47 protein-coding genes (1 of these 47 running past the window's edge) are annotated in these 57,671 nt (G+C 66.1%); 33 read left to right on the top strand and 14 right to left on the bottom strand.

Annotation, left to right across the window (positions count from 1 at the left end; all coding sequences use genetic code 11):
• Nucleotides 1-515, bottom strand: partial view of a hypothetical protein gene (locus EXR94_12700; protein ID MSR03579.1) — the 5' portion only. The gene continues 97 nt to the left of window position 1, outside the view; only the first 515 of its 612 coding nucleotides appear in the window; it begins with the start codon at nt 513-515; its stop codon lies off the left edge, out of view.
• Nucleotides 516-637: 122 nt separating this feature from the next.
• Here EXR94_12700 and EXR94_12695 point away from each other — a divergent pair, with 122 nt between their 5' ends.
• Nucleotides 638-1,051 (top strand): hypothetical protein, encoded by a 414-nt coding sequence (locus EXR94_12695; protein ID MSR03578.1) that lies wholly within the window; start codon nt 638-640, stop codon nt 1,049-1,051.
• Here the strand turns inward: EXR94_12695 and EXR94_12690 are convergent.
• From EXR94_12690 to EXR94_12680, 3 genes are all read right to left on the bottom strand, one after another.
• Nucleotides 1,044-2,885 (bottom strand): hypothetical protein, encoded by a 1,842-nt coding sequence (locus EXR94_12690; protein MSR03577.1) that lies wholly within the window; start codon nt 2,883-2,885, stop codon nt 1,044-1,046. The two genes, EXR94_12695 and EXR94_12690, sit on opposite strands and share 8 nt — an antisense overlap.
• Before the next feature lie 82 nt (nt 2,886-2,967).
• Nucleotides 2,968-4,659 (bottom strand): hypothetical protein, encoded by a 1,692-nt coding sequence (locus EXR94_12685; protein ID MSR03576.1) that lies wholly within the window; start codon nt 4,657-4,659, stop codon nt 2,968-2,970.
• Between the two features lie 11 nt (nt 4,660-4,670).
• Nucleotides 4,671-7,817 carry a SusC/RagA family TonB-linked outer membrane protein gene (locus tag EXR94_12680; GenBank protein MSR03575.1) on the bottom strand — a complete coding sequence of 1,049 codons (3,147 nt, stop codon included), beginning with the start codon at nt 7,815-7,817 and terminating at the stop codon, nt 4,671-4,673.
• Nucleotides 7,818-8,146: 329 nt separating this feature from the next.
• Between EXR94_12680 and EXR94_12675 the strand changes: the two genes are divergently transcribed.
• Nucleotides 8,147-8,869, top strand: a complete 723-nt coding sequence (locus EXR94_12675) for a hypothetical protein (GenBank protein ID MSR03574.1) — start codon at nt 8,147-8,149, stop codon at nt 8,867-8,869.
• On the opposite strand, the gene EXR94_12670 is transcribed toward EXR94_12675, so the two are convergent.
• Genes EXR94_12670 through EXR94_12660 form a run of 3 tightly spaced genes read right to left on the bottom strand, consistent with a single transcriptional unit; the run spans nt 8,844 to nt 15,655 of the window.
• Complete coding sequence (locus EXR94_12670) at nt 8,844-12,494, bottom strand: hypothetical protein (GenBank protein ID MSR03573.1); 3,651 nt, start codon at nt 12,492-12,494, stop codon at nt 8,844-8,846. The two genes, EXR94_12675 and EXR94_12670, sit on opposite strands and share 26 nt — an antisense overlap.
• Nucleotides 12,495-12,503: 9 nt before the next feature.
• Nucleotides 12,504-13,940, bottom strand: coding sequence for a phosphatase PAP2 family protein (locus EXR94_12665; protein MSR03572.1), 1,437 nt, complete (start codon nt 13,938-13,940; stop codon nt 12,504-12,506).
• 14 nt (nt 13,941-13,954) lie between these two features.
• Nucleotides 13,955-15,655 carry an MFS transporter gene (locus EXR94_12660; protein ID MSR03571.1) on the bottom strand — a complete coding sequence of 567 codons (1,701 nt, stop codon included), beginning with the start codon at nt 15,653-15,655 and terminating at the stop codon, nt 13,955-13,957.
• 360 nt (nt 15,656-16,015) lie between these two features.
• On the opposite strand from EXR94_12660, the gene EXR94_12655 reads away from it, so the two are divergent.
• From EXR94_12655 to EXR94_12615, 9 genes are all read left to right on the top strand, one after another.
• Nucleotides 16,016-16,495 (top strand): hypothetical protein, encoded by a 480-nt coding sequence (locus tag EXR94_12655; protein MSR03570.1) that lies wholly within the window; start codon nt 16,016-16,018, stop codon nt 16,493-16,495.
• The gene (locus EXR94_12650; protein MSR03569.1) at nt 16,492-17,571 is read left to right on the top strand and encodes a glycosyltransferase family 1 protein; all 1,080 of its coding nucleotides are present in this window, start codon (nt 16,492-16,494) and stop codon (nt 17,569-17,571) included. Before EXR94_12655 ends, EXR94_12650 begins: the two co-directional genes overlap by 4 nt.
• A 3-nt stretch (nt 17,572-17,574) precedes the next feature.
• Nucleotides 17,575-18,354 carry a glycosyltransferase family 2 protein gene (locus EXR94_12645; GenBank protein MSR03568.1) on the top strand — a complete coding sequence of 260 codons (780 nt, stop codon included), beginning with the start codon at nt 17,575-17,577 and terminating at the stop codon, nt 18,352-18,354.
• Entirely contained in the window at nt 18,351-19,100 is a 750-nt protein-coding gene (locus tag EXR94_12640; GenBank protein ID MSR03567.1) for a DUF3108 domain-containing protein, read from the top strand. Before EXR94_12645 ends, EXR94_12640 begins: the two co-directional genes overlap by 4 nt.
• A gap of 2 nt (nt 19,101-19,102) precedes the next feature.
• On the top strand, nt 19,103-20,086 hold the full coding sequence (locus EXR94_12635) for a hypothetical protein (GenBank protein MSR03566.1): 984 nt from the start codon (nt 19,103-19,105) through the stop codon (nt 20,084-20,086).
• A gap of 13 nt (nt 20,087-20,099) precedes the next feature.
• The gene (locus tag EXR94_12630; GenBank protein ID MSR03565.1) at nt 20,100-20,426 is read left to right on the top strand and encodes a hypothetical protein; all 327 of its coding nucleotides are present in this window, start codon (nt 20,100-20,102) and stop codon (nt 20,424-20,426) included.
• A 159-nt stretch (nt 20,427-20,585) separates the two neighbouring features.
• Entirely contained in the window at nt 20,586-22,862 is a 2,277-nt protein-coding gene (locus tag EXR94_12625; protein MSR03564.1) for a TonB-dependent receptor, read from the top strand.
• A gap of 12 nt (nt 22,863-22,874) precedes the next feature.
• Nucleotides 22,875-23,315, top strand: a complete 441-nt coding sequence (locus tag EXR94_12620; protein ID MSR03563.1) for a hypothetical protein — start codon at nt 22,875-22,877, stop codon at nt 23,313-23,315.
• Nucleotides 23,312-23,743, top strand: coding sequence for a MerC domain-containing protein (locus tag EXR94_12615; protein MSR03562.1), 432 nt, complete (start codon nt 23,312-23,314; stop codon nt 23,741-23,743). Before EXR94_12620 ends, EXR94_12615 begins: the two co-directional genes overlap by 4 nt.
• Nucleotides 23,744-23,798: 55 nt before the next feature.
• On the opposite strand, the gene EXR94_12610 is transcribed toward EXR94_12615, so the two are convergent.
• The gene (locus EXR94_12610) at nt 23,799-24,017 is read right to left on the bottom strand and encodes a hypothetical protein (protein ID MSR03561.1); all 219 of its coding nucleotides are present in this window, start codon (nt 24,015-24,017) and stop codon (nt 23,799-23,801) included.
• An 84-nt stretch (nt 24,018-24,101) separates the two neighbouring features.
• Between EXR94_12610 and EXR94_12605 the strand changes: the two genes are divergently transcribed.
• From EXR94_12605 to EXR94_12565, 9 genes are all read left to right on the top strand, one after another.
• Nucleotides 24,102-25,205, top strand: a complete 1,104-nt coding sequence (locus tag EXR94_12605) for an FAD-dependent oxidoreductase (GenBank protein ID MSR03560.1) — start codon at nt 24,102-24,104, stop codon at nt 25,203-25,205.
• Between the two features lie 233 nt (nt 25,206-25,438).
• The gene (gene lipA, locus EXR94_12600; GenBank protein ID MSR03559.1) at nt 25,439-26,326 is read left to right on the top strand and encodes a lipoyl synthase; all 888 of its coding nucleotides are present in this window, start codon (nt 25,439-25,441) and stop codon (nt 26,324-26,326) included.
• Entirely contained in the window at nt 26,323-27,339 is a 1,017-nt protein-coding gene (gene pdhA, locus EXR94_12595) for a pyruvate dehydrogenase (acetyl-transferring) E1 component subunit alpha (GenBank protein ID MSR03558.1), read from the top strand. The genes lipA and pdhA overlap by 4 nt, the downstream gene beginning before the upstream one ends.
• Nucleotides 27,314-28,318, top strand: a complete 1,005-nt coding sequence (locus EXR94_12590; protein MSR03557.1) for a pyruvate dehydrogenase complex E1 component subunit beta — start codon at nt 27,314-27,316, stop codon at nt 28,316-28,318. The genes pdhA and EXR94_12590 overlap by 26 nt, the downstream gene beginning before the upstream one ends.
• Complete coding sequence (locus EXR94_12585; protein MSR03556.1) at nt 28,318-29,517, top strand: 2-oxo acid dehydrogenase subunit E2; 1,200 nt, start codon at nt 28,318-28,320, stop codon at nt 29,515-29,517. The genes EXR94_12590 and EXR94_12585 overlap by 1 nt, the downstream gene beginning before the upstream one ends.
• A 23-nt stretch (nt 29,518-29,540) precedes the next feature.
• Complete coding sequence (gene lpdA / locus EXR94_12580; GenBank protein MSR03555.1) at nt 29,541-30,935, top strand: dihydrolipoyl dehydrogenase; 1,395 nt, start codon at nt 29,541-29,543, stop codon at nt 30,933-30,935.
• Nucleotides 30,919-31,350 carry a hypothetical protein gene (locus tag EXR94_12575; protein MSR03554.1) on the top strand — a complete coding sequence of 144 codons (432 nt, stop codon included), beginning with the start codon at nt 30,919-30,921 and terminating at the stop codon, nt 31,348-31,350. The genes lpdA and EXR94_12575 overlap by 17 nt, the downstream gene beginning before the upstream one ends.
• A complete protein-coding gene (gene lipB / locus EXR94_12570; protein MSR03553.1) occupies nt 31,347-32,051 on the top strand; it encodes a lipoyl(octanoyl) transferase LipB in 705 nt (234 codons plus the stop codon). Before EXR94_12575 ends, lipB begins: the two co-directional genes overlap by 4 nt.
• A gap of 46 nt (nt 32,052-32,097) precedes the next feature.
• Nucleotides 32,098-32,655 (top strand): hypothetical protein, encoded by a 558-nt coding sequence (locus tag EXR94_12565; GenBank protein MSR03552.1) that lies wholly within the window; start codon nt 32,098-32,100, stop codon nt 32,653-32,655.
• Between the two features lies 1 nt (nt 32,656).
• Here the strand turns inward: EXR94_12565 and EXR94_12560 are convergent, their stop codons facing one another.
• Nucleotides 32,657-34,021 carry a dipeptidase gene (locus EXR94_12560; protein ID MSR03551.1) on the bottom strand — a complete coding sequence of 455 codons (1,365 nt, stop codon included), beginning with the start codon at nt 34,019-34,021 and terminating at the stop codon, nt 32,657-32,659.
• Nucleotides 34,022-34,129: 108 nt separating this feature from the next.
• Between EXR94_12560 and EXR94_12555 the strand changes: the two genes are divergently transcribed.
• Nucleotides 34,130-36,994, top strand: coding sequence for a S9 family peptidase (locus EXR94_12555; GenBank protein MSR03550.1), 2,865 nt, complete (start codon nt 34,130-34,132; stop codon nt 36,992-36,994).
• Nucleotides 36,995-36,998: 4 nt separating this feature from the next.
• Here the strand turns inward: EXR94_12555 and EXR94_12550 are convergent, their stop codons facing one another.
• Nucleotides 36,999-37,601: a damage-inducible protein DinB gene (locus EXR94_12550; protein ID MSR03549.1), complete on the bottom strand. Its 603-nt coding sequence runs from the start codon at nt 37,599-37,601 to the stop codon at nt 36,999-37,001.
• A 27-nt stretch (nt 37,602-37,628) separates the two neighbouring features.
• Here EXR94_12550 and EXR94_12545 point away from each other — a divergent pair, with 27 nt between their 5' ends.
• From EXR94_12545 to EXR94_12510, 8 genes are read left to right on the top strand one after another with little or no spacing between them, the layout of a single operon-like run.
• Nucleotides 37,629-38,852, top strand: a complete 1,224-nt coding sequence (locus tag EXR94_12545; protein ID MSR03548.1) for a sarcosine oxidase subunit beta family protein — start codon at nt 37,629-37,631, stop codon at nt 38,850-38,852.
• Between the two features lie 10 nt (nt 38,853-38,862).
• A complete protein-coding gene (locus EXR94_12540) occupies nt 38,863-39,135 on the top strand; it encodes a sarcosine oxidase subunit delta (GenBank protein ID MSR03547.1) in 273 nt (90 codons plus the stop codon).
• Entirely contained in the window at nt 39,132-41,921 is a 2,790-nt protein-coding gene (locus tag EXR94_12535; GenBank protein ID MSR03546.1) for an FAD-dependent oxidoreductase, read from the top strand. The genes EXR94_12540 and EXR94_12535 overlap by 4 nt, the downstream gene beginning before the upstream one ends.
• A complete protein-coding gene (locus EXR94_12530; protein ID MSR03545.1) occupies nt 41,914-42,408 on the top strand; it encodes a sarcosine oxidase subunit gamma in 495 nt (164 codons plus the stop codon). The genes EXR94_12535 and EXR94_12530 overlap by 8 nt, the downstream gene beginning before the upstream one ends.
• A gap of 23 nt (nt 42,409-42,431) precedes the next feature.
• A complete protein-coding gene (locus EXR94_12525) occupies nt 42,432-42,941 on the top strand; it encodes a MaoC family dehydratase (GenBank protein ID MSR03544.1) in 510 nt (169 codons plus the stop codon).
• The gene (locus tag EXR94_12520) at nt 42,788-44,548 is read left to right on the top strand and encodes a long-chain fatty acid--CoA ligase (GenBank protein ID MSR03543.1); all 1,761 of its coding nucleotides are present in this window, start codon (nt 42,788-42,790) and stop codon (nt 44,546-44,548) included. Before EXR94_12525 ends, EXR94_12520 begins: the two co-directional genes overlap by 154 nt.
• Nucleotides 44,545-45,054 carry a hypothetical protein gene (locus tag EXR94_12515; protein MSR03542.1) on the top strand — a complete coding sequence of 170 codons (510 nt, stop codon included), beginning with the start codon at nt 44,545-44,547 and terminating at the stop codon, nt 45,052-45,054. Before EXR94_12520 ends, EXR94_12515 begins: the two co-directional genes overlap by 4 nt.
• Nucleotides 45,051-46,457 carry a DASS family sodium-coupled anion symporter gene (locus tag EXR94_12510; GenBank protein MSR03541.1) on the top strand — a complete coding sequence of 469 codons (1,407 nt, stop codon included), beginning with the start codon at nt 45,051-45,053 and terminating at the stop codon, nt 46,455-46,457. The genes EXR94_12515 and EXR94_12510 overlap by 4 nt, the downstream gene beginning before the upstream one ends.
• 13 nt (nt 46,458-46,470) lie before the next feature.
• Here EXR94_12510 and EXR94_12505 read toward each other — a convergent pair whose 3' ends face one another.
• Together EXR94_12505 and EXR94_12500 are read right to left on the bottom strand one after the other, a co-directional pair.
• Nucleotides 46,471-47,673: a S58 family peptidase gene (locus EXR94_12505; GenBank protein MSR03540.1), complete on the bottom strand. Its 1,203-nt coding sequence runs from the start codon at nt 47,671-47,673 to the stop codon at nt 46,471-46,473.
• Nucleotides 47,674-47,687: 14 nt separating this feature from the next.
• The gene (locus EXR94_12500; GenBank protein MSR03539.1) at nt 47,688-48,779 is read right to left on the bottom strand and encodes a Gfo/Idh/MocA family oxidoreductase; all 1,092 of its coding nucleotides are present in this window, start codon (nt 48,777-48,779) and stop codon (nt 47,688-47,690) included.
• Nucleotides 48,780-49,024: 245 nt separating this feature from the next.
• Between EXR94_12500 and EXR94_12495 the strand changes: the two genes are divergently transcribed.
• From EXR94_12495 to EXR94_12480, 4 genes are all read left to right on the top strand, one after another.
• Complete coding sequence (locus tag EXR94_12495) at nt 49,025-50,746, top strand: class A beta-lactamase-related serine hydrolase (protein MSR03538.1); 1,722 nt, start codon at nt 49,025-49,027, stop codon at nt 50,744-50,746.
• Between the two features lie 33 nt (nt 50,747-50,779).
• Nucleotides 50,780-51,721, top strand: a complete 942-nt coding sequence (locus tag EXR94_12490) for an SDR family NAD(P)-dependent oxidoreductase (GenBank protein MSR03537.1) — start codon at nt 50,780-50,782, stop codon at nt 51,719-51,721.
• Between the two features lie 585 nt (nt 51,722-52,306).
• Nucleotides 52,307-55,840 carry an indolepyruvate ferredoxin oxidoreductase family protein gene (locus EXR94_12485; GenBank protein MSR03536.1) on the top strand — a complete coding sequence of 1,178 codons (3,534 nt, stop codon included), beginning with the start codon at nt 52,307-52,309 and terminating at the stop codon, nt 55,838-55,840.
• 32 nt (nt 55,841-55,872) lie between these two features.
• Nucleotides 55,873-55,983: a DUF4236 domain-containing protein gene (locus EXR94_12480; protein ID MSR03535.1), complete on the top strand. Its 111-nt coding sequence runs from the start codon at nt 55,873-55,875 to the stop codon at nt 55,981-55,983.
• A 34-nt stretch (nt 55,984-56,017) separates the two neighbouring features.
• Here the strand turns inward: EXR94_12480 and EXR94_12475 are convergent, their stop codons facing one another.
• Together EXR94_12475 and EXR94_12470 are read right to left on the bottom strand one after the other, a co-directional pair.
• Nucleotides 56,018-56,290, bottom strand: a complete 273-nt coding sequence (locus EXR94_12475) for a hypothetical protein (protein ID MSR03534.1) — start codon at nt 56,288-56,290, stop codon at nt 56,018-56,020.
• A gap of 89 nt (nt 56,291-56,379) precedes the next feature.
• Nucleotides 56,380-57,312, bottom strand: a complete 933-nt coding sequence (locus tag EXR94_12470; protein MSR03533.1) for a hypothetical protein — start codon at nt 57,310-57,312, stop codon at nt 56,380-56,382.
• Nucleotides 57,313-57,671: the final 359 nt, after the last annotated feature.

Here is a 57,671-nt window from a genome sequence, read left to right as displayed (position 1 = left end):
AAAAACGTCACCGCACCGAGCACCATGAAGCAGAGCCCCATGATGTGCACCGCCCGGACCGAGAACATCCCCGCCGTCGTGACCGCCGTACCATAGAGCAACAACCACACGGCCGGGAGCGAGTCGACCCGCCCGACCCGGTAGAGCGCCGCCGTCAGGACCGCGCCGGCCAAGATCGGCGGCGCAAACGCCCCCGCAAACAGCCGGCCCGCCCGGGTCCCGAGCGGGGCCCCGGTGGCGCCGGCCTTCCGAACCATCGCGAGCCCGCCAATCCCGAGCGCCAGCACCGCTTCGGCCAGCCACACCGCCAACCATTCGGCCGGCCGGGCCTGCAGTGAGGCAAACCCCGCCGCCACCACCGCCGTCGACCCCATCAGCACCCCGCCCCACCCCGGCACCGACGTCACCGTCGACGCCCGCGCCATGGTCTCCCGAATGAACGAAAGATCCTCAATGGCCCGATCCGAGAGCGGCGTCGGCTCCACCGACCGCACCAACCGAGGCGATGAACGCATATGCTCGGGAGTTTAGCCCCCACTCCCCATGTCGTCAAGTACTCTACACAACAAAGCAAAAACCCCAACTATCTTCGCCCCCTCAATGCCCACCCCGCCGAGTGCCGAGCGCCGAGCGCCGAGTGCCTAAACACGACACCGTCCTCCGCTGGATCGACACCCTGTCCGCCCTGATCGCCCGGATTCTCCGGGGCGACCGCTCGGCCTCGCTCGAACTGGCCCGCCAGCACCTCGACGACGCCAAAGCCATGACGCTCGGCCCGCTCCATACCCTGGCACCCCATCTCGAGCCGGCCCAGTTAGCCGAGTTGCTGAACGACCCCCACCGGATCTACGGCTACGCCCGGATCCTGGCCTTCGAGGCCGCCCTGACCCGCGCCGCCGGCTCCCCCGACACCGCAGCCCACCTCACCCGCCAAGCCCTTGCCCTGGCCGACGCCGCCATCGCCCGGATCACCCCCGTCCCCCTCGACTGGTCCGAATGGGCCGCCGAGTGCCGAGTGCCGAGCGCCGAGCGCCGAGATCGACCTACCTGACCGTTGGCCCCGGCAACCCGCGGGTCACCGCTTCGAGCTTTCCCCGGGCGTCGAGCAACGCCGCCCGGTACTGGGGCGCCCCAGCCAGATTTCGGGCTTCCAGAAAATCCCGGCCCAGATGATAGAGCTCCTCGACCCCGTCACTTCGCCGGATATAGTGGAGACTGTCGACCAGCAACGAGCGGAGCGATCCCTCGAGCAACGGTGACGGCGGAAACTTCGTGAGACTCGGATGCCAATCCACTTGGGACAGCAGGGTGTCGGGCGGCACGTCAAGCGAATCGGGTCCCCAGAGGCGGGCCAGCGACTGGCCGGGAATCGACGAGGCCTCGACCCGGGCCAGGTCGAGGAGCGTGGCGGCCAGATTTCGAAGCGAGGTCGGCGCCCCGATCCGAAGCCCCCCCGGCACCAACCCCGGCGCCCACACCACCAGCGGCACATGCAGCAGCGGCAGGAACAAACTGTTGCCGTGCTGAATCAATCCGTGCTCGCCGAAGTGTTCCCCATGGTCGGAAGTCAGCACCACGATCGTGTTCTTGAGGCGGCCCCGCCGTTCCAACGCATTGAGCAGCGAATCGATCTGGGCGTCCTGGTAACGGATGGAGCCGTCGTACCCGTCGAGATACTCGGTGAGCAGATTCGAGGGAATCGGACCCGGACCAAAGGCCCGCGTGACGCCGGCCACGTACTGCTCCGACAGCCGCTCCTGGTCAACACCACGGTTGAACGCCGTGTCGTAGGGTGTCGGGGGTAAATAGGGAGAATGCGCGTCGATGTAGTTGATGAACCCGAAGAACGGCCGGTCCGTCCGCCGATCGACCCAGTCCAGGAACTCGCGATTCACGTCTTCGGCATACTTCGACTCGAAGATCCGGCGCTGAACCAGCCATTGCTGGAGCCACGGGCTCCGGAGCGCCCGCCGGGTCAGCGCCAACATCCGGAATGCCTCGGGCGCGTCGGCAGGATAGTCCTCGTAGCGGGAGAATCCTCGTGCCAGACCGGTCGACGCGCCGGTGTACCGGTAGTTCGCCACGAAGCCCCCGGTGGCGTATCCGGCTTGGGCCAGGACCTCCGCCACGGTGGGATAGGTACCGTCCAACCGACTTGCCCAACCCGCGCTCAGATCAGCGGGGAACCGTCCGGTGAACATCGAGGCGTGCGACGTCAGGGTCCAGGGCGCCGTGGCCAACGCTCGGTCAAAGATCACCCCCTCGGCGAACCGGCGGTCGAGGCGCGGTGTGGTGCTTCGGCCGTAGCCGTACCAGCCCAAGTTCCAAGCCCGAACCGTGTCGAGGACCAGCAGAAGAACGTTGGGGTGGCCAGCCGCGGCGGCAGGCCGGGCCAGAGCGGTTCGTTCCAGCCAACCATCGGCGACCCGTTGGCCCACCGCCGCCAAAGCCAGGACGGCGGCCATGACGCCCACGGCCCGAGGGGCAAGCCGGGCCGCGCGATCAGCAAGGGCCCGACCGAGGCCACCGCCGATTCCGAGGGCGAGCACGGCTCCGGCCAGCCAGTGGATCCCTTCGAACTGCGCGATGACCCCCAGGGCCGCGAGACTCGCCCAGAAGGTTACGGCAACCCGGGGCGCCCGGAGCCGCCCAACGACCGCCCCGAGAGCGCCATAGACGGCCGCCAGCAGCCCGAACAGCCCTGCCTGGGCCAGTGGGGCCAGCCACAGCGCTTCGGTGCCGAAGAGCGACATCCGCCCTTCGAATAGTGGCTTCGAGACCAGAACGGCGCCCTCGATCAGGCCACCGACCAGGCCAAAGGCCACGGCGAGGATCACGAGGCGGGAAACGCTGAGCCGTGGCTCTGGGAGGACGGAGGATGTCACCCGTGGAAAATAGAGCGTCGGCAAAAAAAAGTTGGGGCGAGCCGGATGGCTCGCCCCAACTTACCCTACCGGGACGCCGCGGTTAGTTGCGGTTCCGCCGCCGGGCCTGCTGCTTCGAGTAGGTCGAGATCTCTTCCCAAATGTCCCGAACCCCGCGCACCTGCCGACCGGCGCCATCGACGCTCGGGGCCATATCCGGTTTGCCCGGCCCGCCGAAGCTGTACAGCTCGAGCTGGAGAACTTGCAGCTCTTTGGCCGGCACCGGCATCTGCCGCGGTGTCCCCGCCTTCAGGCCGTCGATCTTCCGGCGGTTGTAGAAGAGAGCCGCCCCGAAGTTCACCAACTCGATGTCCTGTTCGTAACGGAGGGCAGCGTGGAAGCTGTCCGCGGGACTAAAAATCGAAATTGCCGGTAGCCCACCCCGAGTTACCCGGGTCTTGTTGATTAATGTGGCCGCCTGCGCCGCGTTGCCGCTCCGGAGCAACGCCTCCGCCCACAACAGATCGTTGTAGGCCGGCGTGTACTGCGGAGCAAAGCCCAGGCCGTCCTCACCCGGAAGGCCGTACCCCGGATACGCCAGGGAGGTGTACCGAATCGTGGACAGATTGCTCTGGTGATACTGACCCCGGGCCGGCCGGAACTGGGCGAGCGACTGGTAGGCATAGTCGGTCCCCGCGCCGGCGTCTTCCTCCACGGTACCGGTACCAAGGAAGTCATCGCTTGGCCCCCAGGTCCCATTGCCCACCCGCCGGTCAAAAGCGTCGGGCTGGGGGTTGCCAGCTGGATCGGGCCACGGATCCTTGTGCCGCTTGGCTTCGCCCTGCGGCCCGGTGGTGATCAACCGGGAGACGCGGGTATCGAGCCGGGTGGTGGCGTTGTCGTTGCCCCACTGCTTCACGCCATCGTAGAAATCGCTGCCATCATGATAGAAGCCGAATGCGAAGTCGCTGTTGCCCTGGCCCGCAAACGTCGCCACCTGGGCCCAGGCCACCTGGCCGGCCTCCGCGGCGTTCCGCGGATAGAACGACAGCAACTCAGCCTGCATCGTACGAATCACTTTGACCATTTGGGCGGGGCTGTAGGTCGGTTGCCCGGTCTTGCCGAACCACTCTTTCGGCAACGTGCCGGACGCGGCGGCCATCAGGGTGGCCGCCTCATTGAATTTGGTAATCGCGGCGTCCCGCATCCCGGCCCGCGGTGTGAACTGCAGGGACTGGACCTTGTCGGGCGTGGACAGGTCGGTGGCCTCGGTTACGATGAAGCCCTTATCGTAGTTGAGGGCGATCTGTGAGAACACCATGCCCTGGATCATCACGGCCGTCGCTTCGAGCAACTTGGTGTTCGCAACCGAGCCGATCTCCACCTTGTTCTTCCGGATGGCCGTGAGGACGTCGTTGGCATTCGACAACGCCCCGTAATAGCCATACCAGTAGGTCTCGATCTGGTACCGGTAGGCGGAGCTGGGTTCGTTGATCCAGCCGCACCGAACCGGGCACTCGTTCCCTTCGGAGGTGTAATACCGAAGGTTGAAGTTGTTCCACGACGCAGAGATCCCGTCGGCCATCGAGTTCAGCACTAACGCGCTGTTGAACTCGGTATGAGCATTGAACCAGCTCTTCCAGGCGCCGGTCATCAATCCGGCAATGGCGCCCGGATCGGCGAAGGCCCGGGCCGCGTCAGGAGCATTCGGGTTTTCGACATCGAGGCTCTTGCAGCTGAGCGACGCCGCCACCCCCACCACGCCGACCCATCGGGTCACATTCACAAGTTTCATGGGTTCGTTCCTCAGAAGGCGATTTCAACCAGACCCGTAAAGGTCCGGAAGTGGGGATATGTGAACCAGTCGATCCGGACCTGGAACGGGTCGTTGTCGAACGGGCTCGCGACTTCCGGATCGTAGCCGGAGTACTTCGTGAAGGTGAACAAATTCCGGCCGATTACCCCGAGGCGGACGTTCTCGAGCTTGCCCAACCCGATCTTCTTGAGCTGGTTTCGGTCGAGGGTGTAGTGCGCCGCCAACTCCCGGATCTTCACATAGGTGCCCGGCTCGACGAAGAAGTCGATCGGATTCAACCCGTTGTAGAAGAAGTTGTAGTAGAGCTGGCTCTTCTTTTCGGCTTCGGGCTTGCCGCGCTGATCGTAAATCCGGTCGCGGTTCTCAAAGAACGGCCACTGCCGGGTCCCGTTATAGATGCTGCCGCCCTGGCTCCAATCGACCAAGCCATTCAAGGCGAGTTTCTTCCAGCTGAAGACCGGGTTGAAGCTCAGGTTGAAGTCCGGGTTGGCATCGCCGATCGGCACGATGGACTCCCCCTTGGCGTTGACGTAGAAGAAGGGCCTCTCGTCCGGCTTCCCGAGCTGATCTCTCAGGACGACATAGCCTTCTTCGTTGACGACAAACTTCGCCGGATCCCACGCCTGGCCAGCCCCGGACTGGGCCTTCTTGGTCGGGTCGTCGTAGAGCTCATTGATGTCCTTGACCACCCGGTTGCCGTACATGGCGCCGAGCGAGGCGCCCTTGTTGATGTAGAAGGTTTCGACCGGGCCGAAGAGATCGAGCGGCAGCGGCCAATCGGTGATGGTCTGCCGGGTCCGGTCTCCCGTGATGCTCAACTGGAAGGCCATATTCCGGTTGTTGATCAACTGGAGCCCAACCGCGACCTCATGGGTTCTGGACTTCAAGGCACCGATGTTCTGCCATTGATTCAGGAACCCGACCACCGACGGCAAGTTGACTCGGATGATCTGATCCTTGGTTTCCTTCGACGAGTAGGTGTACTCGACCGACACCCGGCCGCCTGCCAATTCGAGGTTGGCTCCGACCTCGTATTCGGCCGACTTCGCCGGACGCAACGCCCGGTTCCCGAGGGTTTGCTTGGAGAACGACCCGGCCGATACCGCCAGGGTTTCGTACTGATAGTCGAATTGGGGCCGGAGACCCGCCGTCCCGTACGAGCCCCGGAACCGCAATTCGTCGATCCCGCCGATCTTGAGATCCTCGTTGGCCCGCCAGGCGCCCGACAACCGGTAGTAGGTCGACTTCCGGCTCTCCGGACCGAACAACGAGGACTCGTCCTGCCGGATCAAGCCGTCGAGAATGTACCGGTCCTTGATGTCGAAGGTCGTGACCGCGAAGGCGTTCCGGTTCCGGATGTCGATGTCGTTCGAGAAGCTCGACAGGGTGGAGGGGTCGACAGCCGCAAATTCCGGGACCTGCTTCACGACCAGCTTAGTGCCTCGGGTCTGAATGTACGAGTTCTTTTCATCCTCGTAGACGTAGGAGACCTTGGTGGTGTTGGTGATCGACCCGAAGCTCCGAATGGCCGTCAAGGTGGCGCCGGTGTTGTAGGTCCGGCTGCTCTGACCCGACTTGAACAAGTCACCATCGGTGGGCTGTCCGGTGGCCGAGAGATACCCGAATGGCGTCAGATCGGTGAAGTCGTTCCGGTCGGTGTCAAAGTTGTAGTTGCCTTCGGCGCTCAACCAGTCCCGAATCCGCCACCGGATCCGGCCGGACCCGGTAAACCGGCTCCGGTCATTCTGCCGGTCGCGGTTGAACAAGGCATAGAGCGGGTTCGAGGCGTTCGCCACCCGGTCCGGAATGAACGCCCGGTATGGGCTCCCATCGGGGTTCTTGGCGAACAAGTCGATGTTCGGTTCGACGAAGGTCACGGCGAAGAAAGGATTGCCGGGACCTTGGGCGGCATCATTGTTGTTCGAGCGCCCGTAGAACGAACTGAACGAGAGATCGAGCCTGGGGGTCAACTGCTGATCGACGTTGATCCGGAAGTTCTGCCGGGTGTAACCCTTGACGCCGAGGATGACACCCTCGGTTCTGGTGTTCTGGAACGAGGCGTTGAAATTGGTCTGCCCGCGCCGCTGCCCGACCGAGAGGTAGTTGGTCAAGAACACGCCCGGCCGGGACACCTCGTCCTGGTGGTCGAAGTATCTGGGGTACGGATTGTCGGCGATGCCGTCCGGCTCGTTCTGCCGGTTGCCGGCGGGATTCCGGGCGAAGCACACGCCGCTCGGGAACGAATCGCACGCCTTCACCTTAAAAGCGTGGGCATTGGCATTCGGGATCATCTTGGTCAAGAACGAGGCACCACCCTCATTCCGGGTGGTCACCGAGAGCTTGCCGTCGGCCAGATTCGCGCCGCGCTTGGTGAAGATCTGAACCACGCCGTTGGCGGCGTCCGACCCGTACAGCGACGAGGCGGCCGCGCCCTTGACGACTTCGATCCGCTCGATGTCTTCGGACGCGATGTCGGCCAAGCTGATCCGGGTGATCGTGCCATCCACGATGATCAGCGGGTCCTGGCTGCCGGAGATGCTGGTGGCGCCGCGGAGGCGGATCGCCGGGGCGGTGCCGGGTTCGCCGTTGGTTTGCACCAACCGGACGCCCGCCACCTTGCCGGCCAGCGCGCCAAGCGCGCTCACGCCGGGGGTTTCCTGAAGCTGATCCGCAGACACCTTCCCGACGGCAAAGGCGAGCTTTTTGGTCGACGTGGCCTCGGACACGCCCGTCACGACGAGTTCGTCGAGGCGAAACGGGTCGTCCGCTAGCTGGAAGTCGACGGTCTGGCTGCCCTGCGACAGCACGATCGTTTTGGTCGACAGCTTCTTGCCCAAGAACCGGGCGCTGATCGTCACCGACCGGCCGCTGGTATTGGACGCCGCGACGGCGATCGTGTAGACACCGCTCTGATTGGTAGCCCCGCCGTTGGACAGCCCCACCAGCAGCACATTGGCGCCGCCGATCGGCCGACCTTGGGCGTCGGTCACCTTACCAGAGATCGTCGCCTGTGCCCACGCCGCCTGTGCGGTCAGCGTGAAGAGCACCGCGACGGCCCCGGCGCGGAGACCACTCTGTACGGAACGCTTCATGATGCGAATCCTCGGTTGTAAGGATATTGAAAATGGCAACTGCATTCGGGAATGAGAGCCCTACACCCGGATCAAGCTGAACGGCCAGCAACGGATCGACGCGTCTCCACCACGGAGTCGGAAGAGAAGGTAAGCACTCAGAGGCAAATTCCATACCCTCCGCATTCCGATCGCAAGATCGGCAGCCCTGGCGCCTTGCGGAATAAACCGCCAGGGACTCGTGTCGTTTCAACACGATCGGCTCTGGGTCGGCCGTGTCAGAAAGACACTATGTCGGCACGCCGGGAAAATTTTGGAAACGCCAATTTGCCTCCCAAGCGGAGAAAACGCAAGAGATATAAATTGGACCGACCTGTCAACCTGGTTCGAGCGTCATGGTCAAAACCTTGGTGGGTGTTCTACTCAGCATGGCCCTCGGGTCGAGCGCCGGCTTGGCGCAGGACAAGGCGCAGCTGATCGGGAAGGTCTACGATGGCCGGACCGGTCAGGTCTTACCCACAGCCATCATCGCCCTCGACGGCGTCAAAGCGGACGTCAGCCTCTCGAGCCAGGCCCGCTTCGTCCTCAGCGGCGTCGAACCCGGCGAGCGGCGGATCTTGATTCGGGTCGTCGGTTACAAACCCTTCACCGGTTTTCTCAAGTTCGAGGCCGGCAGGACGCTCGAGAAGACCTTCGAGCTCGAGTTCACCGGCGAGCAGATGCCCGAACTCGAAGTCGAGGCCAGAAACTCGAAGACCCTACCCCGGTTCGTCGAGTTCGAGCGGCGCCGTGACCGGGGGGTTGGCCATTTCATTGGCCGCGACGAAATCAGCGCCCGCGGCTACATGAACATGGGCGACGCCCTCCGGACCGTCAAAGGCGTCAAAGTGTACTGCGACGCACTCGACTGCCGCGCCCGGATGGCCCGGGCAGCCCCGGGATGCCTCCCGGTTTACTACGTCGATGGCCAGCAGGCCCGCTACTTCGCCACCACGACCCCGATCAACGACGTCCAGGGCATCGAAGTCTACCGAGGCTCCGGGGAAGTTCCGGCCGAATTCACCGGCTCATCGGCGGGGTGCGGGGTCGTCGTCATCTGGACTCGGGCAACGCCCTGATAACGGTCACCGCTCGTTGGCCGGGACGGAGCGGGACCCGGGTCGAATCAGTGGCGGTCCAGCGGACCCAGAGTGCAACCGGGTCCGGCCTCGTTCCCAACACCGGCGCTCCGTCCTGGGACCAGTAGCCCCCGCCGAGTCGCACCTCGCGCGCCGGCCCCAACCCGTCCGGATACCCCAGCCGGAGCACCGCCGGCCGGAGTCCGCCGGCCAGCCGGACTCGGAGCCCCGGCCGGCCGGCGGCGTTCCGGAACAGCACCGTGGCCGCCGTGTTCTGGCCGACTACGACATCGGGCCGCCCATCGTCGTCGAAATCCGCGACGGCAACGCCCCGCTGGTCGGCGGCCAACCGGACCCCTGACTGGTTGCCGCTCAGGGCCGCGAAGCCGCCGCCGCCATCGCCAAGCAGGACGAGCCCGCGGCCGGCATCGAGCCGGGGCGAGGCGATGTCGGTTTCCGAAAAGTTCTGGGCCAGGAACAGGTCCTCGGCCCCGTCGCCGTCAAAATCGGCCACGGCCACCCCAAAGGCCGGGGCCTGCTGCGCCTCGAGGGGCAGCGACCGGGGCTCGAAGAACCCGCCCCGGTTGAGGAACACCATCTGGTCATAGGTCGTGGCCACCAGCCGCCCGCCGCGACCCAGGGCATCGCCGAACGCCTGCTCCAGGGTGGCGTCGGCGTACGCCGCGAACGTCGGCGTCCGGCGCCGCTGCCCGGGGAGAGCCGCCGTAAGTCGCGACAGGGTCAGCAACGGCGCCAGGCCCTTAAGCCGGGGATCCACCTGCGCCAGACTCATCGAGACCCCGTCCCCGCCCCACCCGCCATAGTAGAGATAGAGCGGCCGGGCCGAGTCGGGGCGGGCCATGGTGTTCCGGCCCCAGTTCGTGGCCACTAGGTCGATCCGGCCATCGCCGTCAAAATCCCCGGTGGCAATCCCGTTCCATCGCCCGGACAGCCGGTCAAGTTTCCAGGCCTCGGTCCGATCCGCGAACCGCCCGCCCTGATTCTCCAGCACCTTGATCGGTCCCCACTCGAGGGCCAGCACCAGGTCGGGGTCGCCGTCGGCATCGAGATCCGAGAACACCGACGACGACACCATCCCGATCGAGCGGAGGACGGCCCGGTTCGACTCGTCGACCACGAACCGCCCGCCCTCGTTCCGCCAGACCCGGCTGTTGCCTGCCAGCGGATAGACGCCCGGCGCCACCCGGCCCCCCACGAAGAGATCGAGGTCGCCGTCGCTGTCGATGTCGCCGAGGGCGAGGGGGCCGGCGCTGGTGGTGTCGCCCGGCACCGCGACCTCGGGTGGCCCGCCAGGGGCCCAGCGAAACACCTGGGCCGCGCCTAACGCCGACGCCGGGCTCGCCGCCTGATAACTCGACTGCCCCACCAACACCCCGACCCCCGGCCCGGCGACGATCTGGGTCAGATCGAAGCTGTCGGCGGCGAATCCGGGCAGCCGGCTGAACCGCCCGGCGGTGTTTCGGAACGCCGCGAGCCGCCCGCCGGCCCCAGCCCCGATCACCAGATCGTCGTCGCCGTCGCCGTCGAGATCGATCCAACTCACCCCGGGCCCAAGTTGGCTCAGCTTAATCGGGAGGAGCGGTTGGCGGGCAAAGTCCGGGAACTCGGTCTCGACCTGTCGGTGGCGAAGCCGATCGGACACGTCCTCGAAGAGCGGGAGCCCGCCCTCCGGCGAAGCCGCCCCCGCCACCGGGCCGCCGGGCGGCTCGGCAATCCGGTATTCCCGGCCGGCTACCGCCCCGACCACAGTGCTGACCGCTCCGCTCCGCCACCGAACCTCGAGCACCAAGCTGTCGCCCTGGGCCGCGAACGCCGCCGCCGGCTCCGAGCCGGACAGATAGAGGCCGCCCGCCGCCATTTCCTTGGACTGATCGACCCGTCCCCGCCCGCGCAACTGAATCAACGCCCCGACGCCGTCGACGTTAGGCGCTCGGCCCGCCAGCCGGACCAGCAGCCGGCCGGCGGGGGCGTCGTTCCGCAACAGCAGCGCCGGCGCATCGAGCCGGTTCACCACCACGTCGAAGTCACCGTCGCCATCGAGGTCGCCCGCGGCCATGCCATGGGAAATGTCCTCCTCGGTCCCGAACCGCCACGCCGAGCCGACCTCTTCGAAGCGGAGGCCGCCCAGGTTCCGAAAGGCCACGTTCTTCAAGGCCAGCGTTGGATAGAACTTCCGTTCCTCCCGCCAATCAACGCCCGTCATCAGACTCTTGAGCCGTTCCTGGACATCGGTGTCCATCAGATCCCACCGGTGCCCGTTCCCGATCAGGAGATCCTCGTAGCCATCGAGATCGACATCGAGAAACAGGGCCGACCACGACCACCCCGAGGCCGCGACGCCGGCCATCGCGCCGACTTCCGCGAAGGTCCCGTCGCCCCGGTTGGCCAGCAGCGCGTTCCGCTGCCATTGGCCCCGCTCGCGATAGTCGCCTCCCACTTTCGGAATCGGCGTGTGGGTCGGCATTTGGGTCTTCCGGCGGTGGCTATCGTTGGCGAGCATGTCCACTTCGAACAGGTCCATGTCGCCGTCCCGGTCCACGTCCGAGACATCAACGGCCATCCCCGAGTTACTGGTTTGGCGGACCGCGGTCCGGTCGATCAGCCGAAACCGGCCGGTGCCGTCATTGATCCAGAACTGGTCGGGATCTTCGAAGTCATTGGCGACATAGAGATCCGGGGCGCCGTCGCCGTTGGCGTCGAAGAACCGGGCCGCCAGCCCGAAGTCGTCCGGCTCTCGATCGAGGGGCACGCCATCCTCCCCGAGAAACCGGGGATTGCCCGCCACCATTTCCCGGGTAAAGTGCCCCGCACCGTCGTTCAGATAGAACCAATCCGGATCGGCTCGCTGCACGACGCTCACGGCGCGAATGTCGTCCCGGAGCACCACCCGGTAATTGTCCCGGCGCGACGGAACGATCTCGTACCGGCCCTCGATCCGCTTGACCAACTGGTCGAAGGCCCGCTCCTGGGGCGAGAGCGAGTCGAGCATGGTGGTCGCCTTGTAGTTGGCGACATAGAGATCGAGATCCCCATCCCCGTCGACATCGGCTAGGGTGGCCGTGGTGCTGCCGCGGGACTCCGGCACGAACCCGCTCTCGGCCGTGGCGTCGGTGAACCGGCCCCGGCCATCGTTCAGAAACAGAGAGTTCCGGCCCGCCATGGCGGTGACGATCAGGTCCTGGTCGCCGTCGCCGTCGACGTCGGCAAAGACCGCGCCGGTCGAGGCCCGGTCGGCCAACTCGACCCCGGCGGCAGCGGCCATGTTCTCGAATTTCCAACGGCCGAGATTCCGATAGAGCGCGTTGGCTCCGTCGGTCCGGGTCAGGTAGACATCGGCGCGCCCGTCACCGTCGACATCGGCAATCGCCACGCCCGACCCCTGGACCAGGTGGCGGTTGGCGAACGCCTTGGCCTCGGCCACGTCGTTCCGAAAGGCGACGCCGGTGGCGCCGGGGCGCTGGCTGGTGAAGCCGACGGACCCGCCGACCGGCGGCGCCAGATCGCGCCACCGATACCCGGCCTCCTCATGCCACGGGCCCGGCTCCGGCGACCGGCAGGCCGCCAGCGATCCAATCGCCACCACCGCGAAACGCCATCGGGTCATCGGTGCCGCCTAACGTCGAGTGGCGACGCGGGCCAGGACCGCCCGGCCGATACAGGCCCCTTGGATCTTGCCGCCCTCGTGATCCATCCGGTAATGAATGCCCCCGTAGAAGCGGGACTGCCCGGCTTCTTCCGCCGCCGCCCGAAATGACGCCAGCCGTTTGATGCCGTGCCCGAGACTGACGTGGGTAGCATCGTCATAGGGCCGGTCTTCCCCGAACAGGGCGGTGAGCACCTCGGCCGCGGCCGCCGACTGAGTCGAATGCCCGGAGGTATAGGCCGGAAAGGGCGGCGTGTTGAGCAACGTTTGCCACTTGGGGTCGAGGTACCGTTGGATATAGGTGACCGGGCGGAGCAGGTCGGTCCGGTATTTTTCCCGCCAGCAGCCGATGAAGGCGTCGGCGACGGCAATGGCCGTCACCGCGTACGCCTCGACCGTCCGTTCCGGCGACAGTTGCCATTGCCAGGCCAGTCCGGCCACGACACTCATCCAGTGACCGGCCGGGGTGCCGGACTCCCCGGGATTGTCGGCCCAGAAGTAGGCGATCTTCCGCTGCTCCTCCGTCAGGTTCTGACCCAGCCGGTAGATCTCCTCGGCCTGCTGATAGAAGGGCGACCCCGGCTTGCTGGAGAACTCGAGGGGTGGAGGCGCCGGGCAGGACTCGGAGCCGGTCAACACAAACGGCCGGAGCGCACCCCACCCCGGCTCGAGCGCCGTGGTGGGATTGATGCCGGGCGCGTTGGCGGCCGCCGGCGTCTTCGGCCGGTTGACCGACAGCGAGCGCTCGCCGGTGAGGGCCCCGCTCTGCGCTTTGCCGGTTGGATTGTCGAGCAATACCACGTCGCTCTGGGCCGAGAGACTCTGGGACCGGAACTGTGCCCCGGTGGCGGTCGGCTGCCAGGCATCCGGCGTCGACCGGGGGGTATCCGCCAATTGTCGGCCGGCAAACCCATCGCCCTCAGCCCACCGAAGCACCGCAAGTCCGATGGCGTTCCCGTAATCCAATGATCGACCCGCGATGGCCCGGCTGACCCCGGCGCCGGTCCTCGCACCCACCAGGGAGTCGTGGAGGGCCGTGATGGCCACGTCGGTCGAGGCAAACCCGCCCCGATATAAGCCCCGGAGCACCACCGTTTGCGCCTCGAGGGCCACCAACGCCGGGTCGAGGCTACTGCCGGCCGGCGGCTTCGGAATGCTGTCGAGGCCGTTCAGTTGGCCGGCGAGGCTCCGGAGCGAATCGCCGGCGGCGGCCCAGCCTTCAAAGAGCGCGATGGCGGCGTACCCACTGGCCCGGGCGGCGACCGGCGGAGACAATCGTTCGGCGCGGGCCAGCGCGTAGTGGGTCTCGGTCCACTTGACGACGAATCCAACGTCGGCCGGAACGACCTTGGCACATCCGGTCCCCGCGATCGCGGCGCCAAGCCAAAGCATTCGCCAAATTCGCATCGATCGCGGCGGCGTTATACTGACGCGGTTTTTCGAGCGCGCATGTTCTTGATCGGCACGATCAGCAACGCCATGATCAACGCGAAGATCAGGACGAACCCGGCATTGGCGGTAAACAACGTCGTGATCGAGAACGATTCGTAGAGCCCACCGACCCGGCCGGCCACCTTGTTGCCGATCGCCGACGCGAGGAACCACACCCCCATTATGAGCCCCTGGGCCCGAGCCGGTGCCAACGTCGACATGGCTCCCATCCCGACCGGGCTGAGACACAACTCCCCGATCGTCTGGAGGAAGTAGCAGCCAACCAGCCACATCGGGGTGACCCGGCCGCCGGCGGCGGCGCTCAACGATGCCCCGATCATCAGCACGTAGGCCAGGGCCAGAAAGAACAATCCGAGTGAAAACTTGGCGGGGCTCGACGGATTCCGGACCCCGAGCTTGAGCCAGACCAAGCCCACCAGGGGGGCCATGACGATGATGAAAAACGAATTGACCGACTGGAGCCAACTACTCGGATAGGCCCAGCCGAAAATCGTGTTGGCGGTGTTGCGGTCGGCGAACAGATTCAGGGTCGACGCCCCCTGCTCGAAACCGGCCCAGAAGATCGATGCCCCCATGAACAGCACCAGAATGACGACGAGCCGCTTCCGTTCCTCGGGGGTCCACTTGGCCACGGTAAAGAGCCAGAAAAAAAATCCGACCGTGAGCACGACCAGAAACACGTCGACGCCTCCGGCAAATCCCTGGGGTGTAATGGTGATCGTCCCCGCGGAGTTGAGTCCAACGGCCGCCAGCACCACGAGCAGCACGCCCCCGAGGGCCATCCCGAACTGCCGCCGCGCTTGGCTTCGCTCGGTGTCATTCGACACCCCGAGCGGCCGTTCGACGGTGGCGGGGAAGCGGTCCTTGCCAAGCGAATACTGGATCAAACCAAAGAGCATCCCGACCGCCGCGGCACCGAACCCGAAGTGCCAGGCGGTTTCGGGCGCGAAACCCCACCCGATCAGGCGTTCCCGGAATGCCGGCTGTTGGGCAAAGTATCCGCAGAAGAACGGACCCAGAAAGCCGCCAAGATTGACGCCCATATAGTAGAGCGAATAGCCGGCGTCGCGGCGGGTGTCCTCGGGCCGGTACAGCTGGCCGACCATGACCGAGACGTTGCCCTTGAGGAGCCCGGTGCCTAACACCACCAGGAGCAGGCCGAGGTAGAACGACGCCAAGCCCGGAATGGCCAGGCTGATGTGCCCCGCCATGATCAGCACACCGCCCACGAACACCGATCGCCGGAGCCCAAAGAGCTTGTCGGCAAACCAGCCCCCCACCATGGTCATCATGTAGACCATGGCGGTGTAGGTCCCTTGGACCGCGCCGGCCTCCGGCACCGCCATGCCAAGACCGCCTTCGGTCAGCGGCGCCACCATGAACAGGATCAGGATGGCGCGCATCCCGTAGTAGCTGAACCGCTCCCACATCTCGGTGAAAAAGAGGGTGGACAGCCCGCGAGGGTGTCCAAGGAAACCCCGATCGTTGTCGATGCCGTTCGGATTCACGAGCCCTTCCCCATTTTCTTCTTGAGCAGTTCGAGTTGGGTATCGACCGCGGCTCGAGCCGCTTCTCGATCGATCTTGGCCTTGAGGAGGCCGGGGTCTTCGTCCGGTGGCTCCGGCACCCCTGGTCCGGCGGACCGTTGCTGCGCCGAGACGGCCTCGAATTCCTGCTCGGCCAGCGTGAGTTCATCACGCTGGACGCCGAGTTTCCGGTCGAGGAGGTCCACCCGCTGGCGATGTTTGTCGGCAAACTGGCGGGCAATCGCCGCGGTTTCGGCGTCCCCGATGTCCTCGGCCAATTGGCCCCGGCGTTCGGCCATGGTCAGTTGTTCGCGTTCGGCGGTGAGGTCCCGCGCGGTCTTGTCGAGAGCGTCCTTCAGGTCCTTGAGGCCGACCCGGAGGTCGACGAGGGCGTCGTGCCAGGCGCCCCCCCTGAATCGCGCTTTGAGATCATCGATTCCCATAGGGCAACGAATGTTACCGCCCGAGGGTATCTTTGGGAACCATTCGGACGGACGGTTCTCGGTGCGGGTCCCGGTTTGCCTCTCGCTTGTCGCCACCCTCGCCTCCTGCGGCTGGTCCAATCAGGGTACCCGGTGCGGGATTTTTTCCCTGGCGGGACCAACCATGCTGCTCGAAGAATTCACCAAACCCGGCACGACCCTCAGTGCCGCGCCGGCGACGATGCCGCCGGTTCTCGCGGTTCGGGTGGTGGCGGGCCAAGCCCAGCGCGCCTTGGTGGGCAACGCCGACTCGGGCTGGGTCGTCGGAGTGGACGGGCCCCTGCCCGATCAGCCGGTTCCCGGCTTCGGGGTGCTGTTGTCGGACCGGGTCCTCGGAGTCCAGGGAGTGTTGCTGTACGAGGGGCTTCCCATTCCCGGGGCGCCGACGCTGGGCTCGGTCCATATCGGAGCCCGGGTCATCCCGATGATCGGCCTCGAGACCCAGACCGCCGGGTTTCAGGACGGGCGCTGTCCCTTTTTCCCTGATTCGCTGAGGCGGTGACCGGCCTACCGCGGATCGTCCATCTCGCCTCCGGCCGGGAGTGGCGGGGTGGGCAGCGGCAGGTGCTTCTCTTGGCCCGGGCCCTCGGCCGGCTCGGGCTCGATCAGTTGGTCATCACCACCGCCGGGAGCCGCCTGGCCGCCGAACTCCAAACCGCCGGGGTCCCGGCCCGAGCCGTCGGGTGGCGGGCTGGTTTGTCACCGCGGGCCCTGGTGGCGGCCATCGCCGAAACGTCCCGCGCCCGCTCGATCCTCCACGCCCATGACGCCCACGCACTCACCCTCGCGGGCCTGGCATCCCTGGTTTCCCGGTCACCCGTGATCGTAACCCGACGGACCAATCTCCCCCTCCGCCGGCGCGGGTTCTGGACCAACGCGGCGGCCGTGATCGCCATCTCTGAGGCGGTCCGCCACACCCTGGTGGCCGACGGGATCGATCCCGCCCGGATTACCGTGGTTCACTCCGGGATCGATCTCGTCGCCGCCATCGACGTTAGGCAGAACCCGACCCGGACGGCCCTGGGACTTCCACCGCACGGGCCCTTGGTCGTCACCGTCGCGGCGCTGACCCGCGAAAAAGACCACGCCACGTTGCTCCGAACGGCCGCCCGGCTCCGCCACCGGTTTCCCGACTTGCATTGGGCTTTGGTCGGTGACGGCATCCTTCGGACCGAACTGGAAGCCTTGGCCCGCGACCTCGGGATCACCCCGATCATCCATTTCCTCGGCCAGATCAACGAGCCGCGCCAGCTGATCGCCGCCGGGACGGTTTTCGTCCTGACCTCGATCCAGGAGGGGCTCGGCACCACGATCCTCGATGCCCAGGCGCTCCGAATCCCCGTGGTTGCCACGGGGGCCGGCGGCATCCCGGAGTTGCTCCGCGACGGAGCCGGGGTATTGGTCCCTCCGGGCGACGTGGCCGGCTTAGCCGAGGGAATCGCGCAGGTTATTGCCAGCGGCGACCTTCGGAACCGCCTCGTGGCCAAAGGCCTTGAATCGGTGGCCCGGTTCACCGACTCCGGGATGGCAGCCGGGGTCCTCCAGGTGTATCGTTCCGTTGTCCTAGAACGTTGGTAGAGAATGATTTACGTCTGTATTCCGAGCCGAGATGAAGCCGAAACCATCGGGCTCGTGCTCTGGAAAGTTCGGAGGGCCTTCGAAGCCCTCGGCCGGGAGTATCACGTCCTGGTCGGCAACGACGGCTCGAGCGACCATACCGCGGAGGTCCTGGCGACCTACGCCGAAGTCTTGCCGCTGACCATTCGGGCCGACCGCACCGCTCAAGGCTATGCGGCCACCGTCGAGGCGTTGCTCCGCCAAGCCCTCGAGTTATCGGATCGTCATAAGCGCGACGGCGCGATCTTGATGCACGGCGATTTTGCCCACGGACCCGAGTTCCTCGGCGATTTCGCCAAGAAGCTCGACAGCGGGGCCGACTTGGTCGTCGGCGAAGGCGCCATCGATCCGAAGTGGGAACGCCCCTATCGCTGGACCCGCCGATGGAGCAAATACCTCCTCGGCCGAAGCGCCGGAGTCGACGGGGTTCGAGACCCGACCTCCGGGTACATCGGCTTCCGCCTCGCCGCGCTCAAATCGGTGTTCAACCGGCCCGATCGGGTCCTGCTCTCGGACGGCTGGGCCGCCAACGCCGAGTTGGTCGGGCGAACCGCCGTGCATGCCCGGCAGATCGACACCGTCTCCTTCCCGGAACGGCACGATCTCAAAGCCCGAGCCACGAGAGTCGACCCTTGGCCCACCGCCCGCGACCTGTGGCGCTCGAGCAGCGTAGTTCGAAAAGCCGTCGCCGCTGAACGAAGCGCCCCCCGAGCCAAGCGCCGCGAGAAAGGCCAAGACGCATGATCGCCCTGCTGGTATCCCTGACCTCCCTCTTGCTCCCCGCCGAGTGCCGAGCGCCGGGCGCCGAGTGCCGAACCCCGAAACACCCCTTCGCCGTCGGCGAGCTCTTCGAGTATTCGGCCAAGATCGGAATGCTGAAGCTCGGGGAAGCCTCGATCCGAGTGGCCGGCCTCGACACCGTCCGGGGCGAGCCGACCTACAAATTCCGGTTCCAGCTCGAAGGCGGCAATTTCTTGTTCCGGATCAAGAACACGCTCGAGTCATGGACCACGGTTACCGATTTCAAGTCGCTTCGCTTCCGGAACGACAACACCGAGAACAACAAGAACCGGCTCCGCGATTACGACATCTTTCCCGATTCAGGCTTTTACCGGCAACGAGGCAAAGACGGCACCCAGGCGACGCCGACTCATCCGCTCGACGATGCGTCGCTCCTCTATTTCGTCCGGACCACGCCGCTCGAAGTGGGCAAGGCCTATCGGTTCGAGAACTATTTCATGGACGACAAGAACCCGTTGCTGATCCGGGTGCTGAAGATGGAGGAAATGGATTTACCCGACGGCACCAAAGTCCGGTGCTTCGTCTTGAATCCGGTCATCGACGACCGGGGGATGTTTGCCGACCGGGCCGAGGCTCGGCTCTGGATTACCGACGACGCCCGCCGGATCCCGGTCCAGATCCGCTCCAAGTTGGCTTTCGGCACCGTCACCCTCCGGCTGGCCCAGATGACCTTCGCGCCGGCCGACTGAGGGTGAGGTACCGCGAAGCCGATCGTGCCCGCGTTATAACCGTTCCGATCACGCTCCGTTCCAACAAAGTCGACCCGTCACTCCTGGCTCTGGTGCCGGGAGCGGACCGGTCGTTTGCCGGATTCCTGGCCGCGATGCCGAACCTACTCGCGGCTCGAGACCTCCGATTGGTAATCGACCGGGTTCGGTCCGCGGCGGCCCGCCGCCGGGGCGTCGTCCTGTTACTGGGCGGGCATGTCATCAAGGTCGGACTCGGCCCCCTGATCCGGGTCCTGCTCGAGCGCGGCATCGTGACCCACATCGCGATGAACGGCGCGGCCGCGATCCATGACTTCGAACTGGCGGCCTTCGGTGGGACCAGTGAAGACGTCGAGGCCGGCTTGGGCGATGGCACCTTCGGCATGGCCGAAGAGACCGGCACGGAGATGAACGCGGCGATTCGCGCCGCCGCCGATCAGGGCCTCGGGCTCGGCGAGGGACTGACCCGAGGGCTCGCCGGCCGGGCGGCGTTACCGGGTCGCGACGCCAGCGTGCTGCTCGGCGCCCTGGACGCGGGCGTTCCGGTCACGGTCCATCCCGCCATCGGCGCCGAAATCATTCATCAGCATCCCGCCGCCGATGGGGCCGCGATCGGCGCCACGGCCATGAAGGACTTTGACCGCTTAGCCGGATCACTCCCGGATCTGGACGAGGGCGGCGCGGTGCTCAACTGGGGCAGCGCCGTGATCATGCCGGAGGTGTTCCTCAAGGCCCTGACGGTGGCGCGAAACCTCGGTGGCGGAAAGCCAACCAATTTCCTGGCGGCGGATTTCGACATGATCCGACATTACCGGCCGGCCATGAACGTCGTCAAACGCCCCACCCAAGCCGGCGGCGAGGGCGTTCAGATCACCGGGCACCACGAAATCATGATGCCGCTGGTGGTCTGGGGCCTAACGGAACCCGGGATCGAGCCGCTCGCCCCATTGCCTCAGGCAAGGCCGTAGGTAGATTTAACTCATGCCTCGTAGTTGGTGGTCGAACTTGCGGCGGTGGGTGGCAACGGCGGTGCTCCTCTCCGGAGGAGTACCCGCGGCACTCGAACTCACCCATCACGCGGAAGACGGGGTGCAGGTGGCCCACGTCGAAGCCGCGACGACCAACCATCACGTCGATCACTGCGTCGTGGGCACGCCGTTGCTGGCCCAGGCGGTGTCGTCGGCGCAGCAGCCGTCCCCCGCGGCCTTCGTCGATCCGGTCCGGGCCGGATGCTATTTCGGCCCGATGGTATTCCCGGCGGCCCGCCTCCGGGCTCATTCATCCCGCGCCCCCCCGGTCCACGCGTAGTTCTCGGCACCAAATCCCAACACAAGTAGTGCTTCGGTAGCCACCGGTCGATCCTGACCGGGGGTAGTCACGCATCGGGTTCGCGATGGCGTTCGCCGGTCACCGAAGCAAGCGAGGGCGTCCCGGGCAACCGGTCCGCCCGGAAATGGCACACTCGCTATGCGTACCTGGTCATTCGGATGGATCGCGTTGGTGCCGACGCTCGTGATGGCACAATCCCCCGCCGGCGTCGTTCGCGGTCGCGTCGTCACCGCCGAGGACGGCCGCCCGATTCAAACCGCGCTGGTTCGGATTCTCAACCAACACGGCAGCGAAACCACCCACGCTGACGGCCGGTTCCTCATCGCCGGCGTCCCCACGGGAACCCACCGGATCATGGTCTCGGCGATCGGGTACCGGGCCTACTCCGCCGTCGTGGCGGTTCGGGCCGCGGACACTGTCGACCTGGCGATCGTCCTGCCGGAGTCCGTGCTCCAACTGGAGGAGATCGTGACCGTTGGGGGCGTCGGCGCCCGAGCGCAAAGCGACGCCTTGAGCCCGACGTCGGTGGTCAGCGCGGCCGCCCTCGACCGCCAGCTCGACGGCACCGTCGCCGCCTCGCTCCGCCATCAGCCCGGCGTTGCGTCGGGGGGCATCAGCCCGTCGACGGCGCAGCCCGTCATCCGGGGCCTGAGCGGCGACCGGGTGGTCATGCTCCAGGACGGCATTCGGGCCGGTGATCTCGCGTCGACGTCCGCGGACCATGCCATCACGGTGGACCCCCTGACGGCCCAGCGGATCGAAGTGGTGCGGGGACCGATGTCCCTCCTGTACGGGTCGAGCGCGTTAGGCGGCGTGGTCAACGTCGTCCGCGAGGAAATCCCCGCCACCCTGCCGGACGCCCTCCACGGGACGATCTCGGCCCAAGCCAGCTCGGTCAATCGGGGCGCGGCACTCGGCGGCTTCGCGACCCGGGCCTTTGGCCGGCGGGTCACCGGCCGGATCGAGGGGACCTTCCGGGGCGCCGGCGACACCCGCACGCCGGCGGGGCCGCTGGTGAACACCGGCGTGTCGACGGTCGATGTGGCCGCCGGCGCCTCCTGGATCGGCGAGCGCGGACATGCCGGAGTGTCCTATCGTTTTTATGACACCGACTACGGGATTCCCGGCGGTTTCGTGGGAGGCCACCCGACCGGCGTCGATATCGCGATGCAGCGCCATTCGATCCGGTCAACCGCCGAGCGCCATCCGGCCGCCGGTCGGTGGGAAAGCCTCCGAGCGGACGCGGCGGTCACGTTCTACCGGCATACCGAGGCCGAACCGAGCGGCGCGGTCGGAACCCGGTTCCGGCAGGACTTCGCCACGGTCAACCTAACGGCCCGCCACCGGCGGTTCCTTGGCGCCAAGAGCGGCGCGATCGGTTTCGCGGGGCAATTCCGCGACATCGAGACCGGGGGCACCCTCCGCACCCCGTCGACCCGCGACTTCTCGGTCGCGGGCTTCGTGATTCAAGAGTTCGGCACCGGTCCGATCCGGATCCAAGCGGGCGTGCGGTACGACGTGGCCCGCTATGAGCCCCGACGGATCACCACGATCAGCGTCGGCGCGGATCGGGTGTCGACCGTGCCGCGGACCTTCGGGTCCTTCTCGGCGTCGTTCGGTGGCCTCGCGGATCTGGGCGGTGGCTTCAAAGCGGGCGGGAGCATCGCCCGGGCGTACCGGACGCCGGATTTCAATGAGTTGTATTCCAACGGGCCCCACCTGGCCTCGAACTCGTATGACGTCGGCGATCCCCGACTCACGGCGGAGGCCGGCCTCGGCATTGACGGATTCGTCCGCCTCGAACGGAGCGGGGTGCGGGCTGAAGTGGCCGGGTTCAGGAACCGGCTCTCGAACTACATCTTCCCGTCGAGCCGGGGCCGGGCGGTGATCGGCCGCCAAGGCGGACGCCCGTTGTTCCAATTCACCAACGAGGCCGCCCGGTTCACCGGCGCCGAGGGTACCGTCGAAATCGTGCTGGCGCGCCGGCTGGCGTTCGAAGCCACCGCATCCTATGTGGCCGCCGTCTTCACCAAGGTCCGGGCCGCTATCCCCGTCATCAGTTCCGACCCACCGGACACCACGTTTGTTCCGGCGGCCTCCGAGCCGCCACTGATCCCACCGGCCTTTGGAACCGCAGAACTCCGCTACGAAACGCCGAACGTGTTCGCCGGCGCCGGGGCTCGTTGGGCCGCCCGCCAAGCCCGCGTGGGCGATTTCGAGACCCCGACTGCAGGGTACGTGGTTGGGGACCTGCACGCCGGATTTCGGACCCTGATCGGCGGGCAGTTCCACACCTTCACCCTCAGGGTCGACAACGTTGGCAACAAGCAGTACCGGGACCATCTCTCCCGAATCAAAGAGATTGCCCCGCAGCCGGGGCGCAACGTCAGCCTGCTGTATCGGATCACTTTCTAGAAGGAGGATAGGATGAGCAACATCAGCATCAGGAGTTCTCGCTGGATCGGCGCCGCCGCGATCGCGGCTCTCACGCTCGCCGCCGGGTGTTCGAGCGAACCGGAGGAAATGGAGCCGGAGGTCGAAACGATGCGGGTCACGATCGGGACCACCGTCATCAACTTCAGTGGCGGAACTTGCACGCCGGTCCCGGCGTCGGCCACGATTCCCGCCGGTGGAGCAGCCGTCTCGGCCACGTTTCTCAAAGCGGATGGATCACCCGAAACGATCGTGACCGACCAAGAGTTCGAACTCAAAGTCGAGCCCGCCGGCCGATTTACGAGAGCCAGCGCCTTCGCCGGAACGCTGAGCGGCGGAGCGGCGGGAACGACGGCGGTGACCTTTGCGCTCTTTCACAAGATCGAGCAGCACGAGGACTTCGGCCCCTGCAGTCTGCCGATCACGGTCCAATGAAGTTCTGCGGTTTCGAAACCGGCGGCGGCGATGAGACGGCGTTTGACCGATGGGGGGTCGCCGCCTCGTCACTCTGCTTGGTGCACTGTACCGTCCTCCCCGCGGTGATCGCGGCCCTGCCCGCCATCGGACTGGGCTGGATCGCCTCGCGGGGCGTTGACGTCGCTTTGTTGGTGGTGACGGCGGTGCTCGCGGCCGTTGCCTTCCGCCGGGGATACCGGTGTCATGGCGGGGCGATGCCGGGGTCGCTTGGAACGGGCGGCGTGGGATTGATCGCGACCGGCGTTGGCCTGGGGGAGCGGGGATCGCTTGTGACAATTGCCGGGGCCGCGGTCCTGGTGGTCGGCCATACCGTCAACCTCCGGCGGTGTCGCGCCTGTCGCGAGGCTGCGCCAACCCCGAAATTACTCGAGGGCAATTCGACCTAATGTGGGGAGGCCCCAAAAAATGGGGCGGGTGATTTGGCCCGCCCCAACCCGTCGGCTACGATTCGGACGGTTTGCCCCGAACGGTCTCCCAAATCCGATCGGCCGTCGAGGGGCTCAAGACTCGGATGATGGTGGAGATCATCCAACCCAGGAACGCGAACCAGACCAGCTTCAGGACCAGTCCAATCAGTCCGCCGATCAAGAAGCCGATGACCTTCATCCCAAGCATGAACAGGATGAAGAACCCAGCAAATCCCACGAATCCACGGACCATTGTATTTTCCTCCGGACGGTTGAATTTCTAGTGGTGCACACCCCAGTACGGCCGACGTTTCAGAAAGTTTCATTACTAGCCTAAGTGCCTAATACTCAAGACGTTGTCATCATCGGAGGAGGCGCTGCCGGCGCCGCTTGCGCCCGGGAACTAGCCGGCACGGGCCGGAAGGTCCTGGTGCTCGAACCCACCGACCGGGCCGGCGAAGCGTGGCGCGCCTCTGCCGGGCTCCTGGCGCCCCAGATCGACAGCAGCGAGGACCCTCCGCTTTTCGAGCTCGGGATCGCCGGCCGGGAGTATTACCGGAGCCAGGTCATGGTTCTGAGAGACGAGACCGGGATCGATTGCGGGCTGTTTGACGGCGGGATCCTGAGATTGGCGCGAGGAGCAGACCAAGCCACCCGCCTCCGTGACTCGGTGGCGTGGCAACGCCAGCACGGGCACCGAACCGAGTGGATGGATCCGACCGAAGTCCAAAGCGAGTACCCATGGGTTGGGTTGTCGGATGGGGCCCTGTTTGCCCCCCAGGATGGTTCGATCGACCCGATCCGATTGGTGGAAGCCTTCCGCGCGAGTGCCGCCAAGCGCGGCGCCACCTTTGAGCCCGACGCCGCCGTCGGTGTGGTCGTCGAGGGCGGCCGGGTGGTGGGAGTTCGCGGCGCCCGGGCAACCTATTCCGCCGGCGCGGTAGTACTGGCCGCCGGCGCCTGGAGCGGCCGGCTCGAGGGATTGCCGCGCCCGGTTTCGGTCGAACCGGTCAAAGGGCAGATGGTCGCCAAGCGCTGGCCGACCAAGGTCCCGCCCGGCATCTACTACTCGGGCCAGGGCTACGTCCTGGAGCGCAATGGCGAGGCACTCTGCGGCTCGACCTCAGAGCATGTCGGCTTTTCGGCGGAGGCTACGGCCGAGGGCGAGCAAGCCGTGGTCCGATGGGCCGACTCCGTAGTGCCGGCGCTCTCGCCGCTCAAAGTGGAGCGCCGCTGGGCTGGGCTCCGGCCCGGCACCCCCGATGGACTGTCGATCGTCGGTGCGGAACCAAACGCGCCGGGCCTCTGGTACGCCACGGGCGGGGGGCGAAACGGCATTCTGCTCGCCGGGATTACGGCCGTGTCGCTCTGCCATCTCATGGCCGGCGAGGCCACCTTCGAAGGCATCGAGGCCCTTCGGCCGGGGCGGTTCTGGTCCTAGGAGCTCGGCACTCGGGGCTCGGCGCTCGGCGCTTCTCCGATTAGAAGGGTAAGTCACTGCCCTTTCTGGTCTTAGCAGGCAGAATCCTAAGCTTTCCCCTCGGTCGGTTCGATACTATTCTTGTAGCTGCGTTCCCGCCGATTTCGGGGCGCTTTCCTGTGAAGGAGCTTTGCGTGGCGGCACCGCTGGTCCAACTGACCCGTTCGCTTGGCACCCCGTCCTCGGCCCCGCCGTTGGCAACCGTTCCGTTCGAACGGAAGCCGAGTTGGCTCAAGGTCAAAGCGCCGGGCGGCGGCAACTACGCGCGGTTGAAGACGCTGATGCGGGAACTCAACCTCCACACCGTCTGTGAGGAAGCCCGATGCCCAAACATCGGCGAGTGCTGGGAACACCAGGCCGCCACGTTCATGATCTTGGGCGATGTGTGCACCCGGAACTGTGCCTACTGCGCGGTGTCGCATGGCACCCCGCTGCCGTTCGATCCGGTGGAACCGGTCCGGTTGGCCGAGGCCGTGGCCCAGATGGGACTCCAGCATGTCGTCATCACGTCGGTTGACCGCGACGACCTGGAGAACGGCGGCGCCGAGGCGTTTGCCGGTTGCATCATCGAGATTCGGAAGCGGCTCCCCAAGAGTTCGGTTGAAGTCCTGATTCCCGATTTCAAGGGTTCGGCACCGGCCCTGCAGCTGGTCATGGATGCCCGGCCCGACATTCTCAATCACAATCTCGAGACGATCGAGCGCCTCTACCGCCTGGCCCGACCGGGGGGTCGATATCAACGGGCTCTCGATCTGCTGGCCAATGCGCGCCGGATGGTGCCGGGGGGCCTGACCAAATCGGGCATCATTCTCGGGATGGGCGAGGAGTGGGACGAACTGCTGGTGGCGATGCGGGATCTCCGCCGGTCGGACGTCAACATCCTCACGCTGGGTCAATATCTCCGGCCTTCGGAGAGTCATCTTCCCATCGCTCGGTACTATACCCCGACGGAGTTTGCCGAATTGCGAGACCTCGGCCTCGCCATGGGTTTCGATCACGTCGAATCGAGCCCGCTGACCCGTTCGAGCTATCACGCCTGGGAACAGGTTGATAGCGCCAAGGCCTCCAGAGGAACCCCATGACCACCACGGCACCCGCCGCGAAGGGCAAGGCCGTGGACGCGGCCACCAAGGCGCTCCATCGGAGCTACCTCCGCCAGATGCTCCTGATTCGGCGGTTCGAAGAAAAAACCGGCGAGGCCTACGCGTTAGGCAAGATCGGCGGCTTCTGTCACCTCTACATCGGCCAGGAAGCCGTCGCGGTCGGGGTCATGGCCGCGCTTCGGCCCGACGATCATGTCGTCAGCGCGTACCGGGAGCACGGCCATGCGCTGGCCCGGGGGCTCACCCCTCGGGGCGTCATGGCCGAGCTCCACGGCAAAGCCACCGGCGTTTCGGCCGGCAAGGGCGGGTCGATGCACCTGTTTGACGTTGCCCACGGGTTCTTGGGCGGACACGGCATCGTGGGTAGCCACATCCCGCTGGCCGCCGGGGTGGCGTTTGCCCACAAATACCGGGGCGGCGACCAAGTGTGCGTCTGCTTCTTCGGCGAAGCGGCGGCGAACATCGGGGCTTTCCATGAGACGCTGAACATGGCCGCGCTCTGGAATCTCCCGGCGATCTTCATCGTCGAAAACAACGGCTATGGAATGGGTACGGCGGTGGCCCGGGCGGCCGCTGTCACCAGTCTGGCCATCCGCGGGGCCGCCTACGCGATGACCACCGAAGTGGTTGACGGGCAGGACGTCCTGGCCATGCGCGAGGCCATGGACCGGGCCGTGGCCCGGGCCCGGACGGACTCGGAGCCGACGTTCCTCGAGGTGAAGACCTACCGCTACGTCGGCCATTCGATGTCGGACGCGGCGCACGGCACCTACCGCACCAAAGAGGAAGTCGACGAGTATCGGGGCCGCGATCCGCTGACGCTACTCGGCCAGCTGATGCGGACCGGCGGCTATTGGACCGACGCGGACCACGCGGCGCTCGAGGCCGAGATTGAAGCCGAGGTAGCCGACTCGATCCGGTTCGCGGAAGAATCGCCGGACCCGGAGCCCTCGAAGCTATTCGAGGATGTCTACGCGCCGGAGCCGAACTGACATGACCACCATGACCTACCGCGACGCGCTCAACCAGGCGCTCCGGGAAGAAATGACCCGCGATGACCGGGTGTTCCTGATGGGCGAGGAAGTGGCCGAGTACGACGGCGCCTACAAGGTCAGCCGCGGCCTTCTCAAGGAGTTCGGGCCTCGCCGGGTGGTCGATACGCCGATCGCGGAGCTGGGCTTTACCGGCATCGGGGTTGGGGCCGCCATGGTCGGGCTCCGGCCCATCATCGAGATGATGACCTGGAACTTCGCGCTTCTCGCCATCGACCAGATCGTCAACTCCGCGGCCAAGATGCGGTATATGTCCGGCGGCCAGATCGGGGTGCCGATCGTGTTTCGCGGTCCGGGCGGGTCGGCGCTTCAGCTCGGCGCCCAGCACTCCCAGGCGTTCGAGAGTTGGTATGCGCATATCCCCGGGCTCAAGGTCGTGGCCCCGGCCACAGCGGCCGACGCGAAGGGCCTGCTCAAGGCATCGATCCGGGATGACAACCCGGTGGTCTTCATCGAAGGCGAGATGCTGTACAACGTGAAGGGCGACGTCCCCGATGGCGACCATATCGTCCCGATCGGGAAGGCCGACATCAAGCGGCCGGGGAAAGACGTCACCATCATTTGCCACTCGAAAACCGTCGACCCCTCGCTCAAGGCGGCGGAAGCGCTAGCCGCCGAGGGGATCGACGCGGAGGTGATCGACCTTCGGACGATCCGGCCGCTCGACACCGACACAATCCTGGCGTCGGTGGCCAAGACCAACCGGTGCGTGGTGGCCGAAGAAGGCTGGTACTTTGCGGGGGTCGGCGCCCAAGTGGTCGACACGATCCAGCGGGAGGCCTTCGATGCGCTCGACGCGCCGGTCTGGCGGGTAACCGGGGCCGACGTCCCGATGCCGTACAACAAGTTGCTCGAGCGCGCCGCCAAGGTGGACGCGCAGAAGATTCAAGCCGCCGCCAAGAAAGTACTCTACGTCTAATGGCCACCAAAGTCGTGATGGAAGCGCTCTCGCCGACCATGGAAGAAGGCCGCCTGGTCGAGTGGAAGAAGCAGGAAGGCGACGTGGTCAAGGCCGGGGACGTCCTGGCCGAAGTGGAAACCGACAAGGCCGTCATGGAATTGGTGGCCCGAGCCGGGGGGACGTTGCTTCGCCATGCGGTGGCGGCCGGCACGACCGTTCCGGTGTCTCAGGTGGTGGGCTGGATCGGCCAGCCGGGCGAAGCGTTAGGCGATGGGGCAGCCGCCCCAGTGGCAACGGCTCCCGCCGCGACTCCGGTCGCGGCACCGGCACCGGCAACGGGGGCGGTACCGGCGCCGGTGGCGGCCGGGCGGATCAAAGCCTCGCCGTTGGCCCGGAAGATGGCTGCCGACCGTGGCGTCGATCTCAGCCGAGTCCCGGGCTCCGGGCCCGAGGGACGGGTGATTCGCCGGGATGTCGAAGGCGCCGGCGCCACGCCCGTGGCCGCGATGGCGTCGGTCCGGAAGGCCGGACCGGCGTTTACCGACGTGCCGCTCTCGATGATCCGGAAAACGATTGCCAAACGGCTGGCGCAGTCGATCGGCCCGATCCCGACTTTCTACCTCACGACTGAAATCGACATGGAGCAGGCCGCTGATTTCCGGGAGCAGTTCACAACGCTGTACGGCGATGCGGTCAAGATTTCGTTCAATGACCTGGTGGTCCGGGCAGCGGCTCTGGCGCTGATGCAGCATCCCGCCTGCAACGCCTGGTGGCAGGACGACAAGATCCGGTACTGGAACGAAGTCCACATCGGGATGGCGGTGGCCGTCGAGGACGGTCTGATCACGCCGGTGATCCGAAACGCCGACTTGAAGACCCTCCGAGACATCGGCACGGAATCTCGCGACTTGGCGGGCCGGGCCCGGGATCGCAAGCTCACGCCGGAGCAGTATACCGGCTCGACCTTTTCGATCTCGAATCTCGGGATGTTCGACATCGAACACTTTACGGCGGTCATCAATCCGCCGGAAGCGGCCATCTTGGCGGTCGGTTCGATTGCCCAGGTGGCCGCGGTGGTCGGAGGGCAGATCGTGCCCCGGCGCCGGATGCGGGTTACCCTGTCGTGCGACCACCGAGTCATCGACGGCGCCACCGGAGCGCAGTTCCTGAAGACGCTGAAACAGTTGCTCGAAAACCCCGTCGGCTTGCAGTCTTAGAGAACCCTTAGCCCGAAATTCGAATGTCTACCTACGATCTCATTGTCCTCGGCGGCGGCCCGGCCGGCTACGTCTGCGCCATTCGCGCCACCCAACTCGGCCTGTCGGCGGCGGTCGTCGAGAAGGACAAACTTGGCGGCGTCTGCGTCAATATCGGTTGCATCCCGACCAAGGCCCTGCTCCACAGCGCGTATGTGGCCAACCTCGTGGCCCATGACGCCAAGGGCCTCGGCGTCGAGGTCGGACCCATCAAGACCGATTATGGCGTGGCCATGAAGCGGTCCCGCCAGGTCTCGGACCAGAACTCTCGCGGGGTCGAGTTCTTGATGAAGAAGAACAAGATCACCGTCATCAAAGGCACCGGGACGCTCCTCCCGGGCAAGAAGGTCAAAGTCGGGGACGACACCCACACCGCCTCCAAGGCGGTCGTCATCGCCACCGGATCACGGGTCAAGGGGATTCCGCAGATTGGCCTCGAGATCAACAAGACCACCGTGATCAGCTCAGACGAGGCGTTGTTTCTCGACCGGGCGCCGGCCACCATGGCCATCGTCGGGGCCGGGGCGGTCGGCTGCGAGTTTGCCGACATCTTCAACGCGTTCGGCACCAAGGTCACCCTGATCGAGGCGTTGCCGCGGATCGTACCGATCGAGGACGCCGAGTCGTCGGATGCATTGACCAAGAGCTACAAGAAACGCGGGATCGCGGTGATGGCGGGGGCCAAGGTCCTCAAGGCCACGGTCGGCGCCTCCGAGGTGACCCTCGAACTCGAAGTCGCCGGCAAGGCCGAGACGGTGGTCGCCGAGAAGGTGTTGATGGCGGCGGGCCGGGCGGTCAACACCGAGAACATGGGTTTCAAGGAAGCCGGCGTGCAGCTGACCGACCGCGGGTTCGTGAAGGTCAACCTGGCCACACTCGAAACCACGGCGCCGGGGGTGTACTGCATCGGCGATGTGGCTGGACCGCCGATGTTGGCCCACAAAGGAAGCCGCGAAGGCACGTTCGTCGCCGAATTGATTGCGGGCCACAAGCCGCACGCGATCAAGTACGACAACGTGCCCAGCGTGACCTACTGCCACCCGGAAGTGGCCAGCATCGGGTTGACCGAGGATCAATGCAAAGAGAAGAAGCTCGACTACCAGGTTGGCCGTTTCCCGTTCAGTGCCAACGGCCGGGCCCGGGCCACCAACGACACCGAAGGCTTCGTCAAGATCATCCGCGACAAGAAATACGGTGAGATCCTCGGGGCCCACATCGTCGGCGGGCACGCCTCCGAGATGATTCACGAACTGGCCGTGGCCCGGGAAAACGAATACACGGTGGAGGAGGTGGATCTCGCGATCCACGCCCACCCCACCCTGTCCGAGGCCATTGCCGAAGCGGCCCTCGACTCGATGGGCCGTGTCATCCACACCTGACGCCGACCAGGACTTCGTCGGGCTCGCGTTCGGAGCCCTGGCGTTGTCGGCGGCACTGGGCCTGGCCCTGAACGCAGCGGTCGGTTTCGTCGTTCGAACCCTGCAAACGGCGGAGCAAGCGGCCCAGCGCCTCGAAATCGGAGCGCCGACCGCCGTCGTGCTGTTTGCCGGGACGTTTCTGGCCTGCTTCGCGGCGGCGATCGCCACCTGGCGAGTCATGGCCCCGGTCCACAATACGTTTCGCCAAGGGATGCTCGCGATGGTCAGCTTCTTCGCGAGCTTCGTCCTGTCGGTCGTGACGATGCCGGTGGACCGGGCCTTCGGGCGGCTCGGGCTGGTGGTACTCTCCCTTGGGGCGCTGGCGCTGGCCCTGCTCCTCAACCGCCGGATCGCCCGGGCCTTCCCGGCGCTGTGACCGCGCCGGCCGCGATTCGGGTCATCGATCTCGGGCGCCGGGGCTACGACGAAGTTCTCACTCTGCAGCGGCGGCTGTGCCGCGAACGAGTCGAAGGGATGCGCCACGAGGATCTCGTGCTGCTCGTCGAGCATGACCCGGTCATCACGCTCGGGCGGAGCACCAAGGCGTCGAGCCTCCCGATCGGAGCCGACGAGCTCACCCGCCGAGGACTCGAGGTCTTTGAGGTGGAGCGCGGCGGGGACGTGACGCTCCACGCGCCGGGACAGTTGGTCGGCTACCCGATCTTCCAGCTCCAGAATTATCGGCCCGACCTCCACTGGTACCTCCGACAAATCGAAGAGACCCTGATCGTGGCCTTGGCGACGCTCGGCATCAGCGCCGAACGGAACCCCGGTTTAACCGGCGTGTGGACCGGCGGCCGGAAAGTCGCGAGTATCGGGATTCATGTGAAGCAGTGGGTCACCTTCCACGGCTTCGCGTTGAACGTAACCACCGCACTCGACCTATTCGACCTGATCGTGCCATGTGGCATTCCGGGTGTTCGAATGACCAGCGTGGCGGATCGGATCGGGCCGCGCGACGGACTGATGGCCGAGGTGCGGAGTGCGGTGATGGCAGGATTTGGTTCCGTCTTCGATCGGGCGATCGTGATGGGTTCGGAGCACGAACTTCAACCGGTAGGGCCACCGGCGCCCTGAACCGAACGGGACCACCGACCGAGCCCAGGTATTATCTTCCGCCATCATGGCGGAGCCTCTTGACGTCACCAAGCTGAACGCGGTCGCGGACGACCGGGTCCGGGACATTCTCAAGGCCGCCTCGAGCTGGGCCAAGGAGGCGCCGGTAACGCTGACCCCAGCCATTCGGGCGGTGTGCGTCCGGCTGGCCGAGATGGTGGCCGATCAGCGCCACTACCTCGCCCCCCTCTCGGAGGCCGAGGAAGCGACCCGCGGCGCGGTGCTCGCGGCGGTGGCCGAGCGGCTGCGGCGCGAACCGGTGACGACCGGAATCGACAGCCTGTTGACGGAGCTCTCGGAACTCGAACTTCGGGCCACGGCGTCGTGGTCGTTGGTGGCCGGGGCCCAAAGTGACTGGATCGCGACCGCCACCCAGTTTCTCGACAAGCAAGCGGCCGCTCTTCCGGCAGGAGAGCGCCCGGATTCCTATTGGGCCGACGATGTCGTGGCCGGCATCGTGGTGTCGGTCCGGGCGCTGATCGGCGTCGACGAACTCCACGCTCGCACGGAAGCCCGATACTCCGGGAGCCACAAACGGATTGCCCCCGACGAACCGCCGGCCTGACCTACACCGCCTTTTCCCCGAGCTTCTCGTAAAATCGTCCGAACACCGCGATCCCTTCCCAGAGTTGCTGGAGGTCGAGCTTCTCGTTCGGTGAGTGGAGGCCGTCGTCCGGCAGGCCGATTCCGGTCAGAATGACCGGGGCGCCGGCTTTCGCGAATTGAGTGACCACCGGGATCGATCCGCCGGCGCGCACGGGCACCGTGCCACGGCCCACCACCTCGGCAAAGGCCGCGTCAAGGGTCTTGAAGGCCGGATGCCCGACATCGACCTCGACCGGATCGCCGCCATGGAGGATCCGGACCTCGACCTCGGCCCACTCAGGGGCCATTTTCGCGACCGCCTTCTTCAGCCACTTGGCCACCTTCTCGAACGGGAGACCGGGTACGAGCCGGAGGCTCACCTTGGCCATCGCCGTCGCGGGAATCACCGTCTTCGCGCCCTCGCCGGTGAAGCCGCCCCGGATGCCGTGGATTTCGAACGTGGGCAGGGCCCAGACCCGCTCGAGCACCGACGCTTTTTGGATCCCGGTGAGTGCCTTGCCGGTCACTTCCTCTTTGAGGAACCGGGCTTCATCGAACGGCAGTTGTTTCCAGACTTTGAGCTCGTGCTTGGTTGGCGGCTTCACCGACTTGTAGAGCTTCGGGATGTTGATCTTGCCGGACCGTCCCTTGAGGTCCGACAACAGCCGGGCCAACGTCTCCATGGCGTTGGGGGCGGCGCCGCCGTAACTCCCCGAGTGGAGATCTCGCTCGGCAGTGCGAACATGGATTTCCGCGTAGCAGAGGCCCCGGAGCGCCGTGTAGACGGCCGGCCACCCGATATCGAAGTAGGACATGTCGCAAATCAAAATCGCATCGGCCCTGGCGCGGTCCGGCTCGGCGGTAAGCAAATCACCGATTACGGTTCCGCCGCTCTCTTCTTCGCCCTCAATCAGAAACCGGATGTTGATGGGTGGCTTGCCGCTCTGCAATACGGCTTCGTAGGCCTTCATGAGACAGTAGACTTGGCCTTTGTCGTCGGCGGCACCCCGGGCATAGATCCGGCCATCCCGCACGGTCGGCTCAAAGGGCGGTGTGTTCCATTCATGGATCGGATCGACCGGCTGGACGTCGTAGTGCCCGTACACCAACAAGGTCGGTGCCCCGGGCACTGGCGGGCTTTCGGCCCAGACCACCGGATGGCCGTTGCCCTCGAGCAGTTGGACGACGGGAAAGCCGAGGCGCTTGAATTGGTCGATCAGCCAGCCGGCGGCTCGGCGGCAATCTTGGGCATGGTTCGGCAGGGCGCTGATGCTCGGAATCGAGAGGAATTCAACCAGTTCCTTGAGCATCCGGTCGCGTTCGCGGATCGTAAAATTGGAGTCCATTCGTGATACTAGCATCCGGCCCGCGGTTTCGCCACCTAGCCGTTAGAGTGCTTTGCGGCGATTATTGGGGGGTTACCTGTCCGCACCACTTCCGATTTTAGGGCTCTCATGCGCGTACTCCGATTCCTCCCGGTTCTCGGGTTGGCGGCCTTGACCGCCACCAGGGCCCCAGCCCAGCAGTCCGGCGGGCAAAAGACGCTCGACGCCACTGATCTGAGCTTCTGGAAATCGATCCGGAATGCCGCCACCTCCCCCGACGGCCGCTGGTTTGCCTACGTGCTGGCGCCGAACGAAGGCGACGGCGAAGTCGTGGTGCGCCCGACGAGCGCGGAGGCCCGGGAGTGGCGGTTTCCGATCGGCGAGGCGGTGGTCCAGCCGTTCAACCCGTTTGACCAGACGCCCAGGAACTCGCCCCTGGTGATCTCCGGCGACGCCAAATGGACCGCGTTCTCGACTTACCCGACCGCCGAGGAAACCAAGAAGCTCAAGAAAGACAAGAAGCCGATTCAAACCGGCCTCGTGGTGGTCAATCTGGCCACCGGCGAGAAGCGGGATTTCGAGAAGATCCAACGATTCAGCTTTGCCGGGGAGAACCCGGCCTGGGTCGCGATGAAGCGTTATCCGGCCGAAGGGGCCACGGCCTCAGATCTCCTGCTGCTCGACCTCCGGACCGGCACGATGAGCACGATCGGTTCGGTGGCCGACTACGCGTTGGATGAAACCGGCGGGTGGTTGGCCTGGACCACCGAGGCCAAAGATCTCGTGGGCAACGGGGTGCAGATCCGGAACCTGGCCACCGACCAAGTCAAAACCATCGAGAGCGACAAAGCCGTGTACCGGCGTCTGGCGTGGGCGGATAGCGGGCTGGCTCTGGCGGTACTCCGTGGCCGGCCCGACAGTGCCCGGGGCGACACGGTGTACGCCGTGGTGGGAATCACCAGCGTCGGCGGCGGCAACACCAAGGTCGTCTATGAGCCGAGTCCGGCCACCGGCCTGCCCGCCGACCGCCGGGTCAGTCCGGACCGCACTCCTCGGTGGACCGCCGATTTTGCGGCGCTGGCCTTTGGGACCACGGCCCGCCGGAACGGCCCCGAATCCAAGACCGGCCGGCCCGATGTGAAGCCGGTGGCCGGCACACCGGGCATGATGCAGACGCCGGCCGGCGCCGGCGGCACCGAGGACGACCTCCCGACCCTGGTGATTTGGCACGGCAAAGAGGGCCGGCTCCAATCGCAACAGCAGGTCGAAGAGGGACGCGACAAGATCTTCTCGTCCCTGGCGCTTTACCGAGTGGTCGAGCGGAAGTTCCTGGCGCTCGCGGACGACGAGCTTCGCGACGTGCAGTTGACCCCGCGCGACCGGTACGGACTCGGCACCGACCGCCGGGTCTACGAACGGCGGGACAACATCGACGGCGGCCAGCGCCGGGACTACTACGCCATCGACTTGAAGACCGGAGCCCGGACGCCGATCAAGAAGACCGCCTCCTATCCGATCCGGCCCTCGCCGGACGGCACCAAGGCGCTGTTCTACGACAACGGCGAATATCACGTCTACGACTTTCTGACCGGGCAGACCAAGGCGATTACCCCGGGCGCGCCGACCACGTTCATCGATACGGAGGACGACCACAACGTGGACCGCCCGCCGGTCGAGCCGTTAGGCTGGTCGGCCGACAGCCGGTTCGTCCTGTTGTTCGACAACTGGGATGTCTGGCGCGTGGCGGCCACGGGCGGGAGCTTCGTCAACCTGACCGGGACCGGCAAGCGGGACAAGATCCGGTTTACCAGGCGGCTGGTCATCGATCCCAAGGAAAAGGGCATCGACTTGACCAAGCCGATGTACCTCCAGACCTACGGCGAGTGGACCAAAAAGGAAGGCCTGGCCCGAGTCATCCCGGCCAAGCCCGGCGCCGAGATGCTGCTGGCGGACGACGCCAAGTTCTTGGTGAACCGGGCCCGCGATGCCGAGACCTGGGTCTACACCAGGCAAACCGTCCGGGACTTTCCGGACTACTGGGTGGCTGACGCCAAGCTGGCCAACCCGGTCCGGCTGACCGACGCCAATCCCCAGCAGAAGGACTATGCCTGGTCCTCCGGCGCCCAGCTGGTCAACTACGTGTCCGAGAAGGGCGACAGCCTGCAGGGGGCGCTCTATCTGCCGGCCAACTATGAGCCGGGCAAGAAGTATCCGACCGTGGTGTACATCTACGAGAAGCTCTCCCAAGGGCTTCACAGCTACGCCGTGCCGAACGAAACCCGGGCGTTCAACCCGAGCATCTATACCAGCCGCGGGTACGCGGTGTTCCAGCCGGACATCGTATACCGGATCAACGACCCGGGCATGTCGTCGGTGTGGTGCGTGGTGCCCGCGGTCAAGGCGGCCATCGCCACCGGCATCGTGGACCCGGCCAAGGTCGGTCTCCACGGCCATTCCTGGGGCGGTTATCAGTCGTCCTTCCTGGCCACCCAGACGGGCAAGCTGTTCAGCGGGATCGTGACCGGCGCCCCGCTCACCGACATGATCTCGATGTACAACTCGGTCTACTGGAATACCGGCACCGCCGACATGGCGATCTTCGAGACCTCGCAGGGCCGGTTCAAGGGCAGCTACCTCGACAACCACGAAGCCTACATCCGGAACTCGCCGGCGTTTTTCGTCAAGCAAATCGAAACCCCGGTGATGATCCTGCACAACGAAAAGGACGGGGCGGTCGATTTCAACCAAGGGATCACGTTCTTCAATTCGTTGCGGGAGCAGGACAAAGACGTCATCATGTTGCAGTATGTCGGCGAGAACCACGGGTTGCAGCTACCCAAGAACCAGAAGGACTACACGGTCCGGATGCAGGAGTACTTCGACCACTACCTGAAGGGACTCCCGGCGCCGGACTGGATGAAGGAAGGCGTCCCCCGGCTCAAGATGGAAGAGCATTTGAAGAGCCGGCAGAAGAAACCCAAGGCCATTTCCTAGCGGGTCAGGGCCGCTCCGTGGGCGCGCGGGGGCCGGGGCCCGGCAAGTCCGGCCACGCCCCCCCCCCGGCCGCCTCGGCCTCAAGCAAAGCCTCGGCGGACGGGTAGCGATAAATGACGGGGGCTTGGTGCTGAAACAGGCCGCCGGTGTCGGCGGTCGGGCCATAGGTCGAATAGAGCGGCCGGTCGAGCAAGCGGAGGTAGACGGTGAGCTGGGCCCGATGATGGGCGGAATGGACCAGCCGCCGGGTGAGGACCCAGGCCCGGGTCCGGGGCACGTCGAAGAACGTCGTCGGCTCCCCGAACCACTCCGGCTCCTTGGCGTCGAGGACCTCGCGCCGGAGCCGCGACACCTCGTCGTAGTGGCGCAGGAACGAGAGCCGGTCTTCGACGGGGGGCAACTCCGGCCGGCCGATGTCGATGCCGAGCATCCGGATCATCCAGCCCTGCTCCGAAACGCATTGGTGCACCATGTGCTCATGCGGCGTGCGGGCCAGGGGCGCCGGCCGAAACGCCAGCTCGTCATCCCGGAATTCGGCCCAGACCGAAAGGGTCTTGAGGCGCTCGGTCTCGTAGCTTTCGGCGAAGAGACTGAATGGATGCGTCATGATTCCCTCTAGGGTATTTTAAGTCCCATGCATCCGAATGAACATGCCGCCCACAACCCGGACTTCCTGTGGCGGAACCCGGACCCCAAACCCTCCTACGACGTCGTCATCGTCGGGGGCGGATTGCACGGGCTGTCGACCGCCTACTATCTGGCGAAGAACCACGGGATTACCAACGTGGCGGTGGTGGAGCGGGCTTGGCTTGGGAACGGTAACGCCGTCCGGAACACCACGGTGGTCCGGTCGAACTATCTTCGCGACGAGAGCGCCGCCTTGTACGAACACGGGCTCAAAATCTGGGAGACATGGGGCCAGGAACTCGACTACGACCTCTTGTTCGATCAGCGCGGCGTCCTCAACCTGATCCACAGCCAGTCGAACCTCCACACCGGCCGGCGAAACACGTTCGCCAATCTGCTGAACGGGATTGACTCCGAGGTCCTCGACGCCCAATCGGTCAAGGAGTTTTGTCCGATCGTCAACATCTCTCCGGACGTCCGGTACCCGGTCATCGGCGGCACCCTGCAACGCCGAGGCGGGATTGCCCGTCACGACGCGGTGGTCTTTGCGCTGGCCCGGGCCGCGAACCGGCTGGGGGTCGACCTGATCCAAAATTGTGAAGTGACCGGTTTCGAGAAGGACGGCGACCGGGTCACCGGCGTCGTCACCACCCGGGGCCGGATCGGCGCCAACCGGATCGGACTGGTCGGCGCGGGCCGTTCGCCACTCTTGGCCGCGATGGCCGGTTTCGACCTGCCGATTCAGAGTTCGCCGCTCCAGGCGCTGGTGTCCGATATCGTCGAGCAGGTGCTCCCGTGTGTCGTCATGTCGGGCGCGGTGCACGTCTACGTGAGCCAGGCGCACAAGGGCGAGTTGGTCATGGGCGCGGGCCGGGACCCTTACACCTCGTATGCCCAACGGGGTTCGTTTCATATCATCGAAGACCAGATGGCAGCCGCCCTCGAATTGTTTCCGATCTTCAGCCGGATCCATATGCTCCGGACGTGGGCCGGGATCGTCGACGTTGCCCCGGATGCTTCACCGATCGTCGGCCTCACCCCGATTCGAGATCTGTTCCTGAACTGCGGCTGGGGTACCGGCGGATTCAAGGCTACTCCCGGCTCGGGTTGGGTCTTTGCGGACACCATCGCCAACGGCGCGCCGCATCCCTTGGTCGTGCCGTTTTCCTTGGCTCGATTCGAAACCGGCGACCTGATCGACGAACACGGCGCGGCCGCCGTGGCGCACTAGGAATCCCGCGATGCTGCAAATCCATTGCCCGTGGTGCGGGCCCCGTGAGGAAAACGAATTCCACTACGGTGGCGAAGCCCACCTCGAGTATCCTGGCTCGGACGTCGATGACGCCGCCTGGGCCAAGTTTCTGTTCTATCGCAATAACCCCGCGGGAGCGTTCGCCGAACGCTGGACCCACGTGGCCGGATGCCGCCGGTGGTTTCATGTGGTCCGGGACACGATGACGAGCGAGATCCGCGGCTCGTACCTCACGACCGAGAAGCCGGGGGACGCCCGATGAAGCGGCTTCCAACCGGCGGGACGATCGACCGAACCCGGGAGCTGTCCTTCTCTTGGAATGGACAGCCGCTCGGGGCGCACCCCGGCGACACGCTGGCCTCGGCGCTCCTGGCCAACGGCATTGCCGTGATCGGATCGAGCGTCTCTCTGAAGCGCCCCCGCGGGGTCATGAGCGCGGGCACCGAAGAGGCCCATGCCTTCGTGCAGCTCGGCGAAGGCGGGGCATCCGAACCGTTGACCCGGGCCACGACAGTTGAAGTGTTCGAGGGCCTGGTGGCCCGGGGATTGTCCACCAAAGGCGTGCTCCACGAGGGCGTCGACCCGGGCCGGCCCGACCGGCGCACCGGGCATTGCGACGTCCTCGTGATCGGCGGCGGCCCGACCGGCCTCCTCGCCGCGCGCACCGCGGCCGCCGCCGGCGCCCGGGTCATCCTGGCCGACCAGCGACCATCGCTTGGTGGCGCCCTCCCCGGCGATCGGGACCTGATCGACGGGCAGGAGGCATCGGCTTGGATCGCGGCCCAGGAAGCGGCGCTCGAGGCGGCCCCGGAAGTCCGGATCCTCAGACGGACCACGGCCGTGGTGGCGCTCGACCAGAACGGCATGATGCTCGTCGAGCGCCGCGCCAACCCGAGGCTTTGGCAGATCCGGGCCCGGCAGATCATCCTCGCCACCGGCTCGCTCGAACGCCCGATCGTATTCCAGGACAACGATCGGCCGGGGATCATGCTGGCCGCCGCGGTGCGCCGGTATCTCCACCAATTTGCGCTGGCGCCGGAACGGACCGTGGTGTTCACCGCCAACGACGACGCCTATCGGACGGCGCTCGACCTGGTGGCGGCGGGCCAAACGGTGGCCGCTATCGTCGACCCTCGCCCGGCGCCGGGGGGTACCTTCGCGGAACGGGCCCGGGCCGCCGGGATCCGGATGATCACCGGCTCAGTCGTCACCGGCACCGACGGCGACGGCGACGGTGTCTTGATCGCGGTGCAGGTCGCGCCGCTAGCCGGCGGTGAGGCCCAGCGAATCGAGTGCGACATGCTCGCCGTGTCGGGTGGGTTCGACCCGGTCCTCGACCTCCATCATCAGCGGCGCGGCCCCACGGTCTGGAACGAATCACCGGCCACGTTCGTGGCCACCGAGCCCGCGCCGGGATATCAGGTTGCCGGGGCACTGACCGGGGCTTTCGACTTGGCGGGCTCGCTTCGAACCGGGATCGAGGCGGGACGCGCCGCAGCCGCGGCCGCCGGTTTTCCCGCCGCGGACACCAGGGTCCCCGACACGGCCCCGGTTCAAATCCAGCCGTCCATTCCGATCTGGCAGATTCCCGCCCCCGACGAGGACGAGAGCCGGTCGTTCGTCGATCTCCATCGCGACGTGACGATTGCGGGCGTGCACCGCGCGTTGGGCGCCGGCATCCGCTCGGCGGAGCATCTCAAGCGCTATACCCTGATCGGCACCGGGGTGGAACAGGGCCGGACCTCGAAGGTGAACGCGGGGATGCTCGCCGCCCGGTACCAAGACGGCCCGATGGGCACCTCGAGCGCCCGGCCCCCAGTCGAGCCGATCGCCTACTCGGTGCTCGCGGGCCGGGCCCGCGGGGCGATGTTCGAGCCGGTCCGGACCACGCCGATTCACCCGGCCCATGTGGCCGCCGGCGCCGTCTTTGAGAATGTCGGGCAGTGGAAACGGCCCCGGTACTACCCGCGGGCCGGGGAATCCATGGCCGACGCGGTCCAACGCGAATGCCGCGCGGCGCGCCAGGCCGTGGCGATGATGGACGCCTCGACGTTAGGCAAGATCGACGTCCAGGGTCCCGACGCGGCCGAGTTCCTGGAACGTCTGTACTTCAACAAGATCGCCAATCTGAAGCCCGGCCGGGCCCGGTACAGCGCCATGTGCCGGCTCGACGGCATCCTGTTCGACGACGGCGTCATCATGCACCTCGCCGAGGACCGCTTTTTCGTCACGACCTCGACCAGTCATGCCGGCCCGGTCATGGAATGGATGGAGGAGTGGCTCCAGACCGAGTGGCCCGACCTCCGGGTCTGGCTCACCTCCATTACCGAGCAATGGGCCACTATCGCAGTGGTCGGACCGTTGGCCCGGACCGTCCTCGCGGCGGCCGGCACCGATCTCGACCTGTCGGCGGCGGCGTTTCCCTTCATGACCGTCCGGTCCGGCACCGTGGCCGGCCTGGCGGCCCAGGTGGCCCGGGTGAGTTTCTCGGGCGAGTTGGCCTTTGAAGTGAGCGTTCCCGGGTACCGGGGCGAAGCGCTCTGGAACACCCTGATGGCCGCCGGCATGCCCCATGGCATCACGCCCTATGGCCTCGAAGCGCTGAGCGTGCTCCGGGCCGAGAAGGGGTTTCTCATCGTGGGCCAGGATACCGACGCCAGTACCACGCCCGTCGACGCCGGCCTCAGCTGGATGATGACCAAAGAGCGAGACTTCATCGGCAAACGCTCCCTTCGCCGGAAGGCCATGATGGCCCCCGGCCGGCCCCGGCTGGTCGGGTTCCTCCCCGCCGATCCGGCCGCGGTGGTGCTCGAAGGGGCCCAATTGGTCGAAGACCCCGCGGAAGCCCCGCCGATGACCATGATCGGCCATGTGACCTCGAGTTTCTGGAGCGAAACGTTAGGCCGGAGCTTCGGCTTGGCCATGGTCAAGGGCGGAGCCGAACGGTTGGGCCAAACCCTGCACGCCTGTACCGGCTCGGACTCGATGGCGGTCACCCTCGTTGATCCGGTGTTCTACGACCGCGAAGGAGCCCGCCGTGATGGCTAACCCCACCGCCAGCCGGCTCACGCCCCTGCCCCGGCTGACCCAGATCGCGTTCCATGTGAGCGAGCAATCGGCTCCAATCGTGGCCCGGGCCCTTGGGCTCGAGGCGCTGCCGGCCGCCAACCGGTTCGTGGCTGCCGATGGCTGCAACGTGCTCTGGATCAGCCCGACCGAGTTCCTGGCCATTGGCGAGGCGAAGGCTACGCTCGAAGCGGTGATTCGGGGTGCCATGCCCTCCGGCCAGGGCGCCGTCGTCGACGTATCGGCCAATCGGATCGGATTCATGCTGGCGGGGCCGGATGCTCGCGATGTGTTGGCGGGCTGCTGTGCGCTCGATTTCCACCCTCGAGTCTTCCGCACCGGATGCTCTGCCGGTACGCTGATCGCCAAGGCCCAGGCATTGATTGCCCAAATCGACGAGGGACCGAGCTACCTGATCCTCGTCCGGCCCTCGTTTGCCTCGTACGTCAAAGCGTGGCTGCTCCCGTAAACAACGGGCGTTATATTCCGTTGATGCAACCTGCCCTCGCCTCGTTCAAAGACAAGATCGGCCAGCCGATCGGCACGTCACCGTGGTTCCTGATCGACCAAGCCCGGATCGACCTGTTCGCCAAGGCAACCGAAGACCCGGACCCGATGCACGTGGACCCGGCTTGGTGCGCGGCTAAAAGCCCGTTCAAGACCACGATTGCCTTCGGATTCCTGACTACCTCGATGCTGACCTACTTCAGCCATCAAGCGCTCGGCTGGCTCGACCACCTCGGCGCGGACGAAGGCGGTTACGCGCTCAATTACGGCTTCGACCGGCTCCGGCTGGTCGAACCGGTGCCGGTCAACAGCCGAATCCGGGCCCACTTCACCCTGCTTGAATGGACCGAGGCCCGGCCCGGCGAGGTGCGCTGCAAGTATGGGGTGTCGATCGAAATCGAGGGCAAGACCCGCCCCGCGCTGGTGGCCGAATGGCTCGGGATGTGGATCACCGGCGAGGGCCACCGCCGGATCGAAACCAAACACGGCGCCTGACGATGGCCCCGGTCTTTCGCCGCCCGCACCGGCCTCGACCGGAGTCGGAACGGCCGCCCCTGCTCCGCTTGATCAGCGACTACCCCCGCCATTGGGCCGCGGCCCGCCCGGACGACGAAGCCGTCGTGTTCGGCGAGAGCCGGTGGACCTATGGTGACTTGGCCGACCGGGTCGACGCCTGCGCCAAGGCGCTCTTGGCCCACGGCATTCGCCCCGGCGACCGGGTGGCGACCCTCTCGCCACCGCACCCCGACTACTACGTCACGTTCCTGGCGACGGTGTCGATCGGCGCCATCTGGCTCGGATTGAACCCTCGGTACCAGATTCGGGAACTCGAGTACGCGGCCAACGATGCAACGCCCCGCCTGCTGTTTGCCCGAACCTTGATCGGCGACCGGAGCTACCACGAGGAACTCGCCGCGTTGACCGCCCACGCCCCGTCCATCGAGCGGGCGGTGTTGCTCGACGCCCGCGACAGCTATGCGGCGTTCATTGCCGCCGGCCGGCGGATCCCCGACGCGGAACTCGCGGCCGCGCGGGCGGCGGTCGATCCCCGGGCGCCTGCTGTCATTGTGTACACCAGCGGCACGACCGGCCAGCCGAAGGGCGCGATGATCCACCAGGCCGGGCTGATCAAGGTGGCCCGGGTCCAGTATGCCATTTGGCCGATCGACCCGGGCCGCGCGCTGAATAATCTGCCGATCAACCACATCGGATGCATCGGAGACATCACCTGCGACACCCTGGTACCCGGCGGCACGCTGGTATTCCAGGAACAGTTCGATCCGGGCGCCATGCTCGACGCGGTCGCGCGCGAGCGGCTGACCCTGTTCGGCCACGTGCCGACCGCCCTCCAGCTGGTCGTGTCCCATCCGGCGTTCGACGCCACCGATTTCTCATCGGTTCAGCTGATCATCTGGGAAGGGGCCGCGGCTCCCGTTGAGTTGATCGAACGCCTACGGGCCAAATGCGGCGAACTGGCCAACGCCTACGGCATGACGGAAACCGTCGGCTCGGTGACCTTCACGTTCGACGCCGATTCGACCGACGTCCTGGCCAACTCGGTCGGCTGGCCGGTGCCGGACTACGACATCCGGATCGCGGGGCCCGACGGCACGCCGGTGGCAACCGGCGAACCCGGTGAAGTTCAGGTCCACGGCGATTTCGTCACGTTAGGCTACTGGAACCGCCCCGAGGCCACCGCCGAGTTGTTCACGCCCGACGGTTGGATCCGGACCGGCGATCTGGCCGAGGAGCGCCCCGACGGCGCCTACCGCCTGATCGGGCGCCTCAAGGAGATGTTCAAGTCGGGCGGTTACAACGTCTATCCAAGGGAAATCGAGCAGGTCCTCGAGTCCCACCCGGATGTGGCCATGGCCGCCGTCATCGGCGTCCCCGACCCCCTGTACCAGGAAGTCGGCCACGCCTTCATCCTCCCCCATGCCGAGCGCCAAGCGCCGAGTGCCGAGTCCCTGGCCACTCATTGCCGGTCGTTGCTGGCGAACTACAAGGTCCCCAAACGGTTCACCGTCACCTCCGAGTTCCCGATGCTGCCGATCGGCAAGGTCGACAAGCAGGCCCTCAAACGGATGGCGAGGTACCGATGAACCGCCCGATCCGTTTGGCGTTTCTCGCGCTGCTGCTAGCGAGCGCGGCTCCGGCCCAACCGAACGGCAAGATCGATCTCGCCAAGATGCGGCCTACCGGTTTGCTGGTCGACGCCTATAGCTACATGTCGCCGCCGCATAACGCCTACTACTTCCACCACATCGACCAGCTTGGCTTCCGGATCGACCGGGTCCGGCGCTCCGGGCCGGCGGCCCCGTTGGCAACCGGCCCGGCCTACGCGATGCCGGATCTCGAAGGGTACTTCGCCAGGAATCAGGTCACCGGCTTTCTGGTGCTCCGCCGCGATACCGTGCTCCTCGAGCGCTATCTCCACGGCGCGGACCGGCGGGCCGAGGACTTCTCCTTTCAGATGACAACGCTCCTCCATCGGTTCCCTGAGGATCACGCCGGCTTCGACGCCCGGCTTCAACTGGCCCGGCTTCACACCTTGACCCGGTCCCGGGCGGCCTCGACGGTACTGGCCGAGGAGTACAACGGCCTTTGACCGACGAGACCCGGCGGTTCGCGGGCCTGGGATCGGCCCTCGCGGCGATCGCGGCCGGCGCGGTCGTCATGCTGTTGCCTCGTCCCGACGCCCTGCCGCCCGAGGCGCATCGGCTCGGCGCGCTGTTCGTGATTTGCCTGGTACTCTGGGCCACCGAGGCGATGCCGCTCGCCGCTACGTCGCTGTTGGCCCTGGCCCTCCAGCCGATCTTCAGCGTCGCGCCGCTTTCGGTCGCGCTGACGACCTTCATCAGTCCGGTCTTCTTCTTCGTCGTCGCCATGTTCTGCCTGGCCCACGCCTTCACCAGTTCCGGCTTGAGCCGCCGGTTCGCCCTGGCGCTCCTGGCGCGGGCGGGAACCGATCCCCGGCGAGTGCTGTTTGCGATCATGGCCGGGACCGCGATCAGTTCCACGGTCATTTCGGATGTGCCCTGCACCGCCATCTTCATGGCCATCGCGCTCCCGCTCCTGGATAAGCTCGGCCTCGAACGCGGCCAGTCCAATTTCGCCAAGGCCGTCATGATGGGGATTCCGATCGCCGCCTTCATCGGCGGCGTCGGCACCCCGGCCGGAAGCGCCATCAATGTGCTCGGCCTCAACTTCCTGGAGGAGTACGGGAAGGTCCGGGTCTCGTTCTTGGCGTGGATGGCCATCGGCGTGCCGATGGTGCTGGTGCTGATCCCGATTGCCTGGTGGTCGTTGCTCCGGTTCTTTCCGCCTGAACTCCCGGCCATCGGCGAAGCCGGCGACGTCGGCCGGGAACGGGAAGCCCTCGGCCCGATGCGGCCGGTGGAGATCAAGGTGCTGGCTGTGTTCGGCACCATGTTCACTTTTTGGATCTTGAGCACCTGGGTCCGGGCGTTCGACGTGGCCTTGGTGTCGATCCTGGGCGCGGTGGCCCTCTTCCTTCCCGGCATGAAGATCTTCACGTGGAAGGAGGTCGAACGGGCCACCGGATGGGACGTGCTGCTGGTGATCGGGGCCGTGAGTTCGCTCGGCGCCGCGTCGGTCAAGACGGGACTTGCCAAGGCGGTGGTGGATCTTTCGTTAGGCGGGATTGGCGGGGGGTCGGTCTTCGGCATCGTGGCGGTCATTGCGGCCTTTACGGTGGTCATCCACCTGGTCCTCACCATCGGGCCGGTCATTGTGGCGGTGCTGGTCCCGCCGATCGTGCTGCTCGCCACCGCTACCGGTCATAATCCGGCGCTCTTTGCGCTACCCGTCGTGTTCACGGCGTCGTGTGCGTTCCTGCTTCCGCTCGACGCCGTACTTCTGGTGACCTACTCCAAGGGGTACTACCGGATGCTTGATTTGTTCCGACCCGGCCTCATCATCAGCGTGGCCTGGATTTTTCTTATGGCCACACTGATGACACTCCTCGGCCCGTGGCTCGGCTTCTTCTAGCGGTTTTGCCCAGTTAGGGAAGGGGCTTTCCAGGCGGGAGGGTCTCGTTCCACTTGAGAGCATTGTATTTCTTGAGAATGGCGATCGTCGGCTCAAGCGGCAAAGCCTCGTAGGTGCCCCGAAATCCCTTGACCGTGGTGGCCTTGAACATCGCGTTGTAGACGGCCTCTTCAGTGGCCTCAACCGCCGCCAAGAATACCGGAGACGCGGCGTCGTTCGAAATCCCGGCCGAGGGCTCGCGAGCCGGCTGATCGATCCGGCGGCGAACCGACGCGGCGGTCGAGAACGCGATGACGTAATCGCCGGAGCCGTTATACATCGGCGATCCGGTCCGGATCATCGCGCCGACCGCCCGTTTGGCCAGCCGCTCGAGGTTCCGGGCGTCGAGCGGCGCGTCGGTCGCGATCACCATCATGCAACTGCCGCCCTCCCCCACGCCGTCACCCGGCTTCGGCTGATCGGTGCCCTCGAGCTGCCGGCGAAAGATGTACTGGCCGAGTTCGCGGCCCACCGGGGCGCCATTGATCGTCAGGATGCCGCCGTAGTTGGTCTGGACCAGCGCGCCGACCGTGTAGCCCCCCAGGCTCGCCGGGAGTTGGCGCGAACTGGTGCCGATCCCGCCTTTCCAGGCAAACGCCCCGGTCCCCGCCCCCGCCCCGACCGAGCCTTCACTCACCGGACCACCCGTGGCCGTTTCCAACGCTTGGACCACATGCTCCGGCTTGATGGGGCGGAGCCGGATGTTGTTGAGCGTGGCGTCGTTGGTTTCGCCGACGACCGGATTGATCGAGAAGACCCCTTCCATGCCGAGCTGGCGGAGAAGCCAATCCACCATGGCATCGGCGGCGCGCCAGACGCAGAGCGTGCAGGTCAGCAGGATCGGGGTTTCGAGCTCGCCTAACTCCCGCACCTGACTCAACCCCATCAACTTCCCGAAACCATTGCCGACGTAGATCGCGGCCGGGACCCGGTCCATGAACACATTGCCCGAGTGAGGCTTGATCACCGTCACGCCGGTATGAATCGAGTCGCCCTCGGCTACCGTGACCTGGCCGACGAGGACCCCGGCGACATCCGTGATGGCATTCAAGGGCCCGGGCTGGAGCACCCCGATCACCAACCCCGCCTCCCGGGCCCGAGGCCGGTTCGGAGCCGTCTGAGCGGAAACGACTGACACCGAGAGCACGAGCAACCCGAGCGCCGCACGAGGAGACATTGGAGGGCCTTGGCCTAGGATTTAGCGGCGAGGGGCGGAGTGCCGCCTCGATACGCGCCTAACACGGCGGCTAGCGCCCGCCGCCCGTCGGCGCCGGTCACTTCGGGGGGAGTGTCGTGCCGGATGCTCGCCGCGAACGATGCCATCTCCGCCGCGAACTGCCCCGGCATCGGCCGGTCCTCGAGCCGGATCTGCTCCACCCCGCGAGCGGTCCACAGCATCAGGTGGTTGGCGTAGTGATAGATCCGGAGCGCCCCGGCCGACCCGTACACCTTGATATGACCCGGATGCGCCTGCCACCCGGCCGGTCGGTTCTCGGCCTCTCCCCGGGCCATTTCATCCCAACTGGGGCCCCAGCTGAACAGCCCTTCGCCCGGTAGGTCGGCCGACCAGGTCGCGTCGTCATAGATCAGATGCCCGACCGCGCCGGACCTGAGTTCCATCGTCAAATACTCGGCCATCGGCGGCTGGCCGGACCGCTGGCCGCGCCCGGTGACCGAGACGATCTCGGTGTCGGCCAGCCACGGAAAGAGGTCAACGAGGTGAATGCCGTGGTCGACCAACCCGTTGCCGGAGCCGCCCGGCCCGCCGGCCGGATAGTGGTGGGGGCCCATGTCCTGATATCCGGCCGGCCCGGTCGAGCCGATCATCGTCTCGGTCAGAAGCCGCACTTCGCCGATCGCGCCGGAGCGGATCAGGGCCCGAGCGGCCATGGCAGCCGGGAGGAACCGGTATGACGCGGCATAGAACAGCTTAACCTTCCGCTCCGCGCAGCGGGCAATCATCCGGTCGGCGTCTTCGAGGGAGAGCGTCAGGGGCTTTTCACAGAGCACGTGAAGCCCGCGATCGGCGGCCGCCTCGACCGCCTCGCGGTGGGTGGACACCGTACTCAACACGGCCACGAGATCAAGCCGTTCCCGCTCGAGCATCTCGCGGTAGTTATTGTAGGCGGTAAAGCCGTACCGGACGGCCATCATGGCCGCCCGGTCAGCGCGGGGATCGGCGCCGGCCACGACCTGAACCTGGTCGAGCCGGCGATACCCTTCGAGGTGGGCGAGGGCGACGTTGCCAAGGCCGATCAGGCCCAGGCGAAGGGGCGACGTCATCCGATCACGTGATCGGGATCATATCGAGAGCCTGGTAGCTCAAATCGAGGGCGGTCACGTCCACGACGACGATTCCGGTAGCGGCCGAACGCTTGCTCATTTTGGTTCACTTGGTGAATGGTAGAGAAACCTACTCGTCAGGAAACGGTCCGCAACCAGCCCTCCACGACTCCCGTTGCGATCACCCTCGGACCGGTATCAGATTACCGGCGTTCCAGTCTGCCGCCCACCACCGAAAGCCACCAATGACCATCCCGTCTTTGGCCCCGTTGTCGCCCGCCCTCCGAGCCGGCCTGCTCGCGATCAGCGTCCTGACCGGAGCCGCCGCCGCGCAGGACCCGGCGGCCCGCCGGGAACGCCAAGTCGATTCGTTGTTTGCCGAGTACACCATGGGCCTGAGCCCCGGGGCCGCGGTGGCCGTGGTCCGCGACGGCCAGGTCCTCTTGAGCCGGGGATATGGTTACGCGAGCCTGGAGCACCGGACCCCGATTACCCCAGCCACGGTCTTCGACGTCGCGTCGGTGTCCAAGCAGTTCGCCGGGCTCGCCGTGGCGATGCTGGCCGATCAAGGGCGAATCCAGCTCAGCGACGACATCCGGAAGTACCTCCCCCAGCTCGCCGATGTCGGGAAGACCATCACGATCGATCACCTGGTCCATCACACCAGCGGCCTCCGTGATTGGCCGGGCACCCTCCGATTGGCGGGCTGGCAGTACGACGACGTCATCTCCTTCAGCCAGATCCTGACGTTTGCCGCCAACCAGCGGACCCTCAACTTCGCGCCCGGGTCGGAGTACATGTATTCCAACACCGGCTTCAATCTCCTGGCGGAAATGGTCGGTCAGGTCACCGGGACCTCGTTTCGGGCCTGGACCACCGAGCAGCTGTTCCGGCCCCTCGGCATGACCAACTCGCACTTTCACGACGATCACCGCGAGGTGGTGCCCAATCGCGCCAACGGGTACGGCCGAACCCCGAACGGGATGGCCGCCATCACCAATAACCTCACCGCCCTGGGCTCGAGTTCGTTGTTCACCACGGTCGAGGACATGGCCCGCTGGGTGATGAATTTCGACGATCCGAAGGTCGGCGGCCCGAAGGCCATGGCGTTGAGCCGCACCAAGGGCGTCCTCACCAACGGCACCACGATTCCCTACGCGTTCGGCATTTCGCACGGCGAGTATCGCGGCCTCCCGACCCTCTCGCACGGGGGCTCGTGGGCCGGGTTCACCACCGCGGTGCTGCATTTTCCCGGACAGCGGTTCAGCGTCGTGGTCCTCGCCAACAGTCCGATCGTTCCGGCCACCCGGTTCGCGAACTTCATCGCCGATTTCTACCTCGGCGCTGAGATGGCCCGGCATCCGACCGCTACCCCAGCGGCCGGGACCCGGGCGGCGACCACCGACCCGGTGGCCTCGGCGCCGCCGGTGGCCGCGACACCCGAGGCGCTCGACCGCTATCCGGGCGTGTATCGATTCGGCCCCGGCCTCTACCTTCGAATCGCCCGCAACGGCGACCGGCTCACCGCCGAGACGATGCCCGGACCGGACTCCCCGATGACGCCGAAGTCGGACACGTCGTTCTGGTTGCCGGGGTATAACTCGGCGGTCGTGTTTCACCCAACGGGTAGTACCGTCACGGCCGAGTTCCGAGGCCTCCGGTCTGCCAAGTACCCCGTGGCAGCGCCACAGCTGCCTCAATTTGCCGGGGACTATTGGAGCGACGAGCTGGCGACCCTCTACCAAGTCGAAGTGAAGGACGACAAGCTAGTCCTCCGCCACCGGCGCCACCCACCCAATTCCCTCACCTGGCTCGCCGGGGACGACTTTGCCGGGGTGCCCGGGTCGATGCGGTCGGTCGAGTTCCTTCGCGACAGCGCCGGGCAAGTCACCGGCTTCTCGGTCTTCATCGACGAACGCAGTCGCGACGTCCGCTTTTCCAAACAACCCAGTCGGAACCAGAAGTAGCTACCGCTCACTCACAATCGCCCAAGGCATTCGATGTTGCGACTCAGCGCCTTTTCGCTCCTGGCCGCCCTTGCCCTGCCCCTCGCGGCCCAACCGGCCGTCACCCCGCAGGCCGTCCTGGTGACCGGCGCGAGCAGCGGCATCGGCCGGAAGATTACCGAACTCTTGGCGAGGCAGGGCCATTTCGTCTACGCGGGGGCCCGGAAGCCGGAGGACCTCGCTGCGCTGAACGCGATCAAGAACGTCCAAGCCGTCAAGCTCGATGTCACGTCGCCGGCCGACATCGCGGCCGCGGTCGAGACGATTCGGAAGGCCGGCCGGGGTCTCTACGGGGTGGTCAACAACGCCGGCGTGGCGGTTGTCGCGCCGCTGATTGAAGTCGAGGAGAAGGACCTGGCGTTCTTGTTCGACGTCAACGTCTATGGTCCCTACCGGATCACCAAAGCCTTCGCGCCGATGCTGATCGCGTCGAAGGGCCGGGTCACCACGATCAGCTCGATTTCCGGGATTCTCTCAGGCCCCCTCTTCGGGCCCTATAGCATGAGCAAGCACGCCATCGAGGCCTACGGCGATGCCTTGGCCGTCGAGATGAGCCGGTTCGGGGTCAAGGTGAGCCTGATCGAGCCGGGTAACTACCGCTCCGACATCGGCCGCAACACCGTCACGCAGATCGAAACCGCGATCGCGCGGAACCCCACCTCGCCCTATCTGGCCGAGATGCAGCGGATGGTGACGGCCATGGCGGGCTATGAGACTGCTGCCGAGCCCGACCTGGTCGCGGAAGCGGCGGCCCACGCCCTTTTCGATCCTGAGCCCAAGATGCGCTATATGGTTGTGCCGGTGGCCCGGCAGGCGGAAGTGACCATCCGGAAGGCCATCGAAGAAGTGGTCCAACTCAATCAACGCCACGCCTTCACGTACGACCGGGATGCCCTGGTGCGGATGCTCGACTCGGCCCTGGTCCGGGTGAAGTAGCCCGCGATCAGCGAGGCGAGCAGCGAAGCCGTTCGTTCGACGCGCTTACGGTCATGAAGGCCTGGCAACCGACCGTCACCGGTTTGGACCGACCTGAGCGGCTCGATGGCCAAGCGGTCTCGGCCTCCTTCAATACGACCTCGGCGAGGGCCGCGCCTCGGGACACCATCGCCGGACCCTGGGGCGACTTAGGGTCGGCGTCGGCATTGACCAAGCCCGCTCGGAGCTCGCGGCGATCGCGCCCGACCTCGCCCGGACGGCCGCCGCGGCCACCGGGTTGTTCCCCGGCGGGTTCGGATAGGTCCGGCTCAAGGACGAGGTCAACGGCGGGGTCCCACAGGAAGCGGAGTCGGTAGGTCCCATCGTCAACGTCCGTGACGGTCAGCCGGTATCGGGCCAACCAGAAATCGACGAGGACGGTGGCTCGAGGCCCTGCGATGGGAGCTCTGGCACTTGGAGATGGCCAGGGGCCGGGTTGAGATTCGCAATCGGATGTTCCTGTTGTGGCTGGCCGCCATCGGGACAGTGTTCGCCCCCTTTCACTAGCCCTAGGCGCTGGGATTGGCCCTGCGGTACATTCCCAGGATGACCGATCCAAAGCCCTATTCGCTCGACGACAAGTACCTCCTCGACGACGGCATCGTCGCCCTGTCCGGAGTTCAGGCCCTCGTCCGTCTCCCGATCGACCAGCACAAGGCCGACCGCCAAGCCGGCCTCAACACCGCCACCCTGATCTCGGGCTACCGGGGCTCCCCGCTCGGCGGGTTCGACTTCCTCCTCCAGGCCGCGAAGCGAATCCTCGAGCAACACCAGGTCCGTTTTCTCCCTGGCGTCAATGAAGACCTGGGGGCAACGGCCATCTTCGGCTCCCAGCTCGCCAACCTGATGCCGTCACCGAAGTACGACGGCGTCCTCGGCATCTGGTACGGCAAAGGACCCGGGGTCGACCGATCCGGTGACGCGTTCAAACACGCGAACCTGACCGGCGTCGGCCGGAACGGGGGGGTCCTGGCCGTCGCCGGCGACGACCCCGCGTCCAAGTCCTCCACGGTCCCGTCGGCGTCGGAGATCGCGCTCTACGACGCCCAGATGCCGGTCCTCTTCCCCGGCGACGTCCAGGAGGTCATCGACTTGGGCAGCGCCGGGTTTGCCCTGTCCCGCTATTCCGGGCTCTGGGTCGGCTTCAAAATGACCACCAACGTGGCCGATGAGTTCGGCACCGCCCGGATCAGGCCCGGTGGGCATCAATGGAAGCGGCCGGAGTTCGAGTTCAACGGCAAGCCGTGGCGGCCGACCCAGTCGCACACCCTGTTTGCCCCGTACAACCTCCAGCTCGAACAGGAACTGATGGAGGGCCGGCTCCAAGCGGCCCGCCGGTTCGGCGCCGCCAACGAGTTGAACCGGGTGACGGTGAATCCGCCTACCGCCTGGCTCGGAATTGCCGCCGCCGGGAAGACCTATCTCGATGTCCGGGAAGCCATGGCCCGGCTCGGCTTGTCCGACGACGACCTGGTCCGGTACGGCGTCCGGCTCTTCAAGATCGGGATGCTCTACCCGATGGAACCGTCCTCGGCAGAGGCCTTTGCCGCGGGGCTCGAGGAAGTCCTGGTCGTTGAGGAAAAGCGCTCGTTCGTCGAGCTGATGCTCCGGGACGTCCTCTATCATCAGACCAACCACCCCCGGATCGTCGGCAAGGTCGACGAGGCGGGCCGGCCCCTGGTGCCGAGCCACGGGGAACTCGATGCCGACCTGATCGCGCCAATCCTGGCCGCCCGACTGGCGCGAAAACTCCCCGCTGAGGTGATGGCGGGCCGGCTCGAGCGGCTCCGGCCGGCGACCGACGCGTCGGTCCAACCGATGGGGCTCGGCGCCCAGCGGCTGTCCTATTTCTGTTCCGGCTGTCCCCACAACCGCTCGACCGTGGTGCCCGAGGGGTCGATTGCCGCGGCCGGAATCGGCTGTCACGGCATGGCGGTGACCATGGAGCGGATCGGGGCCGGGTTTACCCAGATGGGCGCCGAGGGGGCGCAGTGGGTCGGGGCATCGTACTTCAGCAACACGCCGCACATTTTCCAGAACATTGGGGACGGGACGTTGTTCCACTCCGGTTCCCTGGCCATTCGCCAGGCGGTGGCGGCCGGGACCTCGATTACCTACAAGATTCTCTATAACGGTGCCGTCGCCATGACCGGCGGCCAGATGGCCGACGGCGCGATCGCGATTCCCGACCTGACGCGCGAGCTCCAGGCCGAGGGCGTGGGTCGGACGATTGTGTTGACGGACGAAGTCGAGCGGTACCGGGGCATCACCCTGGCGACCGGGGTGGACCTCTGGCCCCGGGAGCGGCTCGACGAGGCCCAGAAGCTCCTCCGCGACATCAAGGGCGTGACCGCGCTGATCTATGATCAGCATTGCGCCGCCGATCTCCGGCGGAAGCGGAAACGGGGCTTGGCGCCCGAGCGGCCGATGCGGGTGTTGATCAACGAGCGGATCTGCGAGGGGTGTGGCGACTGCGGGGCCAAGTCGAACTGTTTGAGCGTGGCGCCGGTCGAGACTGAGTTTGGGCGGAAGACCCAGATCCATCAGTCGTCGTGCAACACCGACTACTCGTGCCTGGACGGCGATTGCCCGGCGTTTGTGACAGTGGTGCCGGCGGCGGGGCCGAAGCCGAAGCGGGCCGGGCATCAGTTCGAGCCGTTGGGTCCGATGTTTCCGGCGGTCCGCGCGGAGCCGCATCGCCCGGTGACCAATCTGTATTTCATGGGCATCGGGGGCACGGGGGTCGTCACCGTCAACCAGGTGCTGGGGACGGCGGCGTTGCTCGAGCACAAAGGGGTTCGGTGTCTCGATCAGACGGGTTTGAGCCAGAAGGGCGGTGCGGTGGTATCGCACCTCAAGATCTTCGACGGCGACGCGTTGGGTTCGAACAAGGTCGGGATCGGCGAGGCGGATGGGTACATCGGGTTCGACGTCCTGACCGCGAGCGACCTCCGGCATCTGATCCGGGCCCGGCCCGACCGGACCGTGGCGATCGTGTCGTCGAGCCATGTGGCGACCGGGCTGATGGTCCGGAACCCGTTGGTCGAGTTCCCGGCCGACTCGGTGCTTCATGCCCGGATCGACGCGGTGACTCGAGCGGGGCAGAACGTGTACTTCGACGCCGAGCGGCTGGCGGAGTTTCTGTTTAGGTCGCACATGATGGCCAACTTCATCGTGGTGGGGGCGGCGTATCAGGCTGGGTTGATTCCGCTCGCGGCGGAGAGTATCGAGAAGGCGCTCGAGCTGAACGGCACCGCGGCGCAGGCCAACATCCAGGCATTTCGGGTTGGACGGCAGGTCGTGGTCGATCCCGCTTGGGCCGACCGACTGGTGACGTCGCGGGCCGCGGCGGCCGAGCCTGCCGCGCCGGTACTCACGCCGGGTATCCGGGCCATGGTCGATGCCACTGGCGCCACTGGCGAGACGAGGCAGTTGCTGGAGATCCGGGTGCCGGATTTGGTGGCGTACCAGAACGAGGCTTACGCCAAGCAGTACGCCGATTTCGTCGCGATGGTGTGGAAGCAGGAGCGGACGATTGGGTCTGGTACTGCGTTGTCGGCGGCGGTGGCGCGGTATCTGTACAAGCTCATGGCGTATAAGGATGAGTATGAGGTGGCGCGGTTGACCCTCGATCCTAAGCTGGATGAGGCGTTGGTCGAGAGCTTCGGGGCCGGGGCGGTGATGAGCTACCGGCTCCATCCGCCGGTGTTGCGGGCGATGGGGATGAAGAAGAAGATTGCGTTGGGGCGGTGGTTCCGGGGGGTGTTCCGGTTGCTGTACGCGGCGCGGGGGCTTCGGGGGACGGCGTTCGATCTGTTCGGCCGGGATAGTATTCGGCGGTTGGAGCGGGAGTTGATCGGCGAGTATCGTGGACTGATCGAGACGGCAGCAGCGGTTTTGTCGGCTTCGAGTTATGAGCAGACGGTCAAGTTGGCTCGAACCCCGGACATGATTCGGGGGTACGAGGACGTCAAGCGGAAGAATGTCGATCGATTCCGGCAGGCGGTCCAGGCGACACTCAATCCGGTCTCCGGAGCCTCGAATCCCGGGCCAGCATCCTTGGTCACCCTTGGCGGGTGATTGGTCTGCCAGGTCAGCGCCACAAAATCATCATGGGACTCCGATTCCGGCGGTCAATCAAGCTGATGCCCGGCGTTCGGCTCAATTTCAGCCTGACCGGCATCAGCGCGTCGATCGGGCCCCCGGGGGGGGCACCGGCCTGAGCTACCGGACGTCGCTGCGCGGCACCCCGTGGTCTCAGGGCCACCCGACTGCCCGGGAGCGGGAACGCCTCGAGACCGCACCGAGATTACTCTCGTCGTTGCGTCCCCAGCAATAGGCCGCATCGGTCGGGAGGAGGCCGCACGAGTGGGTGGCGGCCATGGTGATCTTCGCGGAGGTCGGCGTCGCAACTCCCACGCGGGGCGTGGAGCTGCAGAAGAGGTCCACATAACAGACCTCATCGTCCATCAACGAGCCGATGGCCCCGGGCGCGCCGGTCCCCTCGAAGGCGGGGCCGATCTGCTGCACGTTCTCCAACGAACCGGCCGGGCCCTGCGCGGCGAGCGTGATCCACGGCGACAGGACGGCGACCGCCGCGACGAAGGGAACCGAGCTGCTCAGGGGTGGGTCCCGCGGTGGGGATACTCCGTCGGCGCCGTGATCAGATAGTTGTCCGGGGGCGTCATCTCCATGAGGTGCTGAACGAAGTAGTCCCACCGCCGCCGCCGGTAGTACATGTTAGCCGCCATATAGTGCGACCCATTGGTGGCAATCAACAAATCGTACCCCTTGTTGGCCTTGGTCAGGGCGTCGATCAACGGCAACGTCTGGGCCGGCGGGACGTTGTCGTCCAACTCGCCATAGGCCAGCATCAGCTTGCCCTTGAGATTCTTGGCCAGGGTCCATTTGGCCGGCGCCAAGTAGTTCTCGCCCGGCGGATATCCCTGGTAGGTCTCGCCCCAGACACCGAGGTAGCCCCGAATGTCGTGGTCTCCGCTCGCGGATACCGCAACTTTGTAGAAATCGGGATACGCAAGCAGCGCCCGCACCGAGCCGAAGCCCCCGCCCGAACTTCCATAGATCCCGACCCGGTCGAGGTCGAGCCACGGCCGCGTGGCCGCAATCTGCCGGTAGGCGGCGAGGTGGTCTTCGAGTGCGCCGGCGTTCTCGAGGTGCCCGTAGGCGAAGGTGTGGAACGCCTTCGATCGAAACGGCGTGCCGCGCCCGTCGATCCGGATCCCGATCACCCCAAGCTCGGCGTGCGACTGATCGTCGCTCCCGGCCACGAAGCCCTTGGGCACGTTGGTCCGCTGCGGGCCGGGGTAGCTCTCCTCGATGATCGGATACTTCTTGGTCGAGTCGAAGTTCGACGGCTTGTAGAGAATGCCGTAGATGTCGGTAACGCCGTCGGCAGCCTTGGCCACGAAGGGCTCCGGCCATTTCCAGCCGGTGGCCAAGAGCCGGCTCACGTCGGCCTGTTCGAGCGGAAGCACGATCTTGCCGTCGAGCGAGCGGGCCACCGTCACCGGCGCCACGTCCGGCCGGCTCATCCGGTCGACCCCGCGCCCGCGACCCGACCGCCCCGCCCCGGAGTCCCCCGTGGCCCCGCCGTTCCCCGACCCCGACGGTGGGTCACCCCCGCCCCTAGGCCCGGGCACGGGGGCCTCGTCGCGTGCCCACGGATCCCGACGCCGGGATCGCGTCCCTCAGTCGGCGGGCCCCAGGTGGCCCGCTGACCGCGGGCGCGGTAGATTCGACGGGGTGAAGCAAATCCCTATTCCTCAACCCGAAGGAGAACCGCAGATGTTCCGGACAACCAAAGCAGTAACGCGCCTCTCGCTTATCGCCGCCATGGCAGGCGCGGTATGTCTCGCGAACCCCGGGCCCGCCCATGCCCAGACGAACGATC

It is taken from the genome of Gemmatimonadota bacterium (genome assembly GCA_009692115.1).
Taxonomy (GTDB): Bacteria; Gemmatimonadota; Gemmatimonadetes; order Gemmatimonadales; family GWC2-71-9; genus SHZU01.
Note: the sequence above shows the minus strand (reverse complement) of the source record. Positions and strands in the feature narration are given on the sequence as shown.

What these genes read in the sequence shown, in the direction of transcription:
- EXR94_12555 (MSR03550.1), top strand. Translation starts at nt 34,130, where the DNA reads ATGCGCGTACTCCGATTCCTCCCGGTTCTCGGGTTGGCGGCCTTGACC.
- EXR94_12505 (MSR03540.1), bottom strand. Translation starts at nt 47,673, where the DNA reads ATGTCTCCTCGTGCGGCGCTCGGGTTGCTCGTGCTCTCGGTGTCAGTC.
- EXR94_12485 (MSR03536.1), top strand. Translation starts at nt 52,307, where the DNA reads ATGACCGATCCAAAGCCCTATTCGCTCGACGACAAGTACCTCCTCGAC.
- EXR94_12615 (MSR03562.1), top strand. Translation starts at nt 23,312, where the DNA reads ATGAAGTTCTGCGGTTTCGAAACCGGCGGCGGCGATGAGACGGCGTTT.
- EXR94_12670 (MSR03573.1), bottom strand. Translation starts at nt 12,494, where the DNA reads ATGACCCGATGGCGTTTCGCGGTGGTGGCGATTGGATCGCTGGCGGCC.
- EXR94_12565 (MSR03552.1), top strand. Translation starts at nt 32,098, where the DNA reads ATGGCGGAGCCTCTTGACGTCACCAAGCTGAACGCGGTCGCGGACGAC.
- EXR94_12550 (MSR03549.1), bottom strand. Translation starts at nt 37,601, where the DNA reads ATGACGCATCCATTCAGTCTCTTCGCCGAAAGCTACGAGACCGAGCGC.
- EXR94_12640 (MSR03567.1), top strand. Translation starts at nt 18,351, where the DNA reads ATGATCGCCCTGCTGGTATCCCTGACCTCCCTCTTGCTCCCCGCCGAG.
- EXR94_12490 (MSR03537.1), top strand. Translation starts at nt 50,780, where the DNA reads ATGTTGCGACTCAGCGCCTTTTCGCTCCTGGCCGCCCTTGCCCTGCCC.
- EXR94_12495 (MSR03538.1), top strand. Translation starts at nt 49,025, where the DNA reads ATGACCATCCCGTCTTTGGCCCCGTTGTCGCCCGCCCTCCGAGCCGGC.
- EXR94_12675 (MSR03574.1), top strand. Translation starts at nt 8,147, where the DNA reads ATGGTCAAAACCTTGGTGGGTGTTCTACTCAGCATGGCCCTCGGGTCG.
- pdhA (MSR03558.1), top strand. Translation starts at nt 26,323, where the DNA reads ATGACCACCACGGCACCCGCCGCGAAGGGCAAGGCCGTGGACGCGGCC.
- EXR94_12680 (MSR03575.1), bottom strand. Translation starts at nt 7,817, where the DNA reads ATGCAGTTGCCATTTTCAATATCCTTACAACCGAGGATTCGCATCATG.
- EXR94_12560 (MSR03551.1), bottom strand. Translation starts at nt 34,021, where the DNA reads ATGGACTCCAATTTTACGATCCGCGAACGCGACCGGATGCTCAAGGAA.
- EXR94_12480 (MSR03535.1), top strand. Translation starts at nt 55,873, where the DNA reads ATGGGACTCCGATTCCGGCGGTCAATCAAGCTGATGCCCGGCGTTCGG.
- EXR94_12525 (MSR03544.1), top strand. Translation starts at nt 42,432, where the DNA reads ATGCAACCTGCCCTCGCCTCGTTCAAAGACAAGATCGGCCAGCCGATC.
- EXR94_12535 (MSR03546.1), top strand. Translation starts at nt 39,132, where the DNA reads ATGAAGCGGCTTCCAACCGGCGGGACGATCGACCGAACCCGGGAGCTG.
- EXR94_12620 (MSR03563.1), top strand. Translation starts at nt 22,875, where the DNA reads ATGAGCAACATCAGCATCAGGAGTTCTCGCTGGATCGGCGCCGCCGCG.
- EXR94_12500 (MSR03539.1), bottom strand. Translation starts at nt 48,779, where the DNA reads ATGACGTCGCCCCTTCGCCTGGGCCTGATCGGCCTTGGCAACGTCGCC.
- EXR94_12515 (MSR03542.1), top strand. Translation starts at nt 44,545, where the DNA reads ATGAACCGCCCGATCCGTTTGGCGTTTCTCGCGCTGCTGCTAGCGAGC.
- lpdA (MSR03555.1), top strand. Translation starts at nt 29,541, where the DNA reads ATGTCTACCTACGATCTCATTGTCCTCGGCGGCGGCCCGGCCGGCTAC.
- EXR94_12610 (MSR03561.1), bottom strand. Translation starts at nt 24,017, where the DNA reads ATGGTCCGTGGATTCGTGGGATTTGCTGGGTTCTTCATCCTGTTCATG.
- EXR94_12545 (MSR03548.1), top strand. Translation starts at nt 37,629, where the DNA reads ATGCATCCGAATGAACATGCCGCCCACAACCCGGACTTCCTGTGGCGG.
- EXR94_12585 (MSR03556.1), top strand. Translation starts at nt 28,318, where the DNA reads ATGGCCACCAAAGTCGTGATGGAAGCGCTCTCGCCGACCATGGAAGAA.
- EXR94_12590 (MSR03557.1), top strand. Translation starts at nt 27,314, where the DNA reads ATGTCTACGCGCCGGAGCCGAACTGACATGACCACCATGACCTACCGC.
- EXR94_12520 (MSR03543.1), top strand. Translation starts at nt 42,788, where the DNA reads ATGGACCGAGGCCCGGCCCGGCGAGGTGCGCTGCAAGTATGGGGTGTC.
- EXR94_12645 (MSR03568.1), top strand. Translation starts at nt 17,575, where the DNA reads ATGATTTACGTCTGTATTCCGAGCCGAGATGAAGCCGAAACCATCGGG.
- EXR94_12625 (MSR03564.1), top strand. Translation starts at nt 20,586, where the DNA reads ATGCGTACCTGGTCATTCGGATGGATCGCGTTGGTGCCGACGCTCGTG.
- EXR94_12540 (MSR03547.1), top strand. Translation starts at nt 38,863, where the DNA reads ATGCTGCAAATCCATTGCCCGTGGTGCGGGCCCCGTGAGGAAAACGAA.
- EXR94_12665 (MSR03572.1), bottom strand. Translation starts at nt 13,940, where the DNA reads ATGCGAATTTGGCGAATGCTTTGGCTTGGCGCCGCGATCGCGGGGACC.
- EXR94_12530 (MSR03545.1), top strand. Translation starts at nt 41,914, where the DNA reads ATGGCTAACCCCACCGCCAGCCGGCTCACGCCCCTGCCCCGGCTGACC.
- EXR94_12630 (MSR03565.1), top strand. Translation starts at nt 20,100, where the DNA reads ATGCCTCGTAGTTGGTGGTCGAACTTGCGGCGGTGGGTGGCAACGGCG.
- EXR94_12470 (MSR03533.1), bottom strand. Translation starts at nt 57,312, where the DNA reads ATGAGCCGGCCGGACGTGGCGCCGGTGACGGTGGCCCGCTCGCTCGAC.
- EXR94_12685 (MSR03576.1), bottom strand. Translation starts at nt 4,659, where the DNA reads ATGAAACTTGTGAATGTGACCCGATGGGTCGGCGTGGTGGGGGTGGCG.